41 protein-coding genes and 1 pseudogene (1 of these 42 only partly in view) are annotated in these 50,821 nt (G+C 42.2%); 21 read left to right on the top strand and 21 right to left on the bottom strand.

Annotated elements, in window-relative coordinates; all coding sequences use genetic code 11:
* A protein-coding gene (locus Q4591_RS05985) for a helix-turn-helix transcriptional regulator (RefSeq protein WP_303459946.1) crosses the window boundary here: on the top strand, positions 1 to 251 show its 3' portion. Its footprint begins 772 nt before the window's first position; 251 of the gene's 1,023 nt are visible here — the last part of the coding sequence; the start codon falls outside the window, past its left edge; the stop codon is at positions 249 to 251.
* A gap of 69 nt (positions 252 to 320) precedes the next feature.
* Here Q4591_RS05985 and Q4591_RS05990 read toward each other — a convergent pair whose 3' ends face one another.
* The 4 genes from Q4591_RS05990 to Q4591_RS06005 all read right to left on the bottom strand — a co-directional run bounded on the left by Q4591_RS05990 (position 321) and on the right by Q4591_RS06005 (position 6,356).
* Entirely contained in the window at positions 321 to 1,535 is a 1,215-nt protein-coding gene (locus Q4591_RS05990) for an SO2930 family diheme c-type cytochrome (RefSeq protein ID WP_303459949.1), read from the bottom strand.
* A gap of 105 nt (positions 1,536 to 1,640) precedes the next feature.
* A complete protein-coding gene (locus tag Q4591_RS05995) occupies positions 1,641 to 4,289 on the bottom strand; it encodes a parallel beta-helix domain-containing protein (RefSeq protein ID WP_303459952.1) in 2,649 nt (882 codons plus the stop codon).
* 238 nt (positions 4,290 to 4,527) lie between these two features.
* Entirely contained in the window at positions 4,528 to 5,595 is a 1,068-nt protein-coding gene (locus Q4591_RS06000; protein WP_102440541.1) for a DUF3083 family protein, read from the bottom strand.
* 182 nt (positions 5,596 to 5,777) lie between these two features.
* Entirely contained in the window at positions 5,778 to 6,356 is a 579-nt protein-coding gene (locus Q4591_RS06005; protein ID WP_241904094.1) for an arylesterase, read from the bottom strand.
* Positions 6,357 to 6,441: 85 nt separating this feature from the next.
* On the opposite strand from Q4591_RS06005, the gene Q4591_RS06010 reads away from it, so the two are divergent.
* The 6 genes from Q4591_RS06010 to Q4591_RS06035 all read left to right on the top strand — a co-directional run bounded on the left by Q4591_RS06010 (position 6,442) and on the right by Q4591_RS06035 (position 13,522).
* A complete protein-coding gene (locus Q4591_RS06010) occupies positions 6,442 to 7,191 on the top strand; it encodes an ABC transporter ATP-binding protein (RefSeq protein ID WP_102440543.1) in 750 nt (249 codons plus the stop codon).
* Positions 7,191 to 9,674 (top strand): ABC transporter permease, encoded by a 2,484-nt coding sequence (locus tag Q4591_RS06015; RefSeq protein ID WP_303459957.1) that lies wholly within the window; start codon positions 7,191 to 7,193, stop codon positions 9,672 to 9,674. The genes Q4591_RS06010 and Q4591_RS06015 overlap by 1 nt, the downstream gene beginning before the upstream one ends.
* A 394-nt stretch (positions 9,675 to 10,068) precedes the next feature.
* On the top strand, positions 10,069 to 10,581 hold the full coding sequence (locus Q4591_RS06020; protein WP_303459960.1) for a GNAT family N-acetyltransferase: 513 nt from the start codon (positions 10,069 to 10,071) through the stop codon (positions 10,579 to 10,581).
* 973 nt (positions 10,582 to 11,554) lie between these two features.
* The gene (locus tag Q4591_RS06025) at positions 11,555 to 11,857 is read left to right on the top strand and encodes a hypothetical protein (RefSeq protein ID WP_303459963.1); all 303 of its coding nucleotides are present in this window, start codon (positions 11,555 to 11,557) and stop codon (positions 11,855 to 11,857) included.
* A 316-nt stretch (positions 11,858 to 12,173) separates the two neighbouring features.
* Complete coding sequence (locus tag Q4591_RS06030; protein ID WP_102440545.1) at positions 12,174 to 12,470, top strand: antibiotic biosynthesis monooxygenase; 297 nt, start codon at positions 12,174 to 12,176, stop codon at positions 12,468 to 12,470.
* Between the two features lie 170 nt (positions 12,471 to 12,640).
* Positions 12,641 to 13,522: a LysR family transcriptional regulator gene (locus tag Q4591_RS06035; protein WP_303459967.1), complete on the top strand. Its 882-nt coding sequence runs from the start codon at positions 12,641 to 12,643 to the stop codon at positions 13,520 to 13,522.
* 45 nt (positions 13,523 to 13,567) lie between these two features.
* Here the strand turns inward: Q4591_RS06035 and Q4591_RS06040 are convergent, their stop codons facing one another.
* Positions 13,568 to 14,464: a TIGR01777 family oxidoreductase gene (locus tag Q4591_RS06040; protein WP_102519821.1), complete on the bottom strand. Its 897-nt coding sequence runs from the start codon at positions 14,462 to 14,464 to the stop codon at positions 13,568 to 13,570.
* 272 nt (positions 14,465 to 14,736) lie between these two features.
* On the opposite strand from Q4591_RS06040, the gene Q4591_RS06045 reads away from it, so the two are divergent.
* From Q4591_RS06045 to Q4591_RS06075, 7 genes are all read left to right on the top strand, one after another.
* Positions 14,737 to 15,867: an AI-2E family transporter gene (locus Q4591_RS06045; protein ID WP_102440548.1), complete on the top strand. Its 1,131-nt coding sequence runs from the start codon at positions 14,737 to 14,739 to the stop codon at positions 15,865 to 15,867.
* Positions 15,868 to 15,889: 22 nt separating this feature from the next.
* Entirely contained in the window at positions 15,890 to 16,813 is a 924-nt protein-coding gene (locus Q4591_RS06050) for a class I SAM-dependent methyltransferase (protein ID WP_102440549.1), read from the top strand.
* A gap of 507 nt (positions 16,814 to 17,320) precedes the next feature.
* On the top strand, positions 17,321 to 17,479 hold the full coding sequence (locus Q4591_RS06055) for a periplasmic nitrate reductase, NapE protein (protein ID WP_102440550.1): 159 nt from the start codon (positions 17,321 to 17,323) through the stop codon (positions 17,477 to 17,479).
* 41 nt (positions 17,480 to 17,520) lie between these two features.
* Positions 17,521 to 17,781, top strand: coding sequence for a chaperone NapD (locus Q4591_RS06060; protein ID WP_102440551.1), 261 nt, complete (start codon positions 17,521 to 17,523; stop codon positions 17,779 to 17,781).
* 2 nt (positions 17,782 to 17,783) lie between these two features.
* Positions 17,784 to 20,273: a nitrate reductase catalytic subunit NapA gene (gene napA, locus Q4591_RS06065; protein ID WP_102440576.1), complete on the top strand. Its 2,490-nt coding sequence runs from the start codon at positions 17,784 to 17,786 to the stop codon at positions 20,271 to 20,273.
* Positions 20,274 to 20,284: 11 nt separating this feature from the next.
* A complete protein-coding gene (locus tag Q4591_RS06070) occupies positions 20,285 to 20,755 on the top strand; it encodes a nitrate reductase cytochrome c-type subunit (RefSeq protein ID WP_102440552.1) in 471 nt (156 codons plus the stop codon).
* 20 nt (positions 20,756 to 20,775) lie between these two features.
* Positions 20,776 to 21,363, top strand: coding sequence for a cytochrome c3 family protein (locus tag Q4591_RS06075; protein WP_102440577.1), 588 nt, complete (start codon positions 20,776 to 20,778; stop codon positions 21,361 to 21,363).
* Positions 21,364 to 21,605: 242 nt separating this feature from the next.
* Here the strand turns inward: Q4591_RS06075 and Q4591_RS06080 are convergent, their stop codons facing one another.
* On the bottom strand, positions 21,606 to 22,031 hold the full coding sequence (locus Q4591_RS06080) for a hypothetical protein (protein WP_303459970.1): 426 nt from the start codon (positions 22,029 to 22,031) through the stop codon (positions 21,606 to 21,608).
* A 373-nt stretch (positions 22,032 to 22,404) separates the two neighbouring features.
* Between Q4591_RS06080 and Q4591_RS06085 the strand changes: the two genes are divergently transcribed.
* The gene (locus Q4591_RS06085; RefSeq protein WP_102440554.1) at positions 22,405 to 22,704 is read left to right on the top strand and encodes a hypothetical protein; all 300 of its coding nucleotides are present in this window, start codon (positions 22,405 to 22,407) and stop codon (positions 22,702 to 22,704) included.
* A 47-nt stretch (positions 22,705 to 22,751) separates the two neighbouring features.
* Here Q4591_RS06085 and Q4591_RS06090 read toward each other — a convergent pair whose 3' ends face one another.
* Positions 22,752 to 23,753: a D-alanine--D-alanine ligase gene (locus Q4591_RS06090; protein ID WP_102476336.1), complete on the bottom strand. Its 1,002-nt coding sequence runs from the start codon at positions 23,751 to 23,753 to the stop codon at positions 22,752 to 22,754.
* Positions 23,754 to 24,380: 627 nt separating this feature from the next.
* Between Q4591_RS06090 and Q4591_RS06095 the strand changes: the two genes are divergently transcribed.
* The 5 genes from Q4591_RS06095 to prpF all read left to right on the top strand — a co-directional run bounded on the left by Q4591_RS06095 (position 24,381) and on the right by prpF (position 31,337).
* Positions 24,381 to 25,040: a GntR family transcriptional regulator gene (locus Q4591_RS06095; protein WP_102476335.1), complete on the top strand. Its 660-nt coding sequence runs from the start codon at positions 24,381 to 24,383 to the stop codon at positions 25,038 to 25,040.
* Positions 25,041 to 25,105: 65 nt separating this feature from the next.
* Positions 25,106 to 25,984, top strand: coding sequence for a methylisocitrate lyase (gene prpB, locus Q4591_RS06100; protein WP_076536891.1), 879 nt, complete (start codon positions 25,106 to 25,108; stop codon positions 25,982 to 25,984).
* A gap of 211 nt (positions 25,985 to 26,195) precedes the next feature.
* Positions 26,196 to 27,320, top strand: coding sequence for a 2-methylcitrate synthase (prpC, locus tag Q4591_RS06105; protein WP_102440557.1), 1,125 nt, complete (start codon positions 26,196 to 26,198; stop codon positions 27,318 to 27,320).
* A gap of 103 nt (positions 27,321 to 27,423) precedes the next feature.
* A complete protein-coding gene (acnD, locus tag Q4591_RS06110; RefSeq protein ID WP_303411006.1) occupies positions 27,424 to 30,039 on the top strand; it encodes a Fe/S-dependent 2-methylisocitrate dehydratase AcnD in 2,616 nt (871 codons plus the stop codon).
* A gap of 104 nt (positions 30,040 to 30,143) precedes the next feature.
* Positions 30,144 to 31,337 carry a 2-methylaconitate cis-trans isomerase PrpF gene (gene prpF / locus Q4591_RS06115; RefSeq protein ID WP_303459986.1) on the top strand — a complete coding sequence of 398 codons (1,194 nt, stop codon included), beginning with the start codon at positions 30,144 to 30,146 and terminating at the stop codon, positions 31,335 to 31,337.
* Positions 31,338 to 31,618: 281 nt separating this feature from the next.
* Here the strand turns inward: prpF and Q4591_RS06120 are convergent, their stop codons facing one another.
* The 14 genes from Q4591_RS06120 to Q4591_RS06185 all read right to left on the bottom strand — a co-directional run bounded on the left by Q4591_RS06120 (position 31,619) and on the right by Q4591_RS06185 (position 49,793).
* Positions 31,619 to 31,798, bottom strand: a complete 180-nt coding sequence (locus Q4591_RS06120) for a hypothetical protein (RefSeq protein WP_303411004.1) — start codon at positions 31,796 to 31,798, stop codon at positions 31,619 to 31,621.
* Between the two features lie 143 nt (positions 31,799 to 31,941).
* Positions 31,942 to 33,939 carry an exodeoxyribonuclease V subunit alpha gene (recD, locus tag Q4591_RS06125; protein WP_303459975.1) on the bottom strand — a complete coding sequence of 666 codons (1,998 nt, stop codon included), beginning with the start codon at positions 33,937 to 33,939 and terminating at the stop codon, positions 31,942 to 31,944.
* Complete coding sequence (locus Q4591_RS06130) at positions 33,939 to 37,727, bottom strand: UvrD-helicase domain-containing protein (protein ID WP_303459988.1); 3,789 nt, start codon at positions 37,725 to 37,727, stop codon at positions 33,939 to 33,941. The genes recD and Q4591_RS06130 overlap by 1 nt, the downstream gene beginning before the upstream one ends.
* Before the next feature lie 50 nt (positions 37,728 to 37,777).
* A complete protein-coding gene (gene recC, locus Q4591_RS06135) occupies positions 37,778 to 41,470 on the bottom strand; it encodes an exodeoxyribonuclease V subunit gamma (RefSeq protein ID WP_303459977.1) in 3,693 nt (1,230 codons plus the stop codon).
* 286 nt (positions 41,471 to 41,756) lie between these two features.
* Complete coding sequence (locus Q4591_RS06140) at positions 41,757 to 43,457, bottom strand: Na(+)/H(+) antiporter subunit D (RefSeq protein WP_303459980.1); 1,701 nt, start codon at positions 43,455 to 43,457, stop codon at positions 41,757 to 41,759.
* Positions 43,444 to 43,788: a hypothetical protein gene (locus tag Q4591_RS06145; RefSeq protein ID WP_102440564.1), complete on the bottom strand. Its 345-nt coding sequence runs from the start codon at positions 43,786 to 43,788 to the stop codon at positions 43,444 to 43,446. The genes Q4591_RS06140 and Q4591_RS06145 overlap by 14 nt, the downstream gene beginning before the upstream one ends.
* The gene (locus tag Q4591_RS06150) at positions 43,778 to 45,268 is read right to left on the bottom strand and encodes a monovalent cation/H+ antiporter subunit D family protein (RefSeq protein WP_102476328.1); all 1,491 of its coding nucleotides are present in this window, start codon (positions 45,266 to 45,268) and stop codon (positions 43,778 to 43,780) included. Before Q4591_RS06150 ends, Q4591_RS06145 begins: the two co-directional genes overlap by 11 nt.
* The gene (locus tag Q4591_RS06155) at positions 45,265 to 46,743 is read right to left on the bottom strand and encodes a monovalent cation/H+ antiporter subunit D family protein (RefSeq protein WP_102440566.1); all 1,479 of its coding nucleotides are present in this window, start codon (positions 46,741 to 46,743) and stop codon (positions 45,265 to 45,267) included. The genes Q4591_RS06150 and Q4591_RS06155 overlap by 4 nt, the downstream gene beginning before the upstream one ends.
* Complete coding sequence (locus Q4591_RS06160) at positions 46,743 to 47,105, bottom strand: cation:proton antiporter subunit C (RefSeq protein ID WP_102440567.1); 363 nt, start codon at positions 47,103 to 47,105, stop codon at positions 46,743 to 46,745. The genes Q4591_RS06155 and Q4591_RS06160 overlap by 1 nt, the downstream gene beginning before the upstream one ends.
* Positions 47,086 to 48,099 (bottom strand): Na(+)/H(+) antiporter subunit B, encoded by a 1,014-nt coding sequence (locus Q4591_RS06165; RefSeq protein ID WP_303459982.1) that lies wholly within the window; start codon positions 48,097 to 48,099, stop codon positions 47,086 to 47,088. Before Q4591_RS06165 ends, Q4591_RS06160 begins: the two co-directional genes overlap by 20 nt.
* A 26-nt stretch (positions 48,100 to 48,125) precedes the next feature.
* The gene (mnhG, locus tag Q4591_RS06170) at positions 48,126 to 48,467 is read right to left on the bottom strand and encodes a monovalent cation/H(+) antiporter subunit G (protein WP_102440569.1); all 342 of its coding nucleotides are present in this window, start codon (positions 48,465 to 48,467) and stop codon (positions 48,126 to 48,128) included.
* Positions 48,464 to 48,760, bottom strand: coding sequence for a monovalent cation/H+ antiporter complex subunit F (locus tag Q4591_RS06175; RefSeq protein WP_102440570.1), 297 nt, complete (start codon positions 48,758 to 48,760; stop codon positions 48,464 to 48,466). Before Q4591_RS06175 ends, mnhG begins: the two co-directional genes overlap by 4 nt.
* Complete coding sequence (locus Q4591_RS06180) at positions 48,760 to 49,260, bottom strand: Na+/H+ antiporter subunit E (protein ID WP_102440571.1); 501 nt, start codon at positions 49,258 to 49,260, stop codon at positions 48,760 to 48,762. The genes Q4591_RS06175 and Q4591_RS06180 overlap by 1 nt, the downstream gene beginning before the upstream one ends.
* 80 nt (positions 49,261 to 49,340) lie before the next feature.
* The gene (locus Q4591_RS06185; RefSeq protein WP_102531795.1) at positions 49,341 to 49,793 is read right to left on the bottom strand and encodes a hypothetical protein; all 453 of its coding nucleotides are present in this window, start codon (positions 49,791 to 49,793) and stop codon (positions 49,341 to 49,343) included.
* Positions 49,794 to 50,335: 542 nt separating this feature from the next.
* On the opposite strand from Q4591_RS06185, the pseudogene Q4591_RS06190 reads away from it, so the two are divergent.
* Positions 50,336 to 50,821, top strand: a pseudogene (locus tag Q4591_RS06190) (transposase); the annotation flags it as partial.

Here is a 50,821-nt window from a genome sequence, read left to right on the forward strand (position 1 = left end):
TGGCAGAAAAACACCATATGAGCGCCCGAAGTTTACGCCGAAAATTATCGGCTGCGGGAACCAGTTATCAAAAGCTGGTGGATCAAGTGCGCTGCCAAGCAGCGATAAATTTAATTTTAGCAAATGAGTTGAGTGCAGAAGACATATCTGAAGTGCTCGGTTATGGCGATGTTAGCCATTTCAGACAAAGCTTTAAGCATTGGCTTGGCTATCCACCCGGTCACTTCTTAAAGCTTAATCTTGTCAGTTAACAGTCTTTAGTTTTCCTATTTCATTGCTTAATCATTCATTATTTAACGGTGCACTCTGCTACAGCTAATTTAACTGCACGTTGCAATGGTGATAGCCATGTCATCAATCCAGCGTTTAATTAAATCAGCGCCTTCAATGTGGGTCATTTCTCGGCCAATGGGCGGCATTCTATCTTTAGGGCTTAACAGTGTTTGTCGATAATGCACAATAGAGCGCTCGCCATTGCCAGGAACAATGTCATAAGCAAGCCCATTAGGGCCGCCATCCCAACCTGGTGGCTGCTTACAAACGCCATACTCAAATGAAGTATGATCAATATGATACTCAAGTCTGAGGCCTGAAATGCTGGCAAAGCCCTCTGCGCTATGACAATGGGCGCAATTCACATCGAGGTAGCCTTTAGCGCGGCTGGTTAATTCTGCTGTTTCATCATTAATGGCAAAAGATTGTGCAACGCTGTTAAGCGCGGGTAAGTTTATTAACTGGCCTTGCTGTGCCCACTGAGTCAGTTGATTAATGGGGGTGTTGTTACTGTCTGTTATTTGGCGGTTTAATAAATGGGCTTTAAGTCCAATAGGCTTTATGTTGCTGCTTCCTTGCTCATTAACTTGATGGCAAATTTTACATTCAGCTTTGCTGGGGATGTGATAATCAAAACTAATCGATTCGCCCTGATTATTCATGGTGTGGGCCACATTCGCGCCAGCGATAACAAGTTTAGCTTGGCCTTGAAGCCATTGGTAGGCTAATGCTGTCCAGCCCGTTTCTCGATGGATTAATAGCCGTGTTTCGATTAATTTCTCATTATCTGCGCCACTGTTTTGGGTATCAAAAGGTAACGCAAAGCTTTTAACTAATACACTACCAACGGGTAATTCGAATTGGCTTTGGGCTTGAAAGCTGATTGCTTGATCATCAGGTAAAAAAATGAACCGATATTTACTGGCGTAATTGGAAAATAACTCAGTAGATAGTTGGTAAAGCATACCAGGACTTCGTGGTGATTCAGTTGGTTTGCTTGGGTCGATAAACAAGCTGTAATCCGCTAGATTGTCACAATCTGCGCTCATTAATGCGGGCCAATTCACTTCGCTATTGTTTTGTAAACATAGCTCATCTGGCGCTGTCTCGGGATCCTCTGGTACTGCTACAGGTGGCGTTGGCGTTGGCGTATCAAGGATATTGTTATCGTTATTATTCTCTTTTGAGTCAGAGCCGCCGCAGGCTATTAGCGACAAACATAAACTAATAACAAGTATTTGATGGGCTTTAAAAACAAACATTGATGACATCCTTGTATGAATAGAATGTACGATGAAAAAGCCGAGTTTCCCCGGCTTATTTGGTTTGATATAACCCGTGTTTACATTACATGGGTTAAAGCTTACTTAGGAGCATGATGCTGCAGGTAATCGCTTAATCCACTCGTTGATGAGTGCAACACCTTCATCATGGGACAAGCTACGGCCAATTTCAGGCATACGATCGCCAGGTTCATTGGTTTCCATACGGAAATGTAAGATTGACTCTTCAGGATTACCCGGAACCACATCAAAACCTAAGCTGCCGCCGCCATAAGCAACAGGTGACTTACAAGTACCATGAGAAAATCCTGCATCTTCATCATAACTGCGCCAGTACTCAAGCTTTAAGCCTGTGTTAGAGGCATTACCTTCAGGTCGATGACAATGGGCACAGTTAATATCTAAGTAGCCTTTAGCAACGGCCATAAGCTCAGTATCCGACATAGAATCAATATTTGCTTCATCGCCATCTTGGAATTTTGGCACCATAGGGACAGTGTCTAATTCTGGCACGCCTTGTAAAATACCTGCCGCTTGCCATTTCGCGAGTTGATTCATTGCTCCATCAGCATATGGGTAAGTTTTATTAAGGTGACGAGCTTTAGGTCCAATGGGCATAAATACCGCATTACTGTCTTCATCGGCTTTAAATTGATGACATTGCTTACATTGATTCATGCTGGGTACGACGTAATCAAATGCCAATTCAGCGCCTTTGTGAGTAATGGTTTTTCCTTGAATCGCGCCCGCTTTAGCAATAACAGCATCGGATTTATCGGCTTTCCAAACATAAGGCAGCGCTGTCCAGCCAGTGTCACGATGGATCAGTAATCGTGTTTCAATTAAATCCTCGTTTGCAAATCCACGATTATTAGTGTTTGTTGGTAAAGCAAAGGTTTTACTGATCACGGTTCCCACAGGGAAGTCGAATGATTCATTTTCGCTGTAGTCGGCTTTAGTGCCATCAGGTAAATACACAAAGCGATATTTACTGGCATGATCGGTAAATAATGGCGTATTAAGATCATAAGGTAAGCCACCCGAGTTTGGTCCATCGGTTGGATTAGCCATATCTGCAAATAGATTATAATCAGACAGGTTAGGGCAGTTAGCTTTTAGTAGTGCATCCCAGCTGACATTATCACCACTGGCTTCACATAAGGCTAAATCACCATCGCCTTCAAGGCCGCCTTCACCTTCACCAATAGAGCCACCGCCACCGATTAAAGTGCCGCCATCACAACCTGCGGTATCATCATCAACACCACAGCCAAATATCTCATCACCAAAGGTAACGGTATGAACAGGTAGGCTCACTTGAGCGCAGTTCATTAAGTCCATTTGCGTTTTTTCATAAAGCACATCGGCAATACTGGCATCGGTATTATTATTGGCATATAAACGGCCAATACTTACCTCACCATTATTTTGCGCACACACGTTATCACTGCCATCGGCTGCAAAAGGTAACTCCTGTAAACCTAAATAGGCCGCGGTGCCGTTGTTAGAGAACATCTCACCTAAACCATCATATAAAATCCCCGGTAATGCGCCGTGGGTTAATACATAAGCGGTGATGATATCTTTAATTAAATAGCCTTTTGGCTTAGTGCCATAATCGCTTATCACGTTGTCATGAATGGAGATATTACGCGGTGTTGGACGCCAGCCATCATCAATAGCTTGGCCTGGTTGACCATAATTACCCACAAAAGTACTGATATCGGGCTCAGCAATAAAGAAGCTCGAAATAGTTAAGCCAACCGTGTCGTGGTTTGTAATTTCATTATTAAAAATTTCTACATCGTCAGTGGATAACACAATCACCCCAGTTCCGGGTGGCACAATATGTACCCCTGCTGGGTTTGATGATGCGTTAGCAAAGTTCAAGGTATTATTATCGTAAACCTTGTTATTAAAAATACGTACGCTTGAACCATATCTATGGTTATTAATCGGTAAATCGAAGACTAAAATACCGCCGGTATTACCCATGGCCTCGTTATCGTAAACGTCGGCATATTTAGAGTTTTCAATTTCAATGCCGGCGACGTTTTCTTTAGCGATATTGCGGCGCACTACAATATATTGGGATTGGCCAACGTAAATACCGGCATCAGCACTACCGCGAACATAGGTATCTTCAATAAGAATGTTTTCACACTCTACAGGATACAAACCATAAGCACCGTTGCCTTCATCAAGTTCGCCTTCCCAAATGGTTGCCAATCTTCTTAAAATAATGCCATTGGTATTTTTGAGTTTAATACCGTTATTTTTGGCTTCGTTAACGGATAAGTCTTGAATAATAATGTTCATGGCATTTTGAACAAAAATACCATCACCCGAATTGGCCTCAGAAAAATCCAACACGGTTTCATCTTGGCCGTAACCCATAATGGTAATATTTTTGGCAAAACTGCCGTCGCCGTCTACATCACCATCAAACAGTAAGGTTGATTCTATTTTGAAGTTACCTTTGGGTAATACGATAACGTCATTACTTTGGGCGTTGATTAATGCTTCTTGAATACTGATAGTGAGGTTATCACCCGCTTCGACCATGATGGCACCTTCAGGGAAGGTGGGACCGGTTTCTGCTGGTGGTTGAACAACGGGTGGGGTTTCGGTGATCTGTGAATCGTTATCATCTGAGCCGCAGCCCGCTAAACTGATTGTGACAGCTGTTGCTACAAGTGTAGGTACCAGCCAAGGCTTTGTCTTGTTGAACATAGCATCTCCTGCTTTTTATTATTTATGTCCTACTCCAGCGTTATACGCCCCAAAGGAGTGGATACGATTTATTCGTATGTTGTTCAACATGCCTTGGAGGACACTTGTTAATCAATGTGAAATCTGGCCACATTTATTTAACAAGTTTTTTTGATGTATCTTGCACAAGGAAGGATGATAAAAAAGGAGCAATAAAAAACGGCAGCTAGGCTGCCGTTTATGGGGAGAATAGAGTTAATTATGCTTTATAGCTAAGGTGTTGATGGAAGCCTACAGTTAAATCGATGTGCTCTTTATCAAAGTCGATGTCACTGATAAATTTACGCATCGCATCTTCAACTTGGTTCATAAAGCGGCCATAACCACCATCAGCAATATCACTATCACCCGCAACAATGACAAAGCGTATTGCTTCAGTAATGACATTTCCATCCCAATGACAGATAGGCTCAGCATCTGTGGCACTAGGGTCAAAACCGATCATTTGAAATTCAGCGGTACTTTGTAAATCTTCAAACTTACTATTACGTACTAAAGGTACTTTACCATTAGCAACCACGGCTAATTTATTCAGTTGTTTTGAGCGAGCAGCGTCAATAAATTTTTGGCAAACCTTTTGGTAACTATCGCTAAAATCATTGCGGTTTTCTGCAAGTAGCTGATTTTTAATTCGGCGACCAACAGGCATAGTGATCTGAACGTAAGAAAGTGCACTGACATCTTCTGGTAATGGGCAGTCACGATGCTGGTAGCGGCTATTAAGCGCTCTTAGCTTATAACCGTAGGTTTCTTTATGACCTTTATTTTTGGCAAATAGATCATAAGAAATATGCTGGTGATCGCGTATTTTGGTTGCCAGCTTCTGAGTGGGTAACTGTGGCATTAATGCCTCAGTAAACTCACGAATACGAGCATGAAAGTTTGCTGCTTTGCTGCGAATTTCATCACCCGTTGCTAAGAAGACCACTTTAAGTTTTTTAGCGCGATAATCAGGAATCATGTGTAAACGGTTTGCTTCATGATGCACCGGGTTATAGAAAAATCGTAACTGCTCTTGGGTTGAAAAACAGTAAACCTCATTATGAAAACGCACAACAGGGAGTTTATCTGTCGCAACAACATGGACATTATAAAGTTCAAATTTATCCGCGGTTTGAAAAACCAGCTTAGAAAACTCTTGGTAGCAGTTTTCTAACGTTTCATAATGAGCGATAAACTCATCGGTAAGTGGGAAACCAACGGTAATATATTGATTTTTTCTGGTCGTAGTAGGTAGGTAAACTTTCTTTTGCCGACTGATAGCCATGAGATTTCCTTGTAGTCATAAACAAAATACCAAACCTTATTGCTCAAAAACTGTCATTAAGGATTAGTATTTTAGAACGTTTGAACAAAGTTATTTGTGTATCATTCTAAATCCTAAACCTTAAAATAAAATTACTATTTTAGGCTTTTGTTCTCATTTTTGACTAAATGTTTTAACCTCTGTTACTTTTTTACTGCATCGATGATCCATGGACTCATCCATTGCGTAATTTTAGGCTGGGCATCCTCATTAGGGTGAATGCCATCTCGTTGCATTAAGTCAGGGTTAGGAGCGATTTCCAGCATAAAAAATGGGATCAGTTCAATATCATAATCACTGGCCAATTGATGATAAACATCATTAAACATTTTAGTATATCGAGGACCATAATTTGGCGGCACCATGATTTCAGTAAGTAACACATCGGCGCCACTTTGTTGAGATAACTCAATCATTTTTGTAAGATTTGATTTCAGCTGTTTTGGGGGGAACCCACGTAGACCATCATTACCACCAAGCTCAATAACAACAAGGTCAACAGGGCTCGAAGCCAGTAGATCTGGTAGTCTACGTAATCCGCCAGCTGTGGTTTCACCGCTGACAGAGCCATTAATAATTTGGTATTCGGGCAGGTCATTACGTAACAATTGTACCCAACCTTGCTCTTCCGACATGCCATAACCTGCACTTAGACTATCGCCAAGGATTAAAACCGTGGCAGCATAGCTAGGTGTCGATGTTAACAACGCGGATGTGACCAGTGTTGAAAACGACACTGCAGATACCACAACTAAGATGAAAGCCGCATTAAGCAGGCGTTTCGCCGGTAATAATAAGAAGGATCGTATGTCTACTAATTTTGCAAATAATTCCAGTGCCATTAATGTAACTAACCTCAATAAAACAGTGGTGACCCAAGAGGGGGAGCTCACTATCCTCAACGGCATTAATATGGATGTCAAGCAGGGAGACAGTATTGCTATTCTTGGGCCTTCTGGATCTGGCAAGTCAACCTTACTGGGTTTACTGGCTGCGCTTGATACGCCAACATCGGGTGAGATCTATCTTGATGGCCAAGCATTATCGGGCCTGAATGAAGAGCAAAAAGCCGCCTTGAGAAAACAAAAGGTCAGTTTTATTTTCCAATCTTTTATGTTGGTCGATACCCTTACCGCACTTGAAAATGTCATGCTGCCAGCGGAGCTTGCTGGTGTCAGCAATGCTAAAGAAAAGGCCCAAAGCATGCTGGGCAGAGTGGGGCTTTCCCATCGTTTGACCCATCTTCCTAAGCAATTATCGGGCGGCGAACAACAACGTGTGGCTATTGCTAGAGCCTTCATTTGCGAGCCTAAAGTGTTATTTGCTGATGAACCTACCGGAAATTTAGACAGTGTAAACGGCGATAAAATTGCTGATATGTTGTTTGCCTTAAACCAAGAAAGTGATACCACGCTGGTGTTAGTGACCCATGATCTTGAATTGGCTAAACGCTGCAAACGTCAACTGGTGATGGAAAATGGTCATTTGTCTGAACCTGCGATAACGGCTGCAAACACTAACTCGACGCTTGAAAACGTGACCGAGGAGGCCAGCTAATGGAGTTACAATTAGCGTGGCGTCTGTTTAAAAGAGAATTAATGCAAGGCCAGCTAGTACTAATTGTATTGGCGATAACCTTGGCTGTGTTATCGGTCAGTGGTCTTGCTCGAGTGAGTGAGCGATTACAAGTTGCCATTAATGGTGAGGCGGCTAATTTTATCGCCGCTGATCGCATTATTGATTCACCTGTTAAAATTGATGACAAGGTATTGGCGATAGCAGAGTCATTATCGGTTAACTATGTCACCAATATGAAGTTTAACTCCATGGTTTACTCGGGTGACAAATTTCAACTGGTGACCATAAAAGCTGTTGCTGATGGTTATCCACTGCGGGGCGAAATAGAGCTATCATCAGGCGCGACTCAAGCACTGCCCGCTAAAGGTGAGGCGTGGTATGAAAATCGCTTAGGGGGGTTACTGAATTTCCCCAAAACCCTTGAACTGGGTAATATAGAGCTTAATTTAAGCGCTGAGATTAGTCGTTTACCCGATGCAGGCTTTAATCCTTTTGCATCATCACCAGTACTTTTAATGCGTCTTGATGATGTTGACTCAACAGGCATTATCCAACCAGGTAGTCGAGTCAGTTATATTTATCAATTTGCTGGCGATGCAGCGCAATTAACCAAGTTTGAAAACCAAGTTAAACCGCTATTAAATAATAGTCAGCGCTGGGTAGACGTTCAAAGTGGTGATTCACCGATTGCCTCTGCGGTAAAACGTGCCGAACGCTTTTTATTGCTGGCAAGCTTGTTAGGTATTGCCCTTGCGTGTGCAGCCATTGGTATTGCCGCTCAGCGCTATTGTCAGCGTCATTATGATGTGGTGGCGATGCTTAAAACCTTTGGCGCTTCAGCTAAGCAAATCCGCAGCTTGTTTGGGTTGCACCTCATGTTGGTAACGGCATTAGGTATTGTCTTAGGTTTAATCGGTGGTGTGCTACTGGATATTGGTATTACCCAGTTTTTACCTGCTGAAATAGCGGCTTATTCTCCGCCTTATAGCCGACCAATTCTTCTGGGTGTCAGTACCGGGCTCATCAGTGCATTTATGTTTTCTGCCTATCCATTGATGCGCTTGTTAGCTATTCCACCATTACGGGTATTACAGCGTCAATTAGAAGGCTTACAGCTGGGCATGTGGCTGCATTTGTTGCTGAGTTTAGGGGCGATGGCGCTACTGGGCTACTTATATTCACGCAGTATTGAACTTACCATGACTGTGGTGTTGGCTGTATTGTTATTGGGAGTGCTGCTTAGCGTGCTGGGCTTTGTGATGATCCGCCTTGGTCACAGCGTTGGCATGAAAACCACCAACCCATTTCAGTTAGCATTAGCGGGTCTGCGCCGCAGAGCTAGACAAAATGCAGTGCAGTTGGTTGGGTTTAGCAGCGCATTAGTGCTTTTACTGACCATTTTGGCGTTACGACAAGACTTACTCAATGAATGGCAAAAACAATTACCTGAAAATGCGCCTAACTATTTTCTGGTCAATATCGCCCCAGAAGATGCTAAGCCATTAGATGACTTCTTAGACACTAACAAAATTATCGCGACCGATATTTACCCTGTGATCCGTGGTCGCTTAACTCATATTAATGATGAAGAGTTGATCTCGCGAGATGAAGAAAAGTCTGGCATAGAAGGGCGAGTCGGTATTTCAAGAGAGTTAAATCTGACTTATCGTGACGCCTTGCCGCCTAACAACGACATCACTGAAGGCACATTTAATCAAGCAGATGATGAGGTGTCGGTCGAGTCAGGTGTAGCAGAGCGCTTAGGCTTAGCCCTTAACGATACCATGACCTTTACTATGGATAATCGGGCGGTTACCGTTAAAGTGACCAGCTTTAGACAAGTACAGTGGGAAACCTTGCAACCTAATTTCTTTATGATATTTAGGCCTAAAGCCTTAGAAGGTTTTTCGTATACTTCTATGGCGAGCTTTCATTTAAATGATGAAGACTTGAAACAGGCGGGCAGTTCGCTAACTGCAAATGCCGTGGTATTGCAGTTAATTCAGCAGTTTCCGACAATTTCGGTTATCGATGTTGGCGCTATGGTGCAACAACTTAGACAGATTATTGACCAAGTGTCATTGTCGCTTACCTTAGTGTTGGCACTGGTGTTACTGGCAAGTGCTTTAGTGCTGATAGCCCAAACGGAAGCAGGAATGGCGACTCGCCAACGAGAACTTGCGGTGCTGCGTACATTTGGTGCTTCTGGCTGGTTGCTGCGTTCAGCAACTGGGCTCGAGTTTGCCATTTTAGGGGCTATTGCAGGTATTTTAGCGGTAATCGTTGCTGAATTTGCCTTGTATATGCTTAAAACACAAGTGTTTGAACTGGTGGTGTATATGCATTGGCCGTGGTGGGCAATCGCCCCTGTAGCAGGCGCTGCAGTGGTATCCTTCTTAGGCATGTGGCGCTGCAGACAGTTACTTAATCGTTCTTGCAGTGAGTTACTTAAAGCTGGTTAATGATGGGTTTTATTATTTAAAGGAGAAGGCTAGCCTTCTCCTTTTTTATTGGGTTAAATTTAGTGGGTTTTATATGGGTTTTGGCTTTAAAGGTGTAAGTATTCTCTAGAAATTCAGTTGTTTGCCTGCATTTTTCTGGATAACTAGAAATAGTCCGTTATAACAAAAAATACAATTTATCGGGTAATTACCTTAAATGAGAAGAGTAAATAGCCACGAAGGTTATCGTAATCCAAATAGAATGCCGCGATGTTGTATTTTTATGATGGGTGGTATGCTAATTATTCATAATTATTAACTTATCAAATCAAGTTATTTTATTGACGTGTTTAATTATACTTATTAGAATTTTTTAACAAAAAATGGACAATGCAATTAGTGATATGGATTTTTTATGATGACACCTTTAAAAACAGAACGCTTAACTATTCGGGAATTTACACACAATGATGTAGAGTTTCACCTTATTCTAATGAACACGCCACTTTACATTCAAAATATTGGTGATAGATCGATAAGGACCATCGTTGATGCTGATGCATATTCACGTAAAATTATTGCGAGTTACAAAAGCAATGGTTACGGACAATATGCGGTAGTGCTGGGAAATACTGAAACAGTCATTGGAATGAGTGGTTTAATTCGCCGCGATAATTTACCGCATCCCGATATAGGCTTTGGTTTTTTACCAGAATATATGGGCAAAGGATATGCGTTAGAAGCCTCGCAAGCGGTACTGAAGTACGCAAAAAATGAGTTAAAGCTTCATCAAATTTTGGGTATCACTAACCCCGAAAATAAACCATCAATTAACTTGCTCAAAAAGCTGGGACTTGTCTTCGAAAAAGCAATAACTTGGGGCGAAGAAAGTGAGCCTGCTTTACTGTTGAGTAACCAGCCTCATTAAGTGTAAATACACTTAATACGATTTCGAAAATTAACTGAAATTAACTATGACCATAATTAAATTTTCGAATATCAACTTTAATAATTACAAATTAGCTTCAAAGCTGAATGATCCCCCGTTGGAAATCTTTCGCTTTTCAGAAAATTTCGCCGGGGCTGTTGGGGTGATCCAAGAGGGGTGAGCAGTTTCACTCTTCTTGGTCTGGTGTGGGCGAAACGCCACGACTTTGATCTATTCCAAATAAACTCAAAATACCCCAAATAATAACAATGGATGGCATGTAAATCTTGCATGCATTGGCCGTGGTGGGCAATAGCCCCTGTAGCTGGCACAGCAGTGGTATCCTTCTTAGGGATGTGGCACTGCAGGCAGTTACTTAATCGTTCTTGCAGTGAGTTGCTAAAAGCCGGTTAATAACGGGTTTTATTATTTAAAGGAGAAGGCTAGCCTTCTCCTTTTTTATTGGGGTAAATTTAATGGGTTTTATTTGGGTTTTGGTTTAAAAGCATTAAAAATGCTTTAGCACTTCTGTTAATTGCAGCGAAGAGTGATTTATCACCTGTTGAGTTTGAAAGTTCCTAACTAAAAGTGTCCAATTGGAGTTGACCAGTACATTGTACCTAGAACCAATAATTTATCGAAAAGGACTCGGATATATTCTTGCTTAAGCGCTTGAGAAAGGTGTATCTAATCGAAATGTCAACCCACTATCACTGTACGTTCAAAATAATAATCTAGCAGTAATTAAATTCTATCACTGACATTATTTTATCCAAACAGGTGTAGATGTTGATGAAGCTTAACTGTAGGTAAGGTGTAGATTTTCAAGTAGAAATGGGTGTTATTAACCTCGTGAGTGTTCAGAGTATACACCGCATTCACATGGGATATAGTTTGATTTGTAATTGAAATTGGCTATATAATTAATTAGTTAAAATATTGTTACTTATCAATCTAAATTCAAGGAGGAAACATGATTATTAAGCATAAAAAAACCTCTCTTATATTTACAAGTTTATGGTTAGTAAGCTTTTTATTTATTATATACTTTATATCACAGCCTTATAATCTTCTTCCTGCAGACAGTAATGAGGCTGTTTTTAAAATGGTAGTATTTGGAGCTAATTTTATCTCATTATTACTTGCTTTTTGCTTTTATTCCAAAGCCAAAGGATACCCCTCATTCTTAGGTTTTTTATTATGGGCATTACTTTTTATTGGGTTTATAATATTGCTTTATTTACCTGATAAAACTGTTGAAAAATCTTCGTCTTAAAGAAGATTAAACTGGCTAGCACTTTACTAATCTAAATTGCATGACTTACCCCAATTAGTTAAATTCTTAATTTCCACTCGGCTTTAGTTATTGCTCACTACTTGGTGACTAAATTAACTATGCCACTACAACTACTACTGTTTACTTGTGGTACGTAAGGCATTTTTTTCGAGTTTGATAAGTCGACTGGTGAAAACATTGAACGTTGACGAGAGTGGCTAGTTTAAGGATTTATTTAAATAAGTTTTGGCAGAAATAGGGAGTGTTACTCCCTATATTTTTTATGCCTTATTACTAATCAAAAGGAATTTTAATCATGTTTGCGGTGATATTTAAAGCAACGGTTGGACAACAAGATAAGCATTATTCAGATACTGTTGCCGTGATGAGGGACCTAGCGTTTAACCATTATAATTGCATCGATTTTATTGCAGTATCAGAAGGGGATAAGGAAATCGCGATTTCATATTGGCATTCAGAGGCAGATATTCAAGCTTGGCATCAAGATTCAAAACATGCCGTGGCGCAAAAGTTAGGTCAAGATAAGTGGTACCGCGCTTACAGCGTTGAAGTTGTCGAAATTAAAAGGCAATATTCCTTCGATAATCAATAGTTGTTAACTTACTTTCTCCAGCTTCTTACTGCGAATAGTTAAATCATTTAATTATCAAAGTGAGTAAGTTTTATAACCTGCTGTTATTTAAAATTTGCTATGCTATCAAAACTAAAGATTAGCAGAGCGTGCCATCTGCACTTGCAGCTTGAATAACAAAGGTAACTTTGATGATTAATCAAAAATGGTTAACGACCTTCTTAAAATTGGCTGAAGTAGGCCACTTTACTCAAACTGCTGAGCAGTTGTTTATGACTCAACCGGGTGTGAGTCAGCATGTGCAGAAATTAGAAAAGCAGTTGAACGTAAAGTTAATCGAACGCTTTGGTAAGCGCTTTGAATTAACGTCGGCCGGTATGCAGTTACAGCAATATGGCCAATCTCTAGTTAAGGAACAGCAGCAATTATTAACCGATTTACAGCTTGATTCAGAACATGTGGGTGAGTGCCGCTTTGCTTGTTCAGGTTCATTAGCCTCATTGTTATATCCGCACTTTATTGATTATCAAATCAAACATCAGCAGCTGAATGTTTCAATCGAAGCTGGACCCAATAGAAGGATAATAGAGTTATTATCCAATAACGATATTGATATTGGCATTGTGACCCAGCTTGTTTCCGACCCTGAACTTGAAGTGTTAGCCATAGGCTATGAGCACCTTTGTCTTGTGGTGCCGAAAAGTGAATCAAAAACGGTAATAAATTATGATGAGTTAATGGCGTTGGGCATGGTTGCTCACCCAGATGCGATGCATAATTGGCAGCAAGTGGTGGCTAATAACTATAAAGATAAACAAGCAATAGAGGTTCGGGTTGTCAGTTATGTTAATCAACTTAACCAAATTTTGTTGCCAGTTTCAAAAGGCCTAGGTTTTACTGTGTTACCTGAGTTTGCAGTAAAAAGCTTTAGTGATGTAGCGGCAATATCGATTGCTAAACTTGAAAAGCAGGTAAAAGAGCCCTTGTACATGATTTATAAAAAACATCGACCTTTACCAAAACGTTACCAGTGGTTTATGGATAAAACCACTGAGCTGGTTAACAGTAAATAGTGTTCTTGAAGACCACAATAATCAGAACGGCACATATCCAAGTGATTAGGCATTAAAAATTGAATCTAACGCTGGGTCAATATGGGTATATTTAAAGTTAAAGCCTGACGCCAATGTACGTTTGGGCAATACAAATTGCCCTTCAACAATTAAGTCTGCCATTTCGCCCATGGCTAACCGTAATGCTAATACAGGTGTCGGGATTTTAGCTGGGCGCTTTAAGGTAAAGCCTAATGATTGAGCAAATTGCTTGTGATTAACAGGATTCGGTGCCGTAGCATTGAAAATACCCTTAGCATCGTTAGAGTTAATTAAGTGTTCAATCAAATGGGTTAGGTCATCAATGTGGATCCAGCTAACCCCATGGGTGCCTTTACCAATCGGGCCGCCCAAGCCTAATTTAAACGGTGGCAACATTTTTGCTAATGCACCGCCATTTTTACCTAATACAATGCCAATTCTGAGCACACAGACTCGGGTGTTTTCTGACTGGGCTTTTAAGGCTAAGTGTTCCCACTCACTACAAACCTGATGGCTAAACTCATCATGGGCTTGGCTATGCTCATCAACAGGCTCTTGGCCTTGGCGACCATAAAAGCCGATGGCAGAGGCGCTAATAAAACTTGCTGGTGGGGTAGTGCTTTGTTGGATCAGCTGGGCCAGTCTGGCGGTTATATTCCAGCGACTGTCGCAAATCCGTTGCTTTTGTTGTTGGCTCCAGCGTTTGCCGACAATGGGCTCTCCAGCTAGATTTATCACGCTATCAAATTCATTGAGATTGTCTAAGGTATCAAGGCCTGATAAGTAATGATGTTTATTACCCAGCACGGCTTCAGCATGCTCAATATTACGGCTAACAATAGTAAGCTTATGTTCTTCTTGCAGTAAATGTACTAATTGTTGGCCAACAAATCCTGTTGCCCCAGTTATTAAAATCTTCATAAAGTCTCACCATTCATTTTGCCAACATAAGTAATAATACGTGCTAGCTTAGCGTTTCGATCAGTGTTTAGTGACTTGCTTTAGTTTCAAATTAATTAATTTTACTCGCTTAATTCACCCTTGGGGCGCTTTAAACATTTATACACAAAATATAACAGGTATAATCAATAATTTTGCAGTTAGTTGTTTTGTTTTTTCAATTAATTACGCATATAGTTTCAACTTAACAAATCTTAGTTTAATTCACGTTTAAGTATAAAAAGGTTTTCATTATGAATGGAGGTAACTCTTCCTCGATTGCGTTACGTGGTTTTGCCATCATGGCTTGCTTAGTGGTGATCCTTGCCGGTATCAAAACAGCAAGTCCAATTGTGGTCCCGTTTGTATTATCTGCATTTTTAGCGGTTGTTTGTAATCCCGCCATTGTATTTATGAGCCGTTTTAGGGTACCTAAATGGCTATCAATTATACTGTTGATGCTATTGATCGTGCTAATGGGCTTATGGCTGGCGAGTTTAGTGGGCAGCTCTATTAATGAGTTTTCTAAACAAATACCGGTTTACCGCCAACAATTAATTGAGCAGTTTTCATGGATATTAGAAAAGCTAACCGCGTTAAATATTAATATCTCTAAAGAAAAAGCCTTAGAATACTTTGACCCCGGTATGGCCTTAAGCATGACCACTAATATGTTGTCAGGCCTTGGTAATGTGATGGCAAATCTGTTTCTAATCATCTTGACCATTATCTTTATGTTGTTTGAAGCCCAATCATTACCTAAAAAGTTTCATTTTGCCTTAGACGATCCAGACATGCGCTTAAAGCAAATTGATAAATTTTTGCATTCAGTTAATCAATATATGGTGATAAAAACCCTCGTCAGTATTGGCACCGGTATTATTGTCGGTATTGGTTTGAGTATTATTGGGGTTGACTACGCATTATTGTGGGCAGTGTTAGCCTTCCTGTTTAACTATATTCCCAACATTGGTTCTATAATTGCTGCTATTCCAGCGGTACTATTGGCATTCATTCAAATGGGGCCAGGGGCTGCAGGTGTTACGGCTTTATTATTTTTAGGCACAAATACTGTCATGGGTAATGTGGTTGAACCTAAATTTATGGGCCGCGGTTTAGGCTTATCAACCTTAGTGGTGTTCTTGTCATTAATTTTTTGGGGCTGGTTACTTGGCTCAGTAGGGATGCTGTTATCTGTACCACTGACTATGATTGTCAAAATTGCATTAGAGTCCAGTGACAGTGGTAAGTGGTTGGCTATCTTGTTATCTGATGAAATCCATGATGAAGATGACAAAAATGGGGAATTAGTTGCCCGAGTAGAAGAAGCCGAACAAACAACAGATGAAACCCCATCTGAAAAGTCCGAAAATGGTCATGTTTAATTTACATAAATGAGCGTTATAAATGAATTCAAATGATTCAAATTTTCCTGCGGTTAACGCATTAGCCCAAGCACAATTAGGTGATGACCTTTGTCGCTTATTTCATGGTCGCGGGGGGCTCTTTAGCGGTTATGAGCATATTTGCTTAGACTGGTTTAACCCTGTGTTACTGCTTACCAGCTTTAAAGAGCTGCCAGAATCAGAAAGACAGTCAATGGTTGCTGATATAGAAGCAGTTTGGCAGCAGTGTCATGGCGATAAACCGTTTAATTTAGTATTTCAGTACCGTAATGCAGGGCAAACTATAACCGATGTTGTTGCCGGTGAAGTACCTGAAAAACACATAGTGACAGAAAATGGCGCCCATTTTTTAGTCCACCTGTTACGCGGGCAAAATCACGGTATTTTCCTTGATATGGCCAATGGTCGAAAGTGGGTTAAAGCACACGCAAAGGATAAAAAAGTGCTTAACCTATTTGCTTATACCTGCGCCTTTTCTGTTGTCGCTTTACAGGGCGAAGCGACTGAAGTGGTTAATATGGATATGAGCAAGGGCGCATTAGCCATAGGCAAACAAAACCATTTGCTCAATGATTTTGCTTCAGGCGCACGCTTTCTCGGTCATGACATCTTTAGATCATGGGGCAAACTAACCAAACTTGGGCCTTATGACTTAATTGTTGCCGATCCACCAAGTAATCAAAAAGGAAGTTTTGTTGCCACCAAAGATTATGTAAGGCTGCTGAGACGTTTACCAGAGTTACTGGCTGATAATGGTGAAGTGTTGTTGTGTTTAAATGCGCCTGAGCTTGGCTGTGATTTTTTAATGAAGCAAGTTGAAGAAACTGCAGAAAGCTTAACCTTTGTTGAGCGTATTGATAATCCCCCCGAGTTTACTGATATTGATGAGCAAAAATCCTTGAAGGTCTTACGCTATAAGTTATAAGTATTTAACCGTGTAGTGACACATCTATATTTCTTTAAAAAGCACAATTGAATAACAATTCAGTTGTGCTTTTTTATTTGAGGATAATTTAAAGGTGGAGAAGTGATCGAGGTAACTCGCATGGTTATCGGCTAAGCCTGTTTGAAATCACTAGAATGTTCTGTAAGTGTTTGATTGACGATTAACAAGTTGATAACTTTTGTGTTAGAGACTATATATACTTATGCATGAGTATTTTTCTCCAGTGGTTCTGGTTTAAATCGAATCAATTAACATGAATGAGATTTTTATTTTTGGCTGGATTTACTATTGAAGCGCTTTATTGTTCATATGCGATTTCTAGTTGTAATAATTGTTGGTTTTTTTATGATCTAGATCAACATTTATTCGTTTTACCAATTTGTGAGTATATAGTTTAGTCATTGATAAAAGATAAAATTCACACGAATATCAATCAGTAACAATTATGCTACATCCCTTTCCTTAGAAACCTCTGCCGGAGGCTCCATGAATATAGATTCTAAAACTGAGAAAAGCCTAGAACTTAAAATTTTTATATTTTTAACGGTTTTCTTAGCACCCATTTTGTCAGCGATACTCGTTAGTGCATTAGGGTTCACCATTTGGTTTAGTCAAATTCTTTCTGGCCCTCCTGGCGCTGGATAATCATAGAAATTAAAACAAAAATTAATAGAGAAGTAATCTTGATGAGCAAAAAAGAAATCCACGTAACTAGCCTGATAGTGCAAGTAAAACCAGAGCAAATGGCTGAAGTTCGCCAACAAATTATGGCCATGGACAATGCAGATTTATCAGTTAACAACGAGATGAAGATAGTCGTAGTGATTGAAGGACCAAGCCAGCGTTCCTTAATGGATGACATTTCAACTATTAACGCAATACCTGGTGTGCTTACTGCCACTATGGTTTATCACCAAAGCGAAGAGCTAGAAGAGGGTGAAGAATGAGTATGAACAGACGTGAGTTTATGAAGGCTAATGCTGCTATGGCAGCTGCCAGCGTGGCAGGCATGGCTTTGCCGGCATCAGCAAGTAACTTAATTACTAGCTCTGAGCAGACCAAATTAGAGTGGAACAAAGCACCATGTCGTTTTTGTGGTACAGGTTGTTCCGTTATCGTTGCGACGCGTGACGGTAAAGTGGTTGCAACCCATGGTGACGCAAAAAGTGAAGTCAACAAAGGCCTTAACTGTATTAAAGGCTACTTCTTATCAAAAATTATGTACGGTCGCGATCGCCTTCAAACTCCAATGTTAAGAATGACCGACGGAAAATATGATAAGAATGGCGAGTTCAGCCCCATTAGTTGGGATACTGCGTTTGATACCATGGCTGAAAAATGGAAAAAAACCATTAAAGCTAAAGGGCCTACTGCAGTCGGCATGTTTGGTTCTGGCCAATGGACTGTGTGGGAAGGCTATGCAGCGGTTAAATTAATGAAAGCAGGCTTTGGTTCTAACAATATTGATCCCAATGCACGTCATTGTATGGCTTCTGCTGTTGGTGGATTCATGCGTACCTTTGGTATTGATGAACCCATGGGTTGTTATGATGATATGGAAGCGGCGGATGCTTTCGTATTATGGGGCTCTAATATGGCAGAAATGCACCCGATCCTTTGGACTCGCGTGACTGACCGCCGTTTAAGTGCACCACATGTGAAAGTTGCTGTGTTATCGACGTTCCAACATCGTTCATTTGATTTGGCGGATTTAGGCATAGTATTTACGCCGCAAACCGATTTAGCCATGCTTAACTTTATCGCCAATTACATTATTCAAAACGATAAAGTAGACAAAGATTTTGTCGCTAAGCATGTTAATTTCCGTAAAGGTGAAACGGATATTGGTTATGGTTTACGAGCCACTCATCCATTACAGAAAAAAGCCAAGAACGTTGAGACTGCGGGTGATTCAACCCCAATCGATTTTGAGCAGTTTAAGGCGTTTGTAGCTGACTACGATGTTAAATCAGTAAGCGAGCTTTCTGGTGTACCTGAGCACAAGTTGATTGAACTTGCAGAGTTGTACGCTGACCCTAAAAAGAAAGTCACCTCTTTCTGGACTATGGGTTTCAACCAACATACTCGTGGTGTGTGGTGTAATAACCTTATTTATAACATTCACTTGCTAGTCGGTAAAATTTCTACTCCTGGCAACAGCCCATTCTCATTAACGGGTCAACCATCAGCTTGTGGTACCGCGCGTGAAGTCGGTACATTCTCGCATCGTTTACCTGCTGATATGGTGGTTACTAACCCTGAGCATCGTAAACATGCTGAAGAAATTTGGAATATTCCAAGTGGCATAATCCCACCAAAGCCTGGCTACCATGCCGTTGAACAAAATCGCCGTCTTAAAGATGGTGATTTAAATTGTTATTGGGTTCAAGTGAACAACAACATGCAAGCTGCGGCTAACATGAACGAAGAAGGATTACCGGGTTACCGTAATCCAGAAAACTTCATAGTTGTTTCTGATGCTTATCCAACGGTAACAACACAAGCAGCTGATTTGATTTTACCTACCGCAATGTGGGTTGAGAAAGAGGGGGCTTATGGTAATGCAGAGCGTCGTACTCAATTCTGGCATCAAATGGTTAAAGCGCCAGGCGAGTCAATGTCTGACTTATGGCAGTTGATGGAATTCTCAAAACGTTTCACCACTGATGAAGTTTGGCCGCAAGATGTTTTAGATGCCAATCCTAAGTTTAAAGGTAAAACGTTATTCGAAGTACTTTACCAAAACGGTAATGTTGAGAAGTTCCCATTAAGTGATGCTGATCCTAAGTTCTTGAATGATGAAGCTAAACATTTTGGTTTTTACGTTCAAAAAGGCTTATTTGAAGAATATGCAACCTTTGGTCGTGGACATGGTCATGATTTAGCTGACTTTGACCGTTACCATGAAGAGCACGGTTTACGTTGGCCTGTTGTTGACGGTAAAGAAACCAAATGGCGTTTCCGTGAAGGGTCTGACCCTTATGTTAAAGCCGGTAAAGGTTTTGAGTTCTATGGTAAGCCAGATGGTAAAGCGGTTATTTTTGCACTGCCTTATGAACCAGCGCCAGAGATGCCAGATGAAGAATACGATATTTGGTTATCAACCGGTCGCGTACTAGAACATTGGCATTCGGGGTCAATGACCCAGCGTGTGCCAGAGCTTTATAAAGCCTTCCCTGATGCAGTGTGTTTTATGCATCCAGATGATGCTAAAAAACGTGGTTTACGTCGTGGTGATGAAGTGAAGGTTATTTCTCGTCGTGGTGAAATTAAAACCCGTATAGAAACCCGAGGTCGTAATAAGCCGCCTGTTGGCTTGGTATTTGTTCCTTGGTTTGATGCTAGCCAGCTCATTAACAAAGTCACGTTAGATGCGACAGATCCATTGTCAAAACAAACAGACTTTAAAAAGTGCGCGGTTAAAATCGTTAAAGCCTAAGGAGAGACACCATGAAAGCACGTAAAATATTGTCAATCATTGCGTTAGTTGGATTCTCTTTTGGTTTGACGGCAGCAACTGTGCCTGATGAGAAAGTTGCTACATTACGCCTTGCACCATTAAACGTTGAACCAACACCGCCTGTTATGCAGAAAGTGATTAATTCAGATGTTAAGCAAGTGCGTAATTACCCGATGCAGCCGCCAATTATTCCTCATAAAATTGATGGTTATCAAATTGATTTGAAAGTGAATAAATGTATGCAATGTCATGCGCGTAGTAGCACTGGGCATTCTCAAGCTCCTATGGTAAGTGTGACGCATTATATGGACAGAGATAATAATTTCTTGGCATCGTTGTCGCCACGTCGTTATTACTGTACTCAATGCCATGTATCTCAGTTAGATGCCAAGTTATTGGTTGAAAATGATTTTGTGGATGTTAAAGAACTCATGAAAAAATCTTCAACGACTGAGCATTAGGAGCATTTATGATTGCAAAAATACTAGAAAAATTGAAGTTAGTTTGGCAGGTAGTAAACAGGCCAAGTGTTCATTACAGCCTGGGTTTTTTGACATTAGGTGGCTTTGTAGCAGGGGTGATTTTTTGGGGTGGGTTTAATACCGCTCTTGAATTAGCAAGCACCGAGGAGTTCTGTACCAGTTGCCATGAAATGGAAAGTAATGTTTATCAAGAGCTGCAAAGCACCATTCACTTTACTAACCGAAGTGGTGTGCGCGCAACGTGTTCAGATTGCCATGTACCACATGAATGGACCAATAAAATTGCTCGTAAAATGCAGGCTTCGAAAGAAGTTTGGGGCAAGGTATTTGGCACCATCAATACTCGTGAAAAGTTTGAAGGTAAACGCCGTGAGTTGGCAGAGCATGAGTGGGCACGCCTTAAAGCTAATGACTCATTAGAATGCCGTAACTGCCATAATTTCGATTATATGGACTTTACGCGTCAATCGACTCGCGCTTCGCAAATGCACTCAACCTCATTAGCGAGCGGTGATAAAACCTGTATCGACTGCCATAAAGGGATAGCCCATCAATTACCTGATATGGCTGGTGTGGAAGGCTTTTAGTAAAAGCCAATAGCAATAAATAAGGTCAGCGAAAGCTGGCCTTTTTTGGGGTTGCATTTAATACTATTTGAGGCCTATGTCAGAGCAGGTATTCTTTGTGGCTGGCTTGTAAAATATTTGAAGTTTATAGCTGGGAATAATCATTGAGAAGTTAAATTTGAAGTAACGAAAATGGCTTATTGAAGTAACTAAACAAAGCTTACAGTACATCCATGTACATAAGCGGTTAGAGCACGATTAAATTAAATACTATTTTTCTGATAGCTATAGTTTGATTGTCCGTAATCAGCCATTAACTTAGAATGACTTTTAAGTTTTTTAGCTGGAATTAAGGAAATATTGTTACTATCACTAATGATCAGTAATGTTTTAAGTTTTCCTTTTAAAAAACCATGTTCTTTAATTGGGGAAAATAAAATACTATTTGACTTCGTTGTGTGCTCCCATTCACCATAAGAAAACCCCTCTATTCCAATGGTTCCATTTAGTTGAGACTCGTAACTCCCATCTTCATTTAAAACGATATTAATACGGTTTCCAAAACCATCATCATTAGTATAAATGCCAACTAGGGAGTTTGAATTAAGGTTTGAATCATTGAAATGAGGAGTTTGACTACAGCCAGATATGAGCATAAAACTGACTATGCATAAAACAATTTTTGACATTATTCCTTTCCGATTAAGTTATGACGAACAACAACATAGAAGTAATACTATATATAACATTAAGCTGTTGGGTTAATGTTGCAATACTGTTCTAATAAACGGATAAAATCAAGTTGTAAGTCATTTTGTTGACACTGGTTAAAAAGTTGACATCTTAATATGTTTTTATTTGACTGTGTTTGTTTTATTCTAATTCTTTATATTTCAATGGGTAGTGTGTGATTTCTTGGTGTTAAACTACCGTTTTTTCATTTGATGAATAATGTTTGGCCAGATGAGTTTGTTAAACTATTGTGCTGAAAATCGTAAAGTGCACTAAACTATTAGTTAGATTTAGTTGTAGTTTTTTTGATTTAAATACGAGGGCAATCAAATGGTGAGTTCAAAAGATTTTGCGAATTGGCTAATGATTCAATTTGAACAATTAGAGAATGGAGTAAGCTTAACGCGAGGAGACATTAATCAGTTAACAGGCAGGCAGAATTTTTCTTTGGTATTTGTACATGATATTCATTATGAATTAATGCAACATGGGATTGCATTCGTCACTGATACCTACCGTGAGCGTTTCTATATGGTCAGGGTTCAAGACAACCCTTGGCGCAAACAATTGGAAGATGCTGGCCATCAGCAAACATATTCCAATATTGTTTCAATCAATATGACGCGATAGCTATTTTGTCGTTAATCGTCGTATCAAGTTGGTATATGTGTTTAGATTTATAATTGGCTTTTGATGTTTTCAACCAAGTAATCAGTAAAGTTTTCGCCGTGATTTTGTAGCATTTTCGGAAACATTGAAATTGGTGTAGAGCCAGGGAAGGTATTAATCTCGTTTAGTAAAATTTCATTCTCTTCGGTTAGAAAAAAATCAATTCTTGATAAGTGTCTTAACTTCATCCCTTTAAATGCTTTTATCGCATAGCTGCGAATCGCTTCACACACATCCTCAGATAAATTCTTTGCGACTACATTGGTGGTCGCCTTACTTGAAGCATTATATTTTTCTTCAAAAGTATAAAAAGTGTTACTGGCACAAATGATCTCACCTGGCAGTGTTGCTATTACTTCACCTTGATATTGATAAACTGCGACTTCTAACTCTCGGGCGATAATGGTCTTTTCAACCACCACAGAAGGCGCAAAACTAAAGGCATCAGTTAATACTTGTTGTATTTGCGTTGCGTCATCAACTTTATAGCAGCCCACTGATGAACCTTGAGAGGCGGCTTTAACAAATACTGAGCCCCATTCTGATAAGGCTGCTGCCGTTTGTTGTATAGCGTCATCATTTAGTTCATTAAGAAAAATATAAGGCGTATTAGGGATGCCTAAGGCGCTAAACCACATTTTGGCGGTGATTTTGTTAAAACAGTTTCTTGAGGCTTCTGACTCACAACCAAAGTAAGGCAATTGGATTAAATTGAAATAAGATTGAATGTCACCGGTCTCACCGGGAAATCCATGAATACAAGGAATGACATAGTCTACAGGCCAAGGTGCTTTTTGCTGATCTTCAAAACGAATTTCGCGCTTATTGGTTAGCTCACAAACATTACCATCTTGATCGTGATAATGGCCATTTTTATCAAGTTCAACTCGCAGTAAATTAATCTCGTTACTATTTGCGAGAGATGATTCAAAAAAATCAGCTGATAACAAAGACACATCATGCTCTGCACTGCCGCCGCCACAGATTAAAAGTAAGTTGATAGTTGTCATTGTTGCTCCGCAAAATTGCTGATGGATATCACTGAATGTGCATTAAATTAACTTATGATAATGAACTGACAAGCCACTAGGCAAGAGCAGGGCTGAGTAAATGGTGAACTAAGCAACAAATAGTCATGAACACCGCTTAATTGCGCGTTTTATGGGCAATAAAGTTGTGCCATAGCCATATTATTTACTTGGGATATTTAAAACGGCTTAGGTGTACTCCCTAAGCTTGCTTGGCTGTTATACATTTATTCATTGCCCAATGTATGGGGCTTATGGGTGAGTTTATTCATCCGCTCCGTCACGATTTATCCATTTATCCATTTATCTGTCTATCTATCTGTCTATTTATAAATAAGGGAGGCGTTAACCGAGCATGGGTGTTTTCTGTGTTAGTTCTCTGTGTTAGTTCTCTGTGTTAGTTCTCTGTGTTATTTCTCTGAGTCATATCGCGAGCTTATATCGGTAAACATACTTTGCCCTGCTTATGCTTTAGCCACAACTTAGCAGCGTTGATTTATCACTGGCGTTTTATGCTTTTGTCGACAATCTAGCTTGTTTATGTTGACCACTTGTTATTATTGGCTTATATTGTCGACAATTATTCTTTGGTCAGACAGCCTACTTAAAATGACATTTTTTACTGAACAGCCCATTACAGCAGCCGATAAAACCTTTTTTGAGTTAAGAAAGGACATCGTTGAAGGCGATATTACGGCAGGCTCAAAACTGAGTGAAACAGAACTGTCGACAAAGTACGCCGTTAGCCGCGCAGTTATCCGCGAGGCAATAAACCGTTTAGAGTCATGCCATTTGGTTGAACGTAAAGCCAATATAGGTGCCCGAGTGGTGGCATTAACGCCTGAAGGGCTCATAGAGTTGTATCAAGTGCGCGAATCTCTTGAGGGCATGGCGGCTAGGCTTGCCGCTAAAAACATGACTGATGAAGAGATTGCAGATTTATTAACGCTTCTGAGCCAACACTCTAATGAAGTGAAATCTGGCGAGTCTTATTATCAAGAAGCAGGTGATGTGGATTTTCATTACCGCATTATTCTAGGGAGCAAAAACAAGCACCTCATTTCTGTGCTGATAGACGGTATGTATCACCTTATTCGTATGTACCGAGTGCAATTAGGCATGGCAGGACCTCGGGTGACAACTGCCTTTGAAGAACATACCCATATAGTTAAAGCCATTTCAAATCGTGATGAAGAGTTAGCAGAGATGCTAATGCGTCGTCACATCATGTACTCCAAAAATAATATCGAAACTAAATTAAACCGCTAATTAAGCTTCGGCAGTTAAGCGTAAACAACTGCCGCATAGCAATAACAAATAGAGAGAGGGATATCATGAGCGCAGGCAAAAAATTCCGTCAGGCATTAGTCGACAACAAGCCACTACAAATCGTTGGAACTATTAATGCGTATTCAGCAATGATGGCGAAACAAATTGGTCATCAAGCGATATATTTATCGGGTGGCGGTGTGGCGAACGCATCTTATGGTTTACCTGATTTAGGTATGACGTCACTCAATGATGTGATTGTTGACGTTCAGCGTATTACTTCAGCCTGTGACTTACCACTATTAGTGGATATCGATACCGGTTGGGGTGGTGCATTTAACATCGCTAAAACCGTTCGTGATATGGAAAAAGCCGGCGCTGCAGCTGTGCACATGGAAGATCAAGTTGCGCAGAAGCGTTGTGGTCATCGCCCGAACAAAGAGATTGTGTCTACTGAAGAAATGGTTGATCGCATTAAAGCGGCTGTCGATGCCCGTATTGATCCTGATTTTTTCATCATGGCAAGAACCGACTCATTTGCTCAAGAAGGTTTAGAGGCGGCGATCGCCCGTGCTAAAGCCTATGTTGCCGCCGGTGCAGACGGTATTTTTGCCGAAGCGGTAAAAACTGAAGAGCATTATCGCGCCTTTGCCGATGCACTTGATGTCCCGATTTTGGCTAACATCACCGAGTTTGGTCAAACAGAGTTATGGAACAAAGAGCAACTCGGTCAGTGGGGCGCAGCCATGGTGCTGTATCCGTTAAGTGCATTTCGTGCGATGAATAAAGCCGCTGAAAATGTCTACAGCGCAATCTTAAAAGATGGCGACCAAAAAGCGGTTGTCGACACCATGCAAACCCGTATGGATTTATACGATTACCTCGGTTACCACGATTATGAGCAAAAGCTTGATAGCTTATTTGCTGAAGGTAAAAACAAGTAATTACTGGCAAGACATAAAAGCAGTTTTCTGTTGATAGAAAGTGTTGATAAACAGTGTTTATAAGCTTTGTCGTTGTAGCAATAGCGATTTATTGCGATTGGATGATTAATGCACAAATATTGTTCTTGAACAAAGATTGTCGACAAGCAAACCGATAATTTAAAAGACAACCAAATAGTACTCGAAACACATAAAAGAATAGGAAATCATTATGGTAGACAAGAAACTAAGTGGTGCAGGCCTTCGTGGTCAAAGCGCAGGTGATACAGCATTATGTACCGTAGGTAAATCAGGCTCAGGTTTAACCTATTGCGGTTACGATGTTGCCGATTTATCTGAAAATGCTACTTTTGAGGAAGTCGCCTATCTATTATTTAATGGTGAATTGCCAACGCAAGATCAGCTAGATACTTATAAATCAGTATTGACGACTCAGCGTGATTTACCACAAGCATTAAAAGAAGTATTACAACGTATTCCTGCCGATGCGCATCCAATGGATGTGATGCGCACTGGTTGCTCATTTTTAGGTAATCTTGAGCCAGAAGCTGATTTTGCTGAGCAACATAAAGCAGCAAACCGCTTACTCGCCGCTTTTCCTGCCATCATGTGTTACTGGTATCGTTTCAGCCATGAAGGTGTTGAAATTGACTGCGTTACAGATGAAGAAACCATCGGCGGCCACTTCTTAAAACTATTGAATGGTAAAACGCCTTCAGAGCAACATCGTAAAGTGATGGATGTATCGTTAATACTTTATGCAGAGCATGAGTTTAACGCTTCTACCTTTACTGCGCGCGTATGTGCTTCAACCTTATCTGACATGTTCTCGTGTATTACCGGTGCTATCGGTACTCTTCGTGGCCCACTTCATGGCGGTGCTAATGAAGCAGCAATGGACATGATCCAAAAGTTTACTTCGCCAAGCGATGCTAAAGCGCAAATGGCAGGCATGCTAGAGCGTAAAGAAAAAATCATGGGCTTTGGTCATGCGATTTACCGCACTTCAGATCCACGTAATGTGATCATTAAAGCCTGGTCAGAAAAACTGGCTCAGGAAAATGGCGATACTAGCTTGTACGACATCTCAGTGGCTTGTGAAGAGTTTATGTGGGATACAAAAAAACTATTCTGTAATGCTGATTTCTTCCATGCATCGGCTTATCATTTTATGGGTATTCCAACCAAGCTATTTACGCCTATCTTTGTGTGTTCACGTCTTACTGGCTGGGCTGCTCACGTCATGGAGCAGCGCTCAAACAATCGTATTATCAGACCAAGTGCTGATTACATCGGATCTGAGCCACGCACTGTAACGCCAATTAGCGAAAGATAAACAGTCAAAGGCTGGCCAATGGGTCAGCCTTTTGTTTTTCAGACCTTGTTGAACATGCAAATTGCAAACTAGCTAACAATTACCAAACTTGATGGATTGGGTTATGAATTCAAATTATAGAAAACCGTTACCAGGTACAGAGCTGGATTACTTTGATACCAAAGCTGCTGTTGATGATATCCAAGCAGGCGCATTCGACAAACTGCCATATAGCTCTCGCGTTTATGCCGAGAACCTTGTGCGTCGCTGCCCACCTGAGACGCTAACAGATTGCTTAAAACAAATTATTGAACGTAAGCGAGATCTCGATTTCCCTTGGTTTCCAGCCCGTGTTGTTTGTCACGACATTCTTGGTCAAACCGCATTAGTTGATTTAGCGGGTTTACGTGATGCTATCGCTGAAAAAGGCGGCGACCCATCAAAAGTGAACCCAGTAGTGCCAACGCAGTTGATTGTCGATCACTCTCTGGCTGTCGAACATGCAGGTTTCGAAAAAGATGCCTTTGAAAAAAACCGCGCCATTGAAGACAGACGTAATGAAGACAGATTTCATTTTATTAACTGGACTAAAACGGCCTTTAAAAATATTGATGTGATCCAGCCCGGTAACGGCATCATGCATCAAATTAATTTAGAGAAAATGTCGCCAGTGGTGCAAGCCCGTGAAGGCGTGGCATTTCCTGATACCTTAGTGGGCACAGATAGCCATACGCCCCATGTGGATGCTTTAGGTGTTATCGCTATTGGTGTTGGTGGGCTTGAAGCTGAAAGCGTGATGCTAGGTCGCCCATCTTATATGCGTCTACCTGATATTGTCGGTGTTGAGCTGGTCGGCGAGCGTCAATCAGGCATTACTGCGACAGATATTGTGTTAGCGATTACCGAGTTTTTACGCGAGCAAAAAGTAGTATCAACTTACCTTGAGTTTTATGGTGAAGGCGCCGCTAATCTGACATTAGGCGATCGCGCTACGATTTCAAATATGACGCCAGAATTTGGCGCCACAGCAGCGATGTTTTATATCGATGATAAAACCATTGATTACTTAAAACTGACTGGCCGTGATGATAAACAAGTTGAGTTAGTTGAGACTTACGCCAAACAAAATGGCCTATGGGCTGACACCTTAGTCAATGCAGAATATGAACGCGTGCTGCGTTTTGACTTATCCAGTGTTGGACGTAACATTGCAGGTCCTTCAAACCCACATCGCCGCGTATCGACAAGTGATTTAGCCGCTAAAGGCATTAGCGGTATTGTTGAGAATGAAGCCGGCTTAATGCCTGATGGCGCTTGTATTATTGCCGCCATTACCAGTTGTACTAACACCTCTAACCCACGCAATGTGATTGCTGCAGGCTTAATCGCCCGTAACGCCAATGCCAAGGGGCTTACACGTAAACCTTGGGTTAAAACCTCATTAGCACCAGGCTCAAAAGCGGTGCAGTTGTATCTTGAAGATGCCAATTTATTAACCGAACTTGAAGCCTTGGGCTTTGGTATTGTCGGTTTTGCCTGTACTACCTGTAATGGCATGAGTGGCGCGCTCGATCCTGTGATTCAACAAGAAGTGATTGAACGTGATTTATATGCCACCGCGGTGTTATCAGGTAACCGAAATTTTGATGGTCGTATTCATCCTTATGCGAAACAAGCGTTCTTAGCCTCGCCGCCACTGGTGGTTGCCTACGCTATTGCTGGCACCATTCGTTTTGATATTGAAAAAGATGTTTTAGGTAAAGATCAACAAGGTAACGATATAAGGCTTAAAGATATCTGGCCATCAGATGCTGAAATTGATGCGGTTATCGCTGCTAGCGTTAAGCCTGAGCAATTCCGCAAAGTGTATGAGCCAATGTTTGATATCAAAGTTGAATACGGCAGCGACTCTTCAGCTAAGATTGATCCACAGTATGATTGGCGCCCTCAAAGTACCTATATCCGTCGTCCTCCTTATTGGGAAGGCGCATTAGCGGGTGAGCGCGCCATGAAAGGCATGCGCCCATTAGCGGTATTAGGTGACAACATCACTACCGATCATTTATCACCATCAAACGCTATTATGCTTGATAGTGCAGCAGGTGCTTACCTTGATAAAATGGGCTTGCCTGAAGTTGATTTTAACTCATATGCCACCCATCGCGGCGATCACTTAACCGCACAACGTGCCACATTTGCTAACCCTAAACTATTTAATGAAATGGTGACCACCTTAGGTAAAGATGGCAAGCAAGTGATTAAGCAAGGTTCTTACGCCCGAATCGAGCCAGAAGGGCAAGAGTCGCGCATGTGGGAAGCCATTGAAACCTATATGGAGCGTAAGCAGCCACTTATCATCATCGCAGGTGCTGATTATGGTCAAGGTTCAAGCCGTGACTGGGCAGCCAAAGGGGTCCGCTTAGCGGGCGTTGAAGTGATTGTTGCTGAAGGCTTTGAGCGTATCCATCGTACCAACCTTGTAGGAATGGGCGTGCTGCCGCTTGAGTTTACCAATGGCGAGAACCGTCATACCTATCAAATTGATGGTACTGAAACCTACGATGTTATCGGTGAGCGTACTCCAGGTGCGGCGCTATCAGTAATCATTACTCGCACTAATGGTGAGCATTTAACTGTGCCAGTTAAATGTCGATTAGACACCGCTGAAGAGGTGTCTATCTATGAAGCGGGCGGTATTTTACAACGCTTTGCCCAAGACTTTTTAGAGGCCAGCCATTAGTGACTAGTGATGAGTCATAAGTCGTTATAGCTGCGTTAAATTTAACAAACATCAGCACAATGAATGCCTCTCACTCATTGTGCTGATTGATTTTAGGAAACATGATGTCTCATATTCCACAAATAAAAATTCCAGCAACCTATATGCGTGGTGGCACCAGTAAAGGGGTGTTTTTCAATCTAACTGATTTACCTAAATCCGCTCAAGTGGCTGGCGATGCCCGCGATGCCATGCTGCTTAGAGTCATCGGCAGTCCAGATCCTTATGGTAAGCAAACTGACGGTATGGGCGGCGCGACTTCAAGTACTAGCAAAACGGTAATACTGTCTAAAAGCGCCCACGCCGATCACGATGTTGATTACCTTTTTGGCCAAGTGGCAATTGATAAACCCTTCGTTGATTGGAGTGGTAATTGCGGTAATTTAACGGCGGCTGTGGGTTCGTTTGCCATATCCAATGGCTTAATTGACAGTAGCCGCGTACCTGAAAATGGTATTGCGGTAGTGCGTATATGGCAGGCCAATATCAGCAAAACCATAATTGCGCACGTGCCAATGGCTAACGGCGCAGTGCAAGAAACCGGTGATTTTGAATTAGACGGGGTGACCTTTCCTGCAGCCGAAGTACTGGTAGAGTTTTTAGCGCCAGCAGACGCTGATGCAGCGATGTTCCCAACTGGCAATGTGGTGGATGATTTAGTTGTGCCAGAGCTTAGCGCAAAAGGGATCCCATCCATTAAAGCCACTATGATTAATGCTGGTATTCCAACGATATTTGTTAATGCTGCCGACATTGGTTATGTGGGTAATGAGCTTCAAGATGACATAAACAATGATGATAGCGCATTAGCATTTTTCGAAAGCTTACGTGCCCATGGTGCAGTGCAAATGGGGTTAATTAAACACATTGATGAAGCCACAGCGCGCCAACACACGCCAAAGATTGCCTTTGTGTCGCCGCCAAGTGCATACAACTCATCAAGTGGTAAAGCGGTATTAGCCACTGATATTGACTTACAAGTGCGGGCATTATCAATGGGTAAACTACACCATGCCATGATGGGTACAGCAGCGGTAGCAATAGGCACGGCTGCTGCCGTTGAAGGCTCGCTAGTCAATCTTGCCGCTGGTGGACAAGCACGTACTTCAGTGGTGTTTGGTCATCCATCGGGCACTCTAAAAGTGGGCGCAGAAGCGACATTATCCAATGGTAGCTGGCAGGTGAATAAAGCCAGCATGAGCCGCAGTGCAAGAGTGCTTATGGAAGGTTGGGTAAGAATACCTGGTGATAGTTTTTAGGTTGTTTTTAGTGTTTGATTTGGCAGTTATCTTAACGGGATAACTGCCAGTTTAATTTTTTAAAGATTATCCGTTCGATGATACTAGCCTGTTCGCTTTAAAAATGCGACGCATTCAAACAAATCCTTTCTAGCTGAAGAGCTTAAAATAGGCTTAGAGGTTTTGCCCGTTGAGGGGGGGAGTTTTTGAGTCACAAGCTAGATCATTGAACGCGACTGAAACACTTATAAGTTCGCCGTTATAATCAATCACAGTGGATATTTTATCATTAGTGATATGGGTTACAATAAATGCAACATTTCAAAGTCTTCCTTATGTAGCGGCGCAATTTTAAATTCATGCCCCGGGCTGAATCGATTGATAGCTAGGTTATAGTTTTCTTTACCTATCTTTTGCCATCTAGGCGGGTTAGGGTCATTTATTGTCTTATCTGCTTGGTCTAAACTCTTTTCTAGATCCATAATACTTCCATGTTTCTATGAATTAACTCATAGGAACTAACTTAGCTGCTTTATGGAAAAAACATCAAAAAGTTACATTTCTAGCTCTATCTATATCTATTTGATCAATTGCTTGGCGGCAGTATCCATAGTTGAGATACCAACTACTCGTTATCCTCTCCCCATAACCTTAGTGCTAAGCCTGATGCGCGTGAGGTTACCTGTTTGCTGGCACGCTCAAATACATACGGTGTGCCTAAACAAATAAAATGCTCTTTGGCGCGAGTGATAGCGGTATAAACCAACTCTTTAGTCAGCAGCTGCCATTGGGCGTTACTGGGTTTTTGTGGTAACACAAAGGCGACTTTTTCAAACTCGCTGCCTTGGCTTTTATGTACGGTCATCGCAAAGCAACTGTCGTGATTGGGTAGCCTTGCAGGTTGTACTTTTAACAAGCTGCCATCGGCTTTAACAAAGTAGGCCATTAATTTTTCAGGCTTTTGCTCATCTTGCAAAATCAAACCAATATCGCCGTTGAATAAGCCTAAATTGTAATCATTACTTTGAATGATAATCGGTCTGCCAAGGTAAAATTCTTGAGTGGGTTTTATCCAATGGTTTTGTTTGAGCACATTAGTGATGGCGAGGTTCATGCCATCAACGCCAAATTCACCTGAGCGCATGGCACATAGAATGCGGAATTTATTGAAGGTATCAATAATCTCTTCTGCGCCATAAATACAGCTTAATTGCTGCGAGTAAGCATGCTGATTATCGAGCACTTTTTGCAAATACTCGGCATAAGCTGCCACTGCCGATTGCAATAACGGCAGACTTTGGGCATCGGGCTGATGCTCTATCCAAGTTAACTCTTGATGGCCGCACTGCCACTCACGGCGAATGCCGTTGATGTTGACATAGTTTACCGCATTGGCCAGCAAGCCAATGCCGCCATCACCTTTAAAGCGGTGGCTGTGCATCAGCATGCATAAATTGTCGCCGAGCATAGGTTTAGGATGAATAAACTGACTGGTATTTTGCTGAGTTAACTGCTGCAATAAGTTGGCTTGCTGCTCTGAATAGCGCATTCGCCATGGTGATGCATTAGCACTAAGATCGGCAGTCACTTTCAAACCGGCACAAATATCAGCCAATACAGCGCCTGCTTCAACGGATGCCAGCTGGTCTTGATCGCCCAATAATATTAGGCGGGCATTTTTAGGCAGGGCGCTTAATAGCTTATGCATCATAGGCAAATCCACCATTGATGCTTCATCGACCACCAATAAATCTAACCTAAGAGGGTTATCTTTGTGGTGTCTAAATAAGTGTGAGTTAGGGATCACTCCCAACAAACGGTGCAGCGTAGCAGCCTCTTCAGGAATTTTGCTTAGGGCATCAATTAGCTCTGGCTTAGCGGTTTGCTCAACTTGACTTACTAGCCGCGCTTTAGAGGCTTTAATGGACTCACTTAATCGCGCTGCGGCTTTACCGGTTGGCGCCACCAGTCGAATGGTTAAGGCTTTTTGAGTTAGCAGTAACAAGAGCAACTTAGTGACAGTGGTAGTTTTACCTGTGCCGGGGCCGCCAGTAATCACCGCTAAGGCTTTAGTTAGCGCCGTAGCAGTGGCCACTTTTTGCCAGTTGATGCTCTTGCTATTTACATCTGGTTTTTCATCGAATAAGTCATTCAAATATTGCGCTAGCGTTGCGGTATCAACAGTTAAGTTAACTTGTGCCAACTGGTTGAATCGGGCTGCCACTTGGGTTTCAAAGTGATAATACTTGTTTAAGTACAATCGGTTATGCTCAACAATTAATGGCTGGTTATCATCAGGTTGGCCGACACAGGCTAATGCTTCGATAGCGTCACTGAGTTGCTGGTGGGTTATTGTTAACTTGCAATGGGACTCTTGCTCGCAAAACGGATTATCAAGAGCGATATTATCGATAACTAAGCAGCTGTGCTGACTTGATAATTGCTGGCTTAATAGCGCACAGATTAATAATAAAAACTCATCAGCAGTGTCATTTTTGGCATCAACTTGAGCGAGCTGAGAGTTGGCCATTTCAAGGGCGAAGTGACGATCAAGTGGGGTAATTAACCCTTGTTGTTGCCAATTTTTAAGTAACTGAGTCATTGGGGCGCTAAGGGTAATCATTATTTTTGCTCCAATGCATTGTTGTTTGAAAATAGTGCATCTAAATCAGTGATTAAGGCCAATGGCGGTTTATCAAAAAATATTCCTGCGCCTGAAGCTTCTGGGCTCATACCACGTAAGAAAAGGTAAAAACTGCCGCCTATATGACGCTGGTAATCATAACTTGGCATTCGCAAAGATAAGTAACGATGCAGTGCCAAGGTATAAAGAATATATTGCAAATTATAACGGTGGCTACTGATGGCTGTCGCCATCGCATTATGGTCATAACATGTTAAATCGTCACCCAAATGGTTAGATTTATAATCGGCAATAAAATACTGGCCTTTATACTCAAAGGTTAAATCGATAAAGCCTTTTAACATGCCTTGTAGCTCGTCAAATTCAAGCCCTGCATCATAACCATATTGTTGTAACAACTGATTTAACTGCTGAGATTTTAATTGGCTAATGGGCAGATAAAACTCCATCTCAACTAATTTTTGCTCTGGGGCTAACTGGGCTAATGTCAGTGGCAAACCATGATCATTTAATAGCTGATTATCTTGCGCTGCATTATTGGTAATGAGCGGGCTATGAAGGATTTGTTGATACCACTGGATTAAGGTATCTGTCCATATCTCTTGGTCAAAACCATATTGCTCCATGGCTTTGGGTAAGGCTTGTGGCAATTCAACCTCAGCATTGGTGAAATCAAATAGCTCTAACACCAAATGCATGAAGCTACCGGCATTGGCGCCGCGCTCGAAGGTAAAACGATTAATCGCGTTGTTTTCAACATCAGTGTCAAAAGGGTTGATGTCAGCTGCGGATTCAAATTGTGGCAGGGTTTCTTGGCTAAAGTCTTCATCGTCGGCACCCGGAGAGACTTTTTCATGGGCAAGGTGTTTCACCAAACCTGAGTAACTGCCAACTCGCCATGGGGTGTGGTAATCACGCTGCAAGGTTTTTGCCGCTAACTGTTGCGACTGGCCATTAAGTTCAGTGAGCGCTGAGTCATCAATCGCCTCTAGCTGAACCACGCTAATGGCATCGGGCACTGGCGCGCTGGTTTTTATGGCCTGTGCATGTTGTGATAACAACTCAAAATCACAATCTTTAGTGGTGATCCCCAATAAATAACCAATGGCGGTTTCGTATAAGTGACTACTTACCCCAGCTTTAAGCATGCGGCTATGGTTGGCAATGTATAAGTAACACACATAAACCGGACGGGTGAGCGCCACGTATAACAGACGTAAATCTTCAGCGAGGTTTTCTTGTTTGTATTGCTCCCAGCCTTCTTTCGTGCCCTCAACATCCCAAACTAATTGGTCATTTTTATGGTAAAGCATAGGCGCAGGCTTTTTGCGATTATCCCGCGCGAGACTAATAAATGGCACCATACAAACGGGATATTCAAGCCCCTTACTTTTATGAATGGTAACGATTTGCACCAGATTTTGTTCGCTTTCAAGGCGCAATTGCTGCTCATCATTGCCTTGAGCATCAATCAGTTGTTGCTCAAACCAATTCATTATCGCGCTGCTACCATCAAGTTCGGTGGCTTTTTGCTGCAGTAGTTCGCACAAATGGCGGAAATCGGTGAGTCGGCGCTCGCCACTTTCAGCATTACTATTAGCACTACTATCAACACTACTATCAGCCATACTATCTGAGTTGCTGTCGACGCTTGGGCTAAGCTGTTTACTTAAATAGCGCTTAATCAGCTGGGTTTGGTTAGCCAAACTTAACAGCGCAGGCATGATGCCGCGCTTAAGCCAGGTTTGATGCCAATCAGCAAATTGGTCCAGTAAGCTTTGTCGCTGCTCTTCATCTTGATTAAACAGATGAATTTGCTGGGCGCTGTAACCCATAAGCTCAGTGGCAAGTGCTGCGCGAAGGCAGCGCTCATCTTTCGGGTTAGCAATAGCCCGTAAAATTATCGCCAGTTCAAAGGCCTCTTGGGTGTTAAATACGCTATCTCGGCTTAAAAATACTGCGCCAATATTACGCTCGCTTAAGGCTTGCTTCATCACCGAGGCTTCATTTTTATCGCGCACTAACACGGCAATATCTTTGGCGATGAGCGCTGTGCCATTCATATGGCATTGCTCAGTTTGCGCTTCAGTTAATAAACGTTTTATTTCACTGGCAGCATCATTCGCCAGTAGATGACGGGCAGTAGTTTTATTTAAGCCGCTTTCACCTTCGCCAAGCAGTTTAATTCGCAGCGCTGATTTGTCTTCAGTGGCTTCAGTGAGCTTTTTATTGTCAGCGCTGGCTGGGGTATCAACCACATCATAAGGGATCGCATCACTGATAAATGGATCCTGATGTTGGCTAAAGAGCTGGTTAACCCCATTGACCAGTGCCGTGGATGAGCGGTAATTGGTTTCGAGGTTATAGTGCGCTTTAGTTTGCTTACGGGCATGGATATAGGTATGAATATCGGCGCCGCGAAAGGCATAAATGGCTTGTTTGGGATCGCCAATCATTAATAAACTTAAACTATCAAGCTGGGTTTGCTGCTGATAAATGGTTGAGAAAATAGTAAATTGCAGCGGATCAGTATCTTGGAATTCATCAATTAATGCCACCGGAAAGCGTGTTGCAATGGCTTTGGCTAAATGGTGTGCGCTGGATTCAGTAGCAGTTGATTCAGTATCAGTTGATTTAGTAGCAGTTGATAAGGCATCAGCCAAGGTGATCAAGAGATCATCTGGGGTCATTAAGTTGCGCTGGGCTTTTTGCAGCATAAATCGCAGCCGAATACCGTCACGGGCGCGAATTAAAAATGATGGCTTTATTTGCTGGATAAGTGCAAATAATCGCTCGATATGATCGAGCAGCGGCGCATCATTTGCGCTGGGGATAGTGCCATCTTTATTGAGTTTTAACTCAGATAGCGCCAGCATTTCTAAATCTTTAACTGGCGGCAGGCCATTGCCGAAGCTAACCCAATTGGTTAAGCGATCATACATGGCCGCAAGCTTTGGATAATCATCGGCTTTTTTGCCGAATCTCGCGCCATTGAGCGGTAAGCTGTGTAGCAGTTCCAGTTCTTTTTCACTGTCTGTTGGCCAGCGCTTTTTAAAGCGAGCAAGGCTTTGAACTAATTCATCAGCTAACTGGTTAAACTCTTTCGCCACAAACGGGATATTGGCTTGGCTCGCGCCGAGTAACGGTTTAAGTTGCCAAGCCAAGCTATCAGGGTCGCCAAACTCGTTATCAATCACTTGGGCTAATACTTGTGGCAGTGGGTAGCAGGTCTCACGCCAAAAATCACGCACGGCATGATGTAAAAACTCACTGTCATCGAGAGTAAATTCTGACTCGAATAATAGCGATGACTCAAACGCCATGTCAGATAAAATGCGTTGACAAAAACCGTGAATGGTAAAAATCGCCGCTTCATCTAGTGACTTTAGTGCTAAATCTAACCGTCTTAGGGCAATTGCCCGCTCAGACTCTGGTACTTGTTGGTACAGCGCCTCTACAAATTCATCATTGGTGTCTAAGCCAATAAAGCACTTAAAGGCCACTTGAATACGTTTACGAATTCGATCCCGCAGCTCTTCGGTGGCGGCATTAGTAAAGGTCACCACTAAAATCTGTTCACAGGTGAGCGGCGCTTTATCTTTATCGCCCAGTAATAGCCGTAAATACAGCCCAGAAATGGTGTAGGTTTTACCTGTGCCAGCACTGGCTTCAATTAAGCTTGAACCTGCAAAAGGCAGTGTTAGCGGATTAAGCTTGCTGACTTTTGAGTGAGTTTCTTTGCCATTAGCGATTTCAGAGTCAGTCATTTCGGTGTTAGCGGCCTCTAACTTGCTAGCATTGTCATTAATTTGAGTCATTAGGCTTTGCCCCCTTTAATTACAGAGAGCTTAGGTGGTTGGATAGCATATTCGTCAAGCTCGGCGAGGGTGCCTTTGTGATAAATACTCAACATAGGTTGCAGTAACATGGTGGCTGTTTTGCCAAATTCAGCTTCAGTAAAGTCTTCAGGAAAACTAAATAAACGGCGATTATGGGGATCGTTCCCTTCACCAAAGCCTGATTGTTCATCAAGCCATAATGGCTCGGCAGCTTGCAGTTTTTCCATATGATCACCATCGGCTTCAACATAGGCTAACGCGGTGCGCGGCATAAAGCATAACGGCTGGGCTTGGCCATTGAGATAAGCTTGAATAAATTGCTGTAATAATTGCTGAGCGGACTCTGGCGTAATTGCGCTAAAGGCATGAAAATGGCCAATATCCAGCAGGTAACTGTTTTTCTCAACCCCTGCGGCATTAAGGCATAAATGGCGCAAATACACCCTGACAAAATCACGGCCATGGGCAGTGCCAGGGCGATAATTTATTTGCCCTTTAGCGTAAATATCATCGATGCGGCCAATAAGGTTAACGTTAATGCTTGATTGAGTGCTGTCTAAAGCCTCGCTGTTTAGCGGCGTTAGCCCTTCAAACTGTAAATCAATATCCACTTCCTGACTGTGGCTCTTATCGCCTGTGAGATAGAGCACCCGACCAATGACGTATTTAATGTCGTTTTGATAGCGATTAAGCAGCACATCATCAAAGGGCGCCATGGGTAAACTGCCACTGGCTTTTAGCTGGTTGATAAACTCAATGTCAGCGTGTTCAAGTTGGTGATGCACTGCACTGTCAATCATTGCTGATTGCAATTTATAGCGCTCTAATGCATCTAAGTTAAATGGCTCGTCGTTATCGTCAGCTTGAATTCGTAAATTAAAATCAATTTTTAAACTGCGATTGAAAAAGAATTGCGCTGGGCTTCTGAAAAAGCGTAATAATGCCGACAATTCAAGTTGCACAATGGCGCTGCCATCGTCGGCAACAGCATCAAATGGGTTGTCATCGTTGGCTAAATCTAACGGCTTAAGGCGGTTAAAGAAGCGGGCATTATTAAGTAAGTGGTTCGCATCTGCGATACTTGGCGGGCACCACTGATGATTATAACTTTGCTGCAATTTAGTTTGCTGAGTTGCAGTAAACAATTTGGCATCAAAGGGTTGCAGCGGTTGCTGCTGGATTAAATGGCTTAATATTGCTTTATCGGCGTTATTAACTTCAACGCTTTCACGTAAGCCTTGGCCGATTTCGAGTTGAGGCTCATTATTTGTAGTGAAATAATAGTCAGCAAAATAACACAGCTGGCAATACTCGGTTAGCTCTGACACCAACATTGAGGGAATTCGTTCAGCGTTATCACGCTCAGAGTGGCCAATGTAGCTGATATAAAATTGCTCTCTGGCAGACAATAAAGCTTCTAAAAACAGGTAACGATCGTCTAATCGGCGGGAACGGTCACCTTTAATAGCGCCATTGTGGGCCATTAAGTCAAATCCAACAGGGTGTTGTACTCGTGGATACACCCCATCATTCATACCCAGTAAACATACCACTTTAAAAGGAATTGAGCGCATCGGCATCAAGGTACAAAAGTTCACACTCCCTGCAAGGTAGCGCTGACCAACTCGAGATTCATTAAGGTTTTGATTAAACCATTGCTTGAGCACTTCAACATCGAGTTCACCTTGATGACCGGCGTCTTCAAGCTCGGTACTTAAGGTGACTAAGGCTTCGCGAATGGTTTGAACTTGCTCGCGCTCGTCATCATCAGCATCAAAGAAAACCTCTAATAAAGCTTGTAGCTGCGCGATACGTTCAAGGGTTGGACATTGGCTAGCCAGTTGCAGTTGATATTCGTCAATGGCCTCTAAGAAATTGAGTAAATAGCCAAGAATTTGCGCAGACTGGCCTTCAACACCTTGTACTAGCAGTGAATCGTTATAAAGCGCTGATTCATCATTAAAAGCATAACCTTGAATTAAGCGGCTAATACCAAATGCCCAAGAGTTCTGCTTAAACGCTGGTACTCCTTGTTGCAATCGGGTTTTTTCATCACGGCCCCAACGCACGTTGGCATCATCTAGCCAACGTCTAATAAGCTGCAGAGCATCATCATCGAGCTGAAATTTTCGTAAAATTGCTGGGACTTCGAGAATACTGATAATGTCAGTGAGGCCAAAACGGCTTTGATTAATATTGAGTAAATTCAAAAAGCTGTTAATTAGCGGTGACTCTTGAGCTGCGCCTCTATCGGCAATGGCATAGGGAATATAGTAGTTGGCTGTTTTGCCTGAGTCTTGATTACTTCGATGTAAACCGCTATTGCTGGTGCCAAATACTGCATCAATATAAGGCGCATAAGCTGCCACGTCGGGCATCATCACCACGATATCTTTGGGTTTTAGTGATGCTTTACCGTTGTCATTCGCATTGCTTGACAGTAACTCGAGTAAATGATCGTGCAGGGTTTCGACTTCTCGTAGCGGGCTATGGCAACTGCGCAGGGTAATTGATTGGTCTTGCTGGCTTAACGAGCGTCTATTGGCGACATTTTGATAAAGTGCTGCATCAGGGCCAAGGGCTTGGCCTAGAGTTTCCATTTGCAGAATATCGTATTGCACCCCTTGGAGTAGATTTAAACTGTCAGGGGATTGTTCGGGCTCGATATAGCAGTCGTAACTAAAGTCAGTGTGTTCTGGCGGTAGTTCGAGCATTAAATCCAGTAATTCACGGCCCATTTTGCCATTGTTAGCCAGGATCGGATTACCCACTTCGAGCTTTTCTTCCCATTGCTCGCCTAACTGCTTTTTATCAACATATTGCAGCGCCATTCTTGCGCGAGCTTTAGGGTCAACAATATCGCCCCAGTAATGCTGACAAGGGCTTAAGGAAAACATAATCACTTCAATGCGTTCAGCCAAGTGATACAGCACTAGCAAGGTTTGTGGCGGCATAGAAGAAATACCAAACACAAATAATCGCTCAGGTAGCGACTTAATTACAGTGTCAGGGTTTTGCAGTGCAGCAATTAAGTGTTGATGTAAGTTGGCGCGATGATAAGTGCTGGCATGAAGGTGGTGCTGGTTATATTCAATCAGTGCCCGCCAGAGCTTAGGTTGCCAACGCTGGTTTTCTTCCAGCTTCAGCGGATGCTCGTTTTGCTCCCAAGCTTGAATCCACTCAGGGCGATACACTAAGTATTGGTCAAAAATATCGGCAATACGGCCACATAATTGATACAGCTTAATGGCATCAAAACTGCCAGCTTGGATATAGGGTAGCGCTTCATCTGTATGGTTGGTGTGCTGATTTTCAACCGGAGCTAAATAGGCTTGTAGCGGCGCAAAGTCAGGGTCATCAAGTAATGGCGGCAGTAAATCCATTAACTTCCACGTCATCGCCGCTTTAGTAAAGGCATTATCTTTAGGCACATCTGGCAGCAGTTCATGGCATAACTGCCAGGTAAAACTCGACGGCAGCGGAAAGGACAGGGCGGCAGCAATACCATTATATTTAGCCACTTCTAAGCGCAGCCAAGTCGACATCCCCGGACTTTGCACCAAGATATGTTCATTTGCGAGTAAATTAGCGTTATCAAGGGGGATAGCGAGCATTTTAGACAGTTGTTCTGACAGAACTTCCATCTGATTTGATTGAATTAATCTAAGCATTAATTGACTCTACAAATGATGATAAAAACCATTCTAAGAGGTTGTTATTAGGTTTGAAAGGCTTTTATCACATCTAGGGTTTAAGCGCTAAATAAGCAACCAAATTACATGGAGTTTGGTTGGCAAAACTCCTGTTTTTTTCTATAGGATTTATTGATTGAAGCTAAATTTTAATTCAATAATTTACTTGATTATTAATTGAGATCCACTCCCAAAAAAACAACAAGTAGCCTGTTTACTCATGTTTATAGGCAAACAAGCTAGAGAGTATATTAATGAGACTGAGTCAGTTTATAAAGCCAATGAATAGGTAGCTGGCTAGAATCACTGCTACCCAAAGCACCATGTTGCCAGATGGATAGTCGCTCGAGATAAAGCTCCCCCCCCCTTTGTATTGGCGCGCTAAAAACTGCTGACATTGGTCTAACTTCCCACGAATTGATTGACGAATTTCGCCATCCACTTTCCAAATGACTGCAAATATGCGCTGCAGTGCATTAGGCACTAAGCGCCTGTATACCCAATCTACATCAAGGTGAGTAGAGCGAAGCTCTGGTGGATATTTACCTTTGAGATTGAGCCAAACGAACGCTAATGCTGAAAACAGTAATAACTGAGTCTGAGCGAGTACATGGGTCGCATCATATGGGTTGTAACCCGTATCGTATGGCAGCAGAGAATAAAGCGCTGCAGGATAAATACCAATACCAATACATAGACAGGCAGCGATAAACATTGCTGTTAACATATTGAGCGGTGGATCGTTGGCTCGAATACCCGAGTCATGGGCAAAGAAGGCAAAGTAAGGGATTTTGATCCCCGCGTGATGAAAAACACCTGCTGACGCAAACAGTAGCATTAACCAGACCCAGTCATGGCCAGTTTCCATTGCGGCAGACATCACCATGGATTTACTGACAAAACCGCTAAACAGAGGGAATGCAGAAATGGAGGCCGCACCAACAATACACAGTATCGTGGTTTTTGGCATGGTCTTATAAAGGCCGCCGAGATCGGAGCCATTTATACGCCTTGTCATATGCAGTACGGCGCCCATACTCATAAACAACAAGCCTTTAAAAATGACATCGTTAAAAGCATGAGACACTGCACCATTTAATGCCAGCGAAGTCCCGATCCCGATGCCGACGACCATAAAGCCTACTTGGTTAATCAAACTATAGGCAAGCACTCGGCGAAGATCGTTTTCAATCACCGCAAAGAAGATTGGGAAACAGGTCATTGTAGCGCCAATGTATATCAGCAACTCAGTGCCAGGGTAAGCCCGAGCAAGTGCATAAACCGCCACTTTAGTGGTAAATGCGCTGAGTAACACTGTACCGGTCGGCGTCGCTTCAGGGTAAGCGTCGGTAAGCCAAGTGTGAGCAAAAGGAAAAGCACACTTAATACCGAAGGCAATAAAGATAAGCCATCCTGCAATGCTATCTAGGCCGATATAGTCAAAGGCTAGGCTACCGGTTTCAGAGATATAAAACAGCGCACCTATCAGCAAAATAACCCCAGAGAGAACCTGCATGATGAGGTAGCGCATTCCCGCGCTATATGCTGCTGGAGTACGACGAGCCCAAACTAGAAATACTGAGGTAAATGCCAACAGCTCCCAGAACACAAACAAGGTAAGTAAATCACCCGCAAACACCGCACCAATAGCGCTACCTGCGTACAGCATAGCGGCAACTTGTTGCACTGTATCTTTAACGTGCAATGAGTAGACGATGCCAATAAATGCGGCAATATGGAAAATATAGCCAAACATCAGGCTTAATTTATCTGCGCGATAAGGGATTAATTCATAGTCTAAAAACATCAATTGCAAATGGACGCCTTCTGGCACAGTCCACAAATGCAATCCGCTGATCACTGGAATCGCTATCATCAAGGCACCGCGCAGCTTTCCACGAGTTGTAGCAGCAATCAATCCGCCAATGATAAACAGCACAAACGGCGGTAACTCAAGCATCCACATTGCGATCACCTTTATTGTTAGCTTCTTTGGCGTGGCCATCGCTGACGTCGACTATTTCAATTTTGCTATTATCAAGCTCTTCAACGGGTCCATAATAATCTTCTGGGCGCATCAAAAAGGTACGCATCCAGCTGGCGACTATGACCAAGATGACGCAGCCGACAAAGCCATAGATAGGATAAAACGCTGGCAGGTTTTCCCAGCTATGATAAACATGGCGATGAATAACAAAATCAAGTGCCACAAGCAATGCACAACAGGTATATAACAGGTATAAAACCCGCTGAATGTTTTTCGGTTTATCAAAGAGATATTGCTTCTCATTGTCCATGGCTAACTCCAGATACAGTCAAGATAGCTTTCGCCAACTCATAAACGGGCTGTGGATGGATGAACATAATCAAGCAGCCTAGGGATGTGATAATTAATGCGATTAATGAAGCCATTGGTGCTTCTTTAATATCTGTACTTGATGACTTATACCCTTTACCGGGGAAAAACGCATGGTAAGGAATAGGTAGTAGGTAGGCGATGTTGAGTAATGAACTGAGCATTAAAGCAACCATGACAACCCAATAGCCGGTTTCAATAGTGCCCATCAATAGGAACCATTTACTCCATGTCCCTCCGGCTGGTGGAACGCCGATAATGCTAAGGCTGGCAATAAAAAAAGCGCCCATGGTGATTGGCATGGCAAAACCTAAGCCGCGCATTTCGCTTACCTTAGATTTATGGCTAGCCACCAAAATGGCGCCAGCACAAAAGAATAGGGTAATTTTGCCAAAGGCATGGGAGGCAATATGCATTGAACTACCAATCACACCCGATGAAGTAGCTAGCAGTGCCCCAATAGTGATATAGCCGAGTTGGCTCACTGTTGAGTAGGCCAATCTGGCTTTTAAGTTGTCTTGTCGCATCGCCACGATTGAAGCTAAGAGCACTGAAAGGGTAGCTAAATAAAGTAAAAATTCAGTAGTTGGTAATTGGGGGAGTAGGTCGAGTCCAAAAATGAAAATACACACCTTCAATACCGTAAATACCCCTGCTTTTACTACCGCTACAGCATGAAGCAGGGCGCTGACCGGTGTTGGTGCCACCATCGCTGCGGGTAGCCAGCGATGAAATGGCATAATGGCAGCCTTACCAATGCCAAATATAAATAGCATTAGGATTATGCCTGCAATGGTGGTATCCACATCGGCATCAAATACGCCGCCTGCTGTAAATTCAAGGGTGCCAGTCACAAACCAAGTTAAGATGATGGCCAGTAAGAAAAAGGCGATAGAGGTAGTGAGCAAGATACCGAGGTAGACACGGCCACCTTGTTTGGCCTTGTCTGTACCTGCGTGAGTCACCAGCGGATAGGTTGATAGAGTGAGCACTTCGTAAAAGATAAACAGAGTAAACAGGTTGGCTGAAAAGGCGAGCCCCATCACTGCACTAATCGCCAAAGCGAAACAGATATAAAAGCGAGTTTGGTTATCCTCATTATGGTCACGCATATAGCCGATGGCGTAAATGGTGGTGATTAGCCAAAGAAAACTGGCAATGAGAGCAAACAGCATACCGAGCGGTTCTACGACAAAACTCACCTCTAAATCAGGCATCAGCTCCCACCATGAGACCTCAATACTGGCACCAGCCATGAGGGCTTGGTAGATATTGATTACGCAGTAAAGCACCATAAGGCTGATACTGATGGTGATAGCCTCACGCAGGTTAGGTTTCTTTCCTGTTGCTGCAATTGCAAAGGTTGCCAGTAAAGGCAATAAGATAGTTAGCTGTAACATCAGCGGCAAAGATGGATTCATGGGGTTATTCCAAACAAACTTTGAGAAGCCGCCTGTGCAACTTGCACGCTTAGGCGAGTATCTATACCGAAATAAATATTAGCGAAAATGAGCGCCCAAATAGGGGCGAGGAAGGTCCAAGGCGCCTCTTTGACAGTTTCACACCCATTAAGTGGCGGCTTGAAGTAAGCCATTTCTACAATACGCCAGATATAGATAATCGCCAGCAGTGATCCCAATAGAATAAGAACGGCCACTGGCCACATACCAGCCTCAACACTGGCGATAAGCAGATACCATTTACTGACAAAACCGACGGTCAATGGCACACCAATCAAACTGAGCCCACCAATAACGATGGCTGACATGGTCAATGGCATTTGTTTACCTAGGCCTTGGAACTGTTTGAGCTGGACGCTGCCAATGCGGTACATTACAGCGCCTAATGCTAAAAACAGCGCGCCTTTCATTAAGGCATGGTTAAACAAATGTAGTAAGGTGGCCATAATGCCGGTACTGGTATTAATCGAGTAGCCAATGATCATATATCCCACCTGAGCGATACTTGAGTAAGCTAAGATGTGTTTCACATTTTGCTGATAAATAGCCGTGATAGATGCGGCAAAAACACCTATAAGACCAAGCACCATTAAAATACTTTGCAGGGGCAGGGTGGTGAATGAGAAAGAGATGCCAAGTACGGTAAAAGTAAAACGAATGAGCAGATACACAGCAACCTTAGTTGAGGTTGCTGCTAAAAATGCTGTCACAATTGAAGGTGCATAGGCATAAGCATTAGGTAGCCACAGGTGCAGTGGAAATAACGCCAGCTTTAAGCAGATCCCGACAATTAAAAAGGCGAATGCTGCAAATACTGTACGGGTGTGGCCAACATCAACTAACCTAACAGCTAAATCGCTCATGTTTAGCGTGCCCGTCATTTGATAGAGCATGCCAATACCAATCAAAATAAAGGTGGCACCAATGGTACCCATTATCAGGTATTGGTAGGCAGCCCACAGTGCTCGTCTATCTTTACCCAAGGCAATTAAGGCATAGGAGGACAGTGAGGAAATCTCTAAAAATACAAATACATTAAAGGCATCACCGGTTGCCACAATGCCGAACATGCCGGTTAAAGACAGCAGGTATAAGCTGTAAAATAAGGTGTGGCGGTCTTCGTCTAACTCTTTTTGTATGCTGGTGTTAGCGGCAAACAACACCACAGTACCTATGGTGGAGATGATTAGCAGTAAAAAGGCGTTCAGCTTATCGATGCGATATTCAATGCCCCAAGGTGCTTCCCAACCCCCAAGTTCATAGGTAATGGTGCCAGACTTCATGACCTCAATTAGTAATATTATGCTGTTGATACAGGTAGCACTGCACACCAATAAGGCAAATATCCACACAAGTTTGGAGCGATTTAGGAACCAGCATAGCGGGGCTGCCATTAGCGGCACCACAACTTGTAAAACAGGCAGGTGAGCTAACACTATGATTCGTCCTCGTTGAGCTGATCTTGTTTTTGGATCTCATCTTCTTCTATACAGCCATAGGCTTCTTTGATTCTGATCACCAGTGCTAGACCAAGCGCTGTGGTCGCAATACCCACCACAATGGCAGTTAGAATTAACACATGGGGCAGCGGGTTAGAGTAATCACTGATCCCTTCAGCCAATATCGGTGCGCTACCACGCTCGACCATGCCGACACTGATATAAAAAATAAACACTGAGGTTTGAAAAATGGTGAGTCCAACTAACTTCTTAACCAAGTTTCCATGGGCGATAACGATATAAAAGCCAATCATCATCAACAATACGACGATCCAATAGTTATAGAGTCCGAGAAACATCCAGCTCCCCTTTTTTATCTGAGCTGTTTTTCTCAGCTTGAATTTGAGCCTGAGCTTGTCTGCGGCCATCAAAGTTGAAAAAGATGCTTAACATCACCGAAGCGACAGTGATGCCCACGCCTAATTCAATCAGCAGTATGCCTAAGTGCTGGCCATCAATCGGATTTTCAGCCAGTACGTTGTAATCTAAGAAGTTAGCCCCATTAATCATGGAAACAACTCCGACACTGGCATAGAGCAAAAGCCCAACAGCAGCAAGCAATTGAATTAGCGCCGGATTAAATACCTTTTTAGCGGTATCTAAACCAAATAGCATGGTATAAAGAATAATCGCAGCAGCGAAGATAACACCTGCTTGAAATCCGCCACCAGGCCCAAAGTCACCATGGAATTGTACATACAGTGCAAATAACAAGATTAAAGGAATAAGTGTTTTACTGACGATGCGCACCACCATGTGGCGCTCATGCATTTGTTCTTCTGTTGGCTCTTCAGATTGAATTTTTTTACGGCGACGAGGCAGTGATAACAGCGAAAGCACGCCAATACCTGCGGTAAAGATAACGGCTACTTCACCTAAAGTATCAAAGGCTCGGTAGCTCCCTAATACTGACGTCACAATATTAGGCACACCTACCTCGTCCATCGAGTCATGAATATAGCGCGGGGCAACATGTTGATGCACTGGCGCATCAACAGTGCCAAAATAAGGCATATCTAGGGTGCCATAGATCAGCATGCTACCAGTGACGAGTACAACAAACAGTGCAAGAAAGGGTTTATGCCGCTTTGGCGCCTCTTTTCGGCCAGTCATGGTAATGGCGGCTAGCATGAGTAAGCCTGATATTCCTGCACCTACAGACGCTTCGGTAAAGGCAACATCTACAGCGTCGAGTACCACAAAGAAACAGGCTGATAATAAGCCATAAATTCCGGTTAACATGACGACCGCTAATAGATCTCTCATGCGAACGATAGCGATGGCGATGACCACTAAAAAGATTAATAGTATTACATCTACTAAGGCTTCGATGGCTTGTTTCCTCCCTGAGGATCAGGCTTATCTTTTTGCGGTAATAGGCCATTATGTAATGCCGCTTTTGCTAAGGCATGACTAGCAGAAGGGTTGATAAAGAGTGTGAATACTAAAATCAATACCAACTTAATGAGTACTAAACCATTTGGGCTTTGCAGCATTAACCCTATCAGGATTGAGCTTGCACCTAAGGTATCGGTTACGCTTGCAGCGTGCATTCGGGTGTAAAAATCAGGGAAACGAATAATCCCTATACCACCAGAAAAACAAAGGAAGCTACCAATTAGCAGGCATAAACCACTGCTTATTTCGAGTAAGAGATTCATTTCTTCCTCTTCTTGGTTAAATGAGATTTATAGGGAGTCACTTTGAACTCGGCTGAGTCTGAATAGCGTAAAACGCCGATGACGCTGATAAAGTTAATGAGGGCATAAACAAGGGCGATATCGAGAAACTCTGGGCGTCCCATTAAAAAGCCCAATAGCGAAATAAGCAGTATGGCTTTAGTACCAAAAGAGTTGAAAGCTAATATTCGATCATAAAGCGTCGGGCCGGCAATACAGCGAATGATTGCCAGTAGCATAACAACGAGAATAGCGATGGTGGCAGTAGCTAACATTAGTCTTCAAGCTCCCTTACCCGGCGGTCCATCTCTCCGGCTTTTAGTGCGTCGATACCATCTTTATGTAAAGCATGAACAGTAAGCTTGTCATCAATTAAGTCTATCGCTACTGTGCCAGGGGTTAGGGTAATGGAGTTGGCGTAAATGACTTTATTAATATCTGAGCATTGGCGAGTGTCTATGGTAGTGAGTGTTGAAGAGATACTGCTGTTACCCAGCCAGATATGTTTAACCACACTAATATTAGATAAAATAACTTCTTTCACTAACCATATCGTATAGCCTGGCATATTGGCATTTAGACGGATTGGGTGCGTTTCTTGGTCGATAACATCCATTTTTTGGGCAATATAAAGCACCAGCATGATTGAGCCAGCACCCAGTGATAATAAAAGCGGGTTAGTGTAATTTGAGTTAATCCACCAAAATAGGGCTAAGGTTAATAACAGGCTAAGCCTATGGCTTGGAACAACGCCGCTTTTATTTTTTTGTGTCATATTATTTAATGCTTCGTGTTAGTTAACTCCAGTACAAAACCTGGCGAGTTTTAAAATTATTATGGTTAGCTTTTTACTCGTTAATCATTTTGCTCGCATGACGATTCATCAGCTAATGCTTGATATACTTGCCTGTGAAGGTCATTAAAAGAATCTGTAGATGGAGACAGTTGGTTAATTGTTCGATCGACTATCTGCTGAACCAGTTGTTCTCGAGTTATATCTGAGGGTATACATACGATTGTAGGTAGCTTTTTGGATGTCTGTGTACCAACTCGAGTGCGGTAAGCTCTGTCAGCAAATCCTTCGGTATTGTTTCTAAGTTCGTATTGCTGACTCGTATTTAATGCACCAGCAAGAAAGCCCTGAATATAGTAAGTACATGGCATAGCCGAAATGGTGGCTGATTCGTTATTTAGCGACTTACAAGATGATAGAACAAGTTTTTCTTCATTTTTAGCGTTATTTGAGGATGCGGAAAGCGAAAAAGTAACACTGAATGTAAATAGTACTAAGAGCTTTATGAGCGACATATAACCTCCTTTTATAATTCTATTAATTTTAATATCACCTAGTGAAATATTTCAGTGCAGTACTCTTTAGGCGACTTTGTTTAGCTTCGTATCATGCATTTCTTGCTTGCAATGATATTTCAAGATTATTACGTTGCGCAAAGCTGTTACTAGCAACATGCTGATTACTTTTTGCTAACCAATACTCTTTATTTATAACATGAATTATCCAAATTTAAATGCTTAGTAAGTGTAAACTGTATATTTTTTTGATTTTGAGCAGGTTACACCAGCTATAGAAAGGCTCTAGCAAGGGCTACGCACTTGGTTATTGCTAATTTTACTCAGTTAAGGTTTTATATGACTTGTGGCTTTAGTGAGTATGTAAGTTTGAAAATAGAGTGAGGTTATTAGCTTGGTGAAGCTAACTTCTAGATCTAGTACTGGCTGACTGCCAATGGGTTTTTAACCGCTTCAAATTGCAACCTTTTTAAGCGCTTAGCCCCATCAATGAGTTTGAGAATAGGCTTCGGTGTTTAACTGACTTAGCTTGATAATACCTATGGTATAAAGGCTTTAAAGGCACTCTGTTGACGCATAAATTTGTTAAAGCTGAAGTCCTTAATGAGTTTGAATTAAAGACGGTTAATGATTGTATTGCGCTATATCGAGAGCGTTTAACTGATATTAGTTGGTTTATGCGTTCCTTGAGTGAACCCATTGCTAGAATGGCCAATAAAGAAGATAAGTGTACAGGCCGTTTTTGGGAAGGGCGGTTTAAATCTCAAGCCTTGTTAGATGATGCGGCCGTACTCGCCTGTATGGCGTATGTTGATTTGAATCCAATTCGCGCGCAAATGGCTGCAACACCTGAAACTTCAGATTACACCAGTATTCAACGACGCATAAATTCAGCGATTAAAGGTGAGCAACCAAAAGAGTTAATACCATTTGTAGGAAATGAACGTTTAAATATGCCTAATGGACTGATGTTTAGTGTTAAAGACTACATTGTGCTGGTTGAAGATACAGGGCGGATTATTCGAGAA

It is taken from the genome of Shewanella sp. 3_MG-2023 (assembly GCF_030548765.1).
Taxonomy (GTDB): Bacteria; Pseudomonadota; Gammaproteobacteria; order Enterobacterales; family Shewanellaceae; genus Shewanella.

Excerpts from the sequence above, each read along its gene's own strand:
- prpB (WP_076536891.1), top strand. The coding sequence starts at position 25,106 with ATGAGCGCAGGCAAAAAATTCCGTCAGGCATTAGTCGACAACAAGCCA.
- Q4591_RS06175 (WP_102440570.1), bottom strand. The coding sequence starts at position 48,760 with ATGTTAGCTACTGCCACCATCGCTATTCTCGTTGTTATGCTACTGGCA.
- Q4591_RS06045 (WP_102440548.1), top strand. The coding sequence starts at position 14,737 with ATGAATGGAGGTAACTCTTCCTCGATTGCGTTACGTGGTTTTGCCATC.
- napA (WP_102440576.1), top strand. The coding sequence starts at position 17,784 with ATGAACAGACGTGAGTTTATGAAGGCTAATGCTGCTATGGCAGCTGCC.
- Q4591_RS06000 (WP_102440541.1), bottom strand. The coding sequence starts at position 5,595 with ATGGCTATCAGTCGGCAAAAGAAAGTTTACCTACCTACTACGACCAGA.
- Q4591_RS06035 (WP_303459967.1), top strand. The coding sequence starts at position 12,641 with ATGATTAATCAAAAATGGTTAACGACCTTCTTAAAATTGGCTGAAGTA.
- recC (WP_303459977.1), bottom strand. The coding sequence starts at position 41,470 with ATGCTTAGATTAATTCAATCAAATCAGATGGAAGTTCTGTCAGAACAA.
- Q4591_RS06040 (WP_102519821.1), bottom strand. The coding sequence starts at position 14,464 with ATGAAGATTTTAATAACTGGGGCAACAGGATTTGTTGGCCAACAATTA.
- Q4591_RS06030 (WP_102440545.1), top strand. The coding sequence starts at position 12,174 with ATGTTTGCGGTGATATTTAAAGCAACGGTTGGACAACAAGATAAGCAT.
- Q4591_RS06010 (WP_102440543.1), top strand. The coding sequence starts at position 6,442 with ATGTCTACTAATTTTGCAAATAATTCCAGTGCCATTAATGTAACTAAC.
- Q4591_RS06055 (WP_102440550.1), top strand. The coding sequence starts at position 17,321 with ATGAATATAGATTCTAAAACTGAGAAAAGCCTAGAACTTAAAATTTTT.
- Q4591_RS06020 (WP_303459960.1), top strand. The coding sequence starts at position 10,069 with ATGATGACACCTTTAAAAACAGAACGCTTAACTATTCGGGAATTTACA.
- Q4591_RS06180 (WP_102440571.1), bottom strand. The coding sequence starts at position 49,260 with ATGACACAAAAAAATAAAAGCGGCGTTGTTCCAAGCCATAGGCTTAGC.
- Q4591_RS06140 (WP_303459980.1), bottom strand. The coding sequence starts at position 43,457 with ATGTGGATGCTTGAGTTACCGCCGTTTGTGCTGTTTATCATTGGCGGA.
- Q4591_RS06090 (WP_102476336.1), bottom strand. The coding sequence starts at position 23,753 with ATGACAACTATCAACTTACTTTTAATCTGTGGCGGCGGCAGTGCAGAG.
- Q4591_RS06130 (WP_303459988.1), bottom strand. The coding sequence starts at position 37,727 with ATGACTGACTCTGAAATCGCTAATGGCAAAGAAACTCACTCAAAAGTC.
- Q4591_RS06150 (WP_102476328.1), bottom strand. The coding sequence starts at position 45,268 with ATGAATCCATCTTTGCCGCTGATGTTACAGCTAACTATCTTATTGCCT.
- Q4591_RS06025 (WP_303459963.1), top strand. The coding sequence starts at position 11,555 with ATGATTATTAAGCATAAAAAAACCTCTCTTATATTTACAAGTTTATGG.
- Q4591_RS05995 (WP_303459952.1), bottom strand. The coding sequence starts at position 4,289 with ATGTTCAACAAGACAAAGCCTTGGCTGGTACCTACACTTGTAGCAACA.
- Q4591_RS05990 (WP_303459949.1), bottom strand. The coding sequence starts at position 1,535 with ATGTTTGTTTTTAAAGCCCATCAAATACTTGTTATTAGTTTATGTTTG.
- acnD (WP_303411006.1), top strand. The coding sequence starts at position 27,424 with ATGAATTCAAATTATAGAAAACCGTTACCAGGTACAGAGCTGGATTAC.
- Q4591_RS06120 (WP_303411004.1), bottom strand. The coding sequence starts at position 31,798 with ATGGATCTAGAAAAGAGTTTAGACCAAGCAGATAAGACAATAAATGAC.
- prpF (WP_303459986.1), top strand. The coding sequence starts at position 30,144 with ATGTCTCATATTCCACAAATAAAAATTCCAGCAACCTATATGCGTGGT.
- Q4591_RS06060 (WP_102440551.1), top strand. The coding sequence starts at position 17,521 with ATGAGCAAAAAAGAAATCCACGTAACTAGCCTGATAGTGCAAGTAAAA.
- Q4591_RS06185 (WP_102531795.1), bottom strand. The coding sequence starts at position 49,793 with ATGTCGCTCATAAAGCTCTTAGTACTATTTACATTCAGTGTTACTTTT.
- Q4591_RS06070 (WP_102440552.1), top strand. The coding sequence starts at position 20,285 with ATGAAAGCACGTAAAATATTGTCAATCATTGCGTTAGTTGGATTCTCT.
- Q4591_RS06145 (WP_102440564.1), bottom strand. The coding sequence starts at position 43,788 with ATGGACAATGAGAAGCAATATCTCTTTGATAAACCGAAAAACATTCAG.
- prpC (WP_102440557.1), top strand. The coding sequence starts at position 26,196 with ATGGTAGACAAGAAACTAAGTGGTGCAGGCCTTCGTGGTCAAAGCGCA.
- Q4591_RS06160 (WP_102440567.1), bottom strand. The coding sequence starts at position 47,105 with ATGTTTCTCGGACTCTATAACTATTGGATCGTCGTATTGTTGATGATG.
- Q4591_RS06015 (WP_303459957.1), top strand. The coding sequence starts at position 7,191 with ATGGAGTTACAATTAGCGTGGCGTCTGTTTAAAAGAGAATTAATGCAA.
- Q4591_RS06050 (WP_102440549.1), top strand. The coding sequence starts at position 15,890 with ATGAATTCAAATGATTCAAATTTTCCTGCGGTTAACGCATTAGCCCAA.
- recD (WP_303459975.1), bottom strand. The coding sequence starts at position 33,939 with ATGATTACCCTTAGCGCCCCAATGACTCAGTTACTTAAAAATTGGCAA.
- Q4591_RS06080 (WP_303459970.1), bottom strand. The coding sequence starts at position 22,031 with ATGTCAAAAATTGTTTTATGCATAGTCAGTTTTATGCTCATATCTGGC.
- Q4591_RS06095 (WP_102476335.1), top strand. The coding sequence starts at position 24,381 with ATGACATTTTTTACTGAACAGCCCATTACAGCAGCCGATAAAACCTTT.
- Q4591_RS06085 (WP_102440554.1), top strand. The coding sequence starts at position 22,405 with ATGGTGAGTTCAAAAGATTTTGCGAATTGGCTAATGATTCAATTTGAA.
- mnhG (WP_102440569.1), bottom strand. The coding sequence starts at position 48,467 with ATGAATCTCTTACTCGAAATAAGCAGTGGTTTATGCCTGCTAATTGGT.